The organism is Sphingomonas parva (ex Maeng et al. 2020) (genome assembly GCF_004564275.1).
GTDB classification, from domain to species: Bacteria; Pseudomonadota; Alphaproteobacteria; order Sphingomonadales; family Sphingomonadaceae; genus Allosphingosinicella; species Allosphingosinicella parva.
Genome location: NZ_SPDV01000007.1, coordinates 113,831 through 168,510 on the forward strand (window position 1 = coordinate 113,831; position 54,680 = coordinate 168,510).

Here is a 54,680-nt window from a genome sequence, read left to right on the forward strand (position 1 = left end):
GCTGGGTCCGGAGCTGCGCAAGGCGGGGATCGCGGCCGACGGCACGTTCGAGGCCGGGGATGGCGCCTGAGGCGCAAGGCCTCGACCGCGCGATCGCCAAGCTGCGCGCCCGCGACATCGTCTCCGAAGAGGAAGAAAAGGTGTTCGTCGCCTCGGTCTCCGACGTGGTGGAGATCGCGGCCGGACGCACCATCGTGCGGGCCGGCGCCTCGCTTACCCATTCTACCGTGCTCCTCGACGGCTTCGCCTGCCGCTACAAGGACCTTGCCGACGGGCAGCGCCAGATCCAGGAGATCCATGTCGCCGGCGACTGCATGGACCTGCACGGCTTCCTGTTGAAATCGCTCGATCACCATGTCGGCGCGCTCAGCGGGGTCCGCATCGCTTTGATCCCGCACGAGGCGCTCCGCGAGATCACGGAGAATCACCCGCACCTTGCCCGGCTGCTCTGGTTCGCGACCTTGCTCGACGCCTCGATCCAGCGCGAGCACGTCCTCTCCGTCGGGCGCCGCAGCGCGCTCGCCCGTATCGCGCACCTGTTCTGCGAACTGCACCTGCGCCTGCAAGTGGCGGGGGAGAGCAACGGCACGACCTACCGGCTGCCGCTGACCCAGACCGATATCGCCGACGCGAGCGGCCTCACCGCCGTTCACGTCAATCGCATGCTGAAGAAGCTGCGGGACGACGATCTCCTCACCTTTCGCGGCGGCGAGGTGGTGATCCATGACCGGGACCGTCTCGAGCGCGCCGCCGAGTTCGATCCGGCCTATCTGCACCTGGAGCGACGCCCGCGCTGAAGCGGCGACTCCAGGGTCAGAGATCCACCACCTCGAAGCGCTCGCGGTCGAGCATGCGCTCGGCGAGCATGGCGCGATGGCAGCCGGCCGCCTCGCGCTCGAAGCAGAGCAGGGCGGCGCGCCGCTCCCCGGCTTCGGCGAGCGCGCGGACGAGCGCGAGCTCGGCTTCCGGCGTCTCCAGCTGATCGGCGTAGATGGCGCGCATCTCGGCGGTGCGACCGGCGCGGGCCGCCTGGCGGCCGGCGGCCGGCGTGCCGAGCGGACGCAGGTGAAGATAGCCGATGCCGCGCTCGGCCAGGGCGTTGGAGAGCGCGGTCTTCGAGAAGCCCGGCCGGCGCGATGCGGCGACGGCGCGGACGTCGATCAGCAGCTCGACGCCGGCCTGCTGCAACTCGCCGAGGAACTCGTCGACCGTCTTGCCTTCGTAGCCGATGGTGAACAGCGTCCGCATCAAACCGGCTCCCCGAGCCATCTGAACAGCGGCGCCCGGGCACGACGGCCGCCCATCAGTCGAAGATTTCCTCGAGCCAGCTCTTGCGGCGCTTGTGGTGGCCGTGGTGGCCATAGCCCTGCTGGCCATAATGCGGCTGCGACCATGGGCCGCCCTGGGGCGGCTGAGGCGCTTGCGGCGGCTGAGGCGGCTGCGGAGCTTGCGGCGGCTGCGGCGGAGCCTGGGTGGCGCTGCGCTCGATGATCTTGTCCAGCTCGCCGCGGTCCAGCCAGACGCCGCGGCAGGTGGGGCAATAATCGATCTCGATATTCTGCCGCTCGCTCATCACCAAAGGGGTGCCGTCGACCGGACAGGCCATCGGGCCGCTACGCGTGACCATCTCTCTCTCCTCGTTGTTCGCTCTGACCTAGGAACGGAACCGGGGAACGACAACCGCAGCGAGGCCCGCTCGCAGCGTCCGCTTCTGGAGCGGCGCGTCGCACGCGGACACTCTCGTCCGATAACGAACACCAATTGTCGGGAAGCTTTGCTGATAGTTGGCGCGCAGATTTCTGCGCTATTCGCCCCCTTCATCAGAAAAGCGCAGTTTTCCGCCATACGTACAATTTGGCATGGTCGGTGCAATGTTTCCGATACCAACGGCCGCTAGGGGCCCGCGGACCAAAAAGGGAGCAAGACCATGACCTTCAATTCGAACCTTCAGCAGCTCGCCATCTCGGCCATCGGCGCCCTCTTCGCCGCCTCGCTGTTCATCACCGCCGCCGTCGGACCGGCCGGTCAGTTCATCTGACCGCCGGCTCCGCCGAGCCACTGGATCCACTTCATTCTAGGATCATTGCCATGTCGTCCTTCGCTCTCGACAAATCGAACGCCAGGATCATGGGCGTCTGCTCCGGGCTCGCCCGCAGCACCGGTATCGACCTCACGCTGATCCGCGTTGTCGCGGTTCTCGTCACCCTGGCGGTCAGCGGCATCACGCTGCCGCTCTACCTGATCGCCGGCCTGGTCGCGCCCCAGCGCTGAACCGGCCGCGGGCGGCCGCGCCGCCCTGCCAACCGATCCCCGCCAGAGCGGGCAAAGCAAGGAGGCGGCCTTGGACGCAGTCTATCGCGCCTGGATGAAGCGCCTCCAGCTGTTCCTCGCGACCCGGCCGCGGCCGGCGTCAGACCCGGAGCGAACCCCCGCCTGACCTCCGCCTGGCGCGTCGCTGCGACAGACCGCTTGCGGTACGCGGGGGTTTCCCCGAGGATGCGCCGATGCGTGCATTCCTTCTCCTTCCGCTTCTTCTCGCCGCCGGCTGTGCCGGGCCCGGCCTTCCGCGTCTCGGCAGCGGCGAGTTCGTCGCCAGTGACGTCAACGGCGTGCCGATCGTCGGCGGCACCCGCCTGACCCTGGTCCTTGGCGAGGACGGCCAGGCCAGCGGCAACGGCGGCTGCAACAGCTTCACCACCACGTACAGGCTGCAGTCGCAGGAGCGGATCGACTTCGGGCCGATCGCATCGACCCGAATGGCCTGCGCACCCGATCGGATGGAGCAGGAGACCCGCTATTTCGCCATCCTCGACGCGGCGGGCAGCTACAGCGTCTACGGCAGCGGCGCCGTCTCGATCATCGCGCCCGACGGGCGGGCGATCCGCTTCCGGCGCTAGGCTCGTCGCGTGGTCGCGGCGCGCGCCGGCCGTCCCTTCTGGCGGACGCTCTACTTTCAGGTCCTGGTCGGTATCGCCCTCGGCGTCCTCACCGGCTGGCTGTTCCCGAAGACGGGGCAGGCGCTGAAGCCGCTCGGCGACGGCTTCATCAAACTGGTCAAGATGATCATCTCGCCGGTGATCTTCCTCACCGTCGTCACCGGCATTGCCGGCATGTCGGACCTCAAGGCCTTCGGCCGGGTCGGGGCGAAGGCGATGGCCTATTTCCTCACCTTCTCGACCCTTGCGCTCGCCGTCGGGTTGATCGTGGCCAACATCGTCCGCCCCGGCGACGGGCTGAACATCGATCCTGCCAGCCTCGATGCCCACGCCGTGGCGACCTATGTCGGCAAGGCGAAGGAGCAGAGCGTCACCGGATTCCTGCTCCACATCATCCCCGACACGCTGGCCAGCGCCTTCACCTCCGGTGAGATCCTCCAAGTCCTGTTCGTCGCCATCCTGTTCGGAATCGCCCTGGCGATGCTCGACGCGCGAGGCGAGCGATTCCTCGGCACGCTGCGAACCCTGACCGCGATCGTCTTCCGTATCGTCCACATCCTGATGTACGCGGCCCCGATCGGCGCATTCGGGACGATGGCGTTCACGATCGGCGCTTATGGCATCGGCACGCTCGCCAATCTGGCGGGGCTGATCGCGACCTTCTATCTCACCTCCTTGCTGTTCGTGGTCGTCGTGCTCGGCCTCGTCGCGCGCGCCGCCGGATTCTCGCTCCTCGGCCTCGTCCGCTACATCAAGGACGAGCTGCTGCTCGTCCTCGGCACCTCCTCGTCCGAAAGCGCGATGCCGCTTCTCATGGAGAAACTGGAGCGCGCGGGCTGCCCCAAGCCGATCGTCGGCCTGGTCGTGCCGACCGGCTATTCGTTCAACCTCGACGGCACCAACATCTACATGTCGCTGGCGGCGCTGTTCATCGCCCAGGCGACCAACACCGAGCTCAGCCTCGCCGACCAGCTGCTGCTGATGGCGGTGGCGATCCTGAGCTCCAAAGGGGCCGCCGGAGTGACCGGCTCCGGCTTCATCGTGCTGGCGGCGACACTCTCGGTGGTGCCGGCGGTGCCGGTCGCCGGCATGGCGCTGATCCTCGGCGTCGACCGCTTCATGAGCGAGTGCCGGGCGCTGACCAATTTCACCGGCAACGCGGTCGCGACCATCGTCGTCGCGCGCTGGGAGGGCGCGCTCGACCTCGCACGGCTTCGCGCCGCCTTCGCCGGCGCAGGCGGGGACCTTAGCGAGGCCGAGAGCGACGCGCTGCAGATCGAGGGACGGAGCGACGTGACCCCGGCCGCTGCCCGCGAGGATCTCAGCGGCGCTTGATCGGCAGATGCTCGCTGCGGATGCGGATAGCGCTCATCGCCAGGCGGATCTCCCAGAGGAAGAGGATCAGGCCGATGATCAGGAACAGCATTGCCGTGATGAACAGCAAGGCCACCGGCGTGCCGAACTTGATCTCGGCGAGATCGGCGACGAACAGCAGGGCGACCACCAGGCAGACGAAGAGGGCGCTGGCCGTGCAGGCGCTGATCGCGTGATTGACGACGTGCATGCGGCGATCGAGCAGACCGAGCTCGCTCGAGGCGCGATCGCGATGATCCGGCTGGAAGTCGGCGAACTCGGCCTCGAGTGCGCGCGCCCGATCGACGACGCGGGCGAGGCGCTGGGCCAGAACGTTGAGGATCGCGCCGATGCCGGCGAGCAGGAAGACCGGCGCGATCGCGAGCTGGATGAGGTGGGCGATCTGCGAGACGGGCGTGGTCTGATCCATCGCATGATCTGAGCGGATCGGGGCGCGAAGATCAACCGCGCGATCTCTCGTCGCGCCCTGCGCGGCCTTCCTCCATCGGACGACTGCGGCTGGAGGCTCGGGATGGCCGCAACCCGGTCCTCGGCCGCGTCGGCGCTGCGCGTCTTTCTGAGCTCGGAAGCGGCGGGGGCCTGGTGCCGATGGCGGCGGCCGCGCTTGCCATGATCGTCGCCAGCTCGGGCTGTTCGTCGGCAAGCAGACGGGCATCTTCGGCGCGGTATGGCCCTGCGTGCGGCTCGGCTTCGCGCGCCGGCTGCGCGGCGCCACCTGGATGCAGGTCTGGAGCGTCGACCTGCTCTGCGCCATCGGCTTCACGATGGGCCTCTTGATCGGCGGCCTCTCCTTCCCCGGCGAGCCGGAGCGGGCGGAGGAAGCCAAGATCGGCATATTGGCGGGATCGTTCCTCTCCACCCTCGCCGGCTGGGCGATGCTGCGGCTTGCCCCGTGCGCGCCGAGTCTGCAGGATGAGGAGGAACGACAGAACGCCGAGATCGCCGGCGACGGCGACGTCATGGGGTTGGAGGAACGATGAGGGTTCTGCTGGCGCTGCTGGCGGCGGCCCTGCTGAGCGGGTGCGTCGCGCACCGGCCGGCAGGCGACAGCCTGGACGAGATTGCCAAGGACTATGTCCAGCTGCAGCTGGAGATCGGCGAGCGCGAGCCCGGGTATGTCGACGCTTATTATGGGCCGGCCGAGTGGCAGGACGCGGCCAAGGCCGCACCGCGATCCCTCACCGAGCTCGCCACGGCGGCCGCGGACCTGTCGCGGCGCACCAAGGCGCTGGACGCCGGGCGGCTCGAGCGAATGGAGCAGCGACGCCGCGCCTTTCTGGCCGCCCAGCTGCGTGCCGCCGAGACCCGCCTCAGGATGCTGCGCGGCGAGAAGCTCCCCTTCGCGGACGAGGCCGAAGGCCTTTTCGGAGTCCGGCCGCAGCTGAAGCCGCTCGCCGATTACGATCCGATCCTCGCCCGGATCGAGAGCCTGGTGCCCGGCGCGGGTCCGCTCGCGGAGCGGGTGGATGCCTTCCAGGACCGTTTCGTCATTCCCAAGGATCGGCTGGAGCCGGTGTTCCGCGCCGCGATCGCCGAGTGCCGCCGCCGGACCGTGGCGCACATCCCGCTGCCCGCCGAGGAGCGCTTCACCCTGGAGTTCGTCACCGGCAAGAGCTGGTCGGGGTATAATTGGTACAAGGGCAACGCGACCAGCCTCATCCAGGTGAACACCGATCTGCCGATCCGCATCAGCCGGGCCGTCGATCTCGGCTGCCACGAAGGCTATCCGGGCCATCACGCCTACAACATGCTGCTCGAGCGGGAGCTGGCCAAGGAGCGCGGCTGGATCGAATATACCGTCTATCCGCTCTACTCGCCGCAATCGCTGATCGCGGAAGGATCGGCCAATTACGGCATCGAGCTCGCCTTCCCCGGTGAGGAGCGGCTCGCCTACGAGACCAGGGCGCTCTATCCGCTCGCCGGCCTGCCGACGACCGATGCCGCGCGCTATCTGGCGTTGCTCGAAGCGATGAAGGCGCTGGCCGGCGCCCGCTTCACGATCGCCGCCGACCTCCTAGAGGGGCGGATCGACAAGGCGGCGGCGGTCGGGCTCACCCAGAAATACCAGCTCGTCTCGCGCGCTCGGGCCGAACAGTCGATCGCGTTCACCGAGCAATATCGCTCCTACGTGATCAACTACGGGCTCGGGCAGGACATGGTGCGCGCCCATGTCGAAGGCGCGGGCGTGGGACCGGCCGAGCGCTGGCAGGCGATGGCCGCGATTCTCTCCGAGCCTACCCTTCCTACCGATCTGACGCCGCATTGATGCGCACCTTCCATTCCCCGCTGCAGCGCCGCCATGCGCCGGAAAAGGAGCTGCACAACGGCGCGTTCGTGCCCTTCGCCGAGCATCCCGGACGGATCGACGCCATCCTGGAGGCGCTCGGGCCGGCCGAGGCGCCGCGCGACCATGGCGAGGAGCCGATCCTTCGCATCCATCCCCGCGCCTATGTCGACTTCCTGAAGTCCGCCTTCGGCGAGTGGCGGGCGGCCGGGCGGCCGGGTGATGCCGGAGCCTATGTCTGGCCGGTGGTCGGGCGCCGGCCGCTCACGCTCGACCGCGTCGACGCCCGCCTCGGCCAATACAGTTACGACGCCAGCACGCCGATCGCCGAAGGAACGTGGGAGGGCAGCTATTGGTCGGTGCAGTCGGCCTTGTCCGGACTCGATGCGGTGCTCGGCGGTGAGGCCGCCGCCTTTGCTCTGTGCCGCCCGCCGGGCCATCATGCCGGCGCCGATTACATGGGCGGCTATTGCTATCTGAACGCCGCTGCGGTGGCCGCTGAAGTGGCCATCGCCGCCGGACGCCGGCGCGTCGCCATTCTCGACATCGACTATCATCACGGCAACGGCACCCAGGACATCTTCCTCGATCGCGGCGACGTCTTCTTCGCGTCGATCCATGCCGATCCGAAGACCGATTATCCCTTCTACTGGGGGCATGCCGACGAGCGGGGCATCGGCGCCGGCGAGGGCGCGACCCTGAACCTGCCGCTGCCCCGCGGTACGGCTTTTCCGGCGTTCGAGACGGCTCTCGAGCGCGCGCTGACGGCCATCGCCGGCTTCGATGCCGAGCTGCTGGTCTGCTCGTTCGGCGCCGATACCTTCGTCGGCGATCCGATCAGCTTCTTCGCACTGGAGACTGCGGACTATGCGCCGATCGCCCGCCGCATCGCCGGTCTCGGCCTGCCCACTCTGGTGGTCATGGAAGGCGGCTACGCCGTCGAGGCGCTCGGCGCCAACGTGAGGAGCGTCCTCAGCGGCTTCTGAGCGGCGTCACTCCGCTTGCGTGACGACGGGCCGCTCCTCCTGCGGGGCCTTGCGGCCGATCAGCGGGTCGCAAAGCTGGACCAGCAGATCGCCGGCGTGGCGATCGTCGGCTGGCCCGAGGCCGAAGCGGAGCCGCTGGACCGACGCATGAGGCAAGCGGCGATAGGTACCGAACACCCGGTCCCAGAGCGTCAGCGCATCGCCGTAATTGCTGTCCGTCTCCGGCTGATGGGCGGAGTGGTGGACGTGATGGAGGGCGGGCGTGAACAGCAGCACGCCAAGCAGCCGGTCCACCGGCTCCGCAAGCCGATGGTTGGCGTGCGACCACAAGGACAGAGCGGCGGCAGCGATCTCGTAGCCGGCAAGGGCGGCCGGCGACAGGCCCAACCCCGCAGCCAGCGCCGCCGCAGCGAGCGCGACATAGAGGACCTCGATCGGGTGATGGCGGAAGCCGGTCGAAAGATCGACGGCGGTGTCGCGATGGTGGACCCGATGGAACCGCCAGAGCAAGGGAACGCGATGGGCGAGCCGGTGCACGCCGTAGATCAGGAGGCTGCGCGCCGCGATGGTGAGAATCGCCGCGGCCACCGCCGGTACGCCCAGCGCGGGCAGCAAGCCGAAACCCTGCCCCCGGGCCCATTCGGCCGCGGCGACCGAGCCCAGCGGCAGCAGCAGGACCATCAGCAGATTGATCAGCCCCAGGCCGAAGTTGGTGAGGAGACGGCCACGGCGCTCCGGCTGTGCCCGATGGAGCGGCCGCAGCACCTCGAGCCCCGTCAGCAGCGCCAGCATCGCGAGGGCGCCGGCGATCGGCAGGGCGGCACGAAGCACGTCCCCGCTTCCTCCATCGATCCAGCCGCTCACATCTTCGTCCCCTCGCGGTCCGCCTTGGTCGCTTTCTCGCTTGATTCCTCTGGCCCCACAAGCAAGCTCTGCCGCGGCCGCTTCGGCCCAATATGTCAGGAGGAAAAGAATGGCGTCTCTCGCGAACACCATCCGTGCCGCGTCCCTTGTCGGCGTGACCGCCCTGGCGGCGGCCGGGCCGGCCTTTGCCGGCGTGACACCCACCCCGGCCCCCGTCCTCGCCGCCGGCGCGCCCGCGCTCGCCGTATTCGGCGCCGGCTATTATCTGATCCGGCGCATGCGCCGCCGCTAAGGCTTCGGTGACCATCGAAACGCTGCGGCCGGGCGAGCTCGGCCGCAGCCACCTCTTCTTCGGCGTCTGCCTGATCGCCACGCTCAACGGCTTCTTCGGCCATGCGCTGCGCGCGGTCGAGGAGCGCGGCATGGCCGCGGCGGCGATGGACCTGTTCGGGGTCAGCGCCATCCTCTGGGTCGCGCTGGCGGCGGGTCTCGCGCTCCTGGCGGGAGATGGGGATCGCCGGCCGCTGCGCCGCGAGGACCTGCCGATCGCCTTGCTCGCAGGCGGCGCCGCCCTGTTTCCCGCTGCGACCGCGAGCAGCGCCGCGCTGGCGCTCGTCGCCGTCTGGACGATCGCGACCAGTGCGCCGCGGGCGCCGCTTCGTCGCGCCGGCATCATCTTCCTCGCCATCACCGGCGCACTCTTGTGGGGGCGGCTGATGCTCGCGACCTTCAGCGGTCCGCTGCTCTCGGCCGACGCGCTGTTCGTCGCCAATCTGATCGGCGCCGAGCAGCAGGGCAATACGCTGTGGATCGGCGACCGCTGGAGCGGTATCGTCGTCGCGCCGGGCTGCTCGTCGATGCAGGGCATGTCCCTTGCGCTGGTCTTCTGGGCCAGCGTGAACCAATATTTCGACGTGCCGTTCGGCTGGCGCCCGGCGCTCTATTGCCTTGCCGCCCTTGCCGCAACGATCGCGGTCAACGTCCTGCGGATCGGGGCGATGCTTCGCTGGCCGGAGCATCTCGAGGAGATTCATCACGGCTGGGGCTACCACATCGCGATGTGGACGACCCTGCTGCTCGTCGTCGCCATATGCTTGTTCGGAGCGCGCCGTGCCGTCTTCCGTCCGCTTTAGGCTGATCGTCGGAGCCGCCCTGCTTCTCAGCCTGGGCGGCAAGGCGGCGCTGTCACGCACCGCGCCCGATGGCGGCAATGCCGATTTCGTCTCGGCCGCCGTCGACACTCTGCGGCAACAGGGCTTCGTCGTCACGCGCGAGGTCCGTCCGTTCGCCACCGTCATCCATGCGCAGCGCGGCGACTGCCGGCTGCTGGCCGCCGAATATCGAGCCCACGGCACCATGGCCGAGCCGCTCGCCGCGCTGGCGACACCCGTCGGGCCGCTGCGCTTCATCTGGCGGGGCGAGACACGGGAGGCGGCGCCTAAGATCGCGCCGCTGATGCACTTCTACGTCCGGCGCGAGCTGCGGCGAATCGGCTTCGCGCCGGACCATCTGCCGATCACGGCGGTGGCGGCGAGCCGCGGCTGCAAGGATCCGGTGGACTGGGGAGCGCTCGCGGCGCTCCCCGCCTGATCAGAGCTTCTCGGTCAGCTCCGGCACCAGCTTGAACAGATCGCCGACCAGGCCGATGTCGGCGACCTGGAAGATCGGCGCGTCCTCGTCCTTGTTGATCGCGACGATCAGCTTCGAATCCTTCATGCCGGCAAGGTGCTGGATCGCGCCGGAGATGCCGACGGCGACGTAGAGTTCCGGAGCGACGATCTTGCCGGTCTGGCCGACCTGATAATCGTTCGGCGCATAGCCCGCATCGACCGCCGCGCGGCTGGCGCCGACGGCCGCGCCGAGCTTGTCGGCCAGCGGATCGATATATTGGTGGAACTGCTCGGCCGAACCGAGGGCACGGCCGCCCGAAACGATGATCTTGGCGCTGGTCAGCTCCGGACGCTCCGAAGCGGCGATCTCGGCCCCGACGAAGCTCGACAGGCCTTGGTCACCCGCGCCCGAGACGCGCTCGACGGTCCCCGATCCGCCCTCGCGCGGCGCCTTGTCGAAGGCAGTGGCGCGCACCGTCAGCACCTTTTTCGCGTCCGAAGACTTCACCGTGGCGATCGCATTGCCCGCGTAGATCGGGCGGACGAACGTGTCCTCGCCCTCGATCGCGATGACGTCCGAGATCTGCATGACGTCGAGCAGCGCCGCGACACGGGGTGCGATGTTCTTGCCGGTCGTCGTCGCAGGCGCGACGAACGCATCGTGGCCTTCCATCAGCGAGACGGCGAGCGGCGCGACGTTCTCCGCCAGCTGATGGGCCAGCGACGCATCCTCGGCGAGGTGGACCTTGCCGACGCCCGCGATCCTCGCGGCGGCTTCGGCGACGGCGGCGGCACCCGCGTCGCCGGCGACGAGGAGGTGAACCTCGCCGAGGCTGGCGGCCGCGGTCACCGCGGAAAGCGTGGCGTCCTTCAGATCGCCATTCTCATGTTCGACGAGTACGAGGGTCTTCATCCGATCACTCCCACGGTCCGGAGGCGGTCGATCAGCTCGTCGACGGAGCCGACCTTGACGCCGGCTTCACGCTTCGACGGCTCGCGCACCTGCAAGGTCGTCAGGCGCGGCGCGATGTCGACCCCGTAATCGGCCGGGCTCTTGGTCGCGAGCGGCTTCGACTTCGCCTTCATGATGTTCGGCAGCGAGGCGTATCGCGGCTCGTTGAGGCGAAGATCGGTGGTGACGATCGCCGGCAGCTTCAGGCGCACCGTCTCGAGCCCGCCGTCGACCTCGCGGGTGACGCTGACCGCCTCGCCCTCCACCTCGACCTTCGACGCGAAGGTGCCCTGCGCCCAGCCGAGCAGCGCGGCGAGCATCTGGCCGGTCTGGTTGGAATCGTCGTCGATCGCCTGCTTGCCCAGGATCACCATGCCGGGCTGCTCCTCGGCCGCGATCTTGGTCAGGATCTTGGCGACGGCGAGCGGCTCGACATTGTCGTCGGTCTGGACGAGGATCGCGCGGTCGGCACCCATCGCGAGGGCGGTGCGCAGCGTCTCCTGCGCCTTCGCCGGACCGATCGACACGACGACGATCTCCGTCGCGACGCCCTTCTCCTTCAGGCGGATCGCTTCCTCGACCGCGATCTCGTCGAAGGGATTCATGCTCATCTTGACGTTGGCGAGATCGACGCCGGTGCCGTCGGCCTTGACCCGCGGCTTCACGTTATAGTCGATCACCCGCTTCACCGGGACGAGAAGCTTCATGCTGTCCTCTCCTCAAAAGCCCCCTCCCCTCGAGGGGGAGGGTTGCGCAGCCTTGGCGAGCCTCTTCGGCGAGCTTAGGCGAAGCTGGGAGGAGGTGACAGACGCGGCGAGTCACCGCCGACGGTGTCACCCTCTCCAACTCCCCTAGCTCAGCTTCGCTTCGCCAAGGCTTCGTGTCCTCCCCCATCCGGGAGAGAATGAACGCGACGCCAGTAGCTTGACCCTTACGTTAACGTCAAGCAGCGTCCTTCACCGCCGCGACGATCTTCTGGGCAGCGTCGCCGAGATCGTTCGCGGGGACGATGGCGAGGCCGGAATCGGCGAGGATCGCCTTGCCTTCCTCGACATTCGTGCCCTCCAGACGGACGACGAGCGGCACCTTGAGATCGACCTCGCGCGCCGCGGCGACGATTCCGTCGGCGATGATGTCGCAGCGCATGATGCCGCCGAAGATGTTGACGAGGATGCCCTTCACCGCAGGATCGGAGAGGATGATCTTGAACGCCGCGGTGACCTTCTCCTTGGACGCGCCGCCGCCGACGTCGAGGAAGTTGGCCGGGAAGGCGCCGTTCAGCTTGATGATGTCCATCGTCGCCATGGCGAGGCCGGCGCCGTTCACCATGCAGCCGATGTCGCCGTCGAGCTTGATGTAGGCCAGATCGTACTTGGACGCCTCGACCTCCATCGGATCCTCCTCGGTCTCGTCGCGCAGCGCCTCGACGTCCGGGTGGCGGAACAGGGCGTTCGAGTCGAAGCTCATCTTCGCGTCGAGGACCAGGAGCCGGCCGTCCTCGGTCTCGACCAGGGGATTGATCTCCAGCATCGCGCAGTCGAGCGCGAGGAACGCCTCGTAAAGCTTCTTCGCGAGCGCCTGGGCCTGCTTGTTGAGATCGCCCTGGAGCTTCAGCGCGAAGGCGAGGGCGCGTCCATGGTGCGGCATGAAGCCCTGCACCGGGTCGATCGTGATCGTCGTGATCCGCTCCGGCGTATCGTGGGCGACGGCCTCGATGTCCATGCCGCCCTCGGTCGAGACGACCATGGCGACGCGGCCGGTGGCCCGATCGACGAGTAGCGCCAGATAATATTCCTTGGCGATGTCGACGCCGTCGGTGACGTAGAGGCGGTTCACCTCCTTGCCCGCTTCGCCGGTCTGGATGGTGACCAGGGTCTTGCCCAGCATCTCCTCGGCGTTGGTGCGCACCTCGTCGACCGACTTGGCGAGGCGAACGCCGCCCTTGGCGTCCGGTCCGAGCTCCTTGAACTTGCCCTTGCCGCGGCCGCCGGCGTGGATCTGCGCCTTGACGACGTAGAGCGGCCCGGGAAGGCGGCCGGCTGCGGCGACGGCTTCCTCGACGGTGAGAGCGGCATGGCCGGCGGGAACGGGGATGCCGTGCTTGGCGAGCAGTTCCTTCGCCTGATATTCGTGGATGTTCATGGGGAGGGGAGCTTCCTCGTAAGGTGGAAGGGTTGGCGGCCCTTAAGCACAGGAGAGGGCGGAATCCAAGCGCACCGGCTCAGGTCGAAAGCGCGCAGCCCACCCCCGCCCGGGCGATCACGGCATAGACTTCCGGATCGAGATCGGAGCGATGGGCGAGAAGGAATGCGGGAAGCCCCATCTCCTTCGGCCGCTCGCCGGCCTTGTCCTTGAGCCGGCTGATGCTGCGCAGCTGCGCGATCGAGAGCTTGTCGACCATGCGCTCGGCGATGCAGCTCGAAACCGGCCTCGAGAGCCCGGCGTCGGTCAGTGCGGTCTCGATCCGGTTCTCCGCCACGGCCCCGCAGCCGGCGAGCGAGAGGCAGGCGGCGGCAGCAAGCAGGGCAGTGCGCATCATCTCTCCATTCCCGATCCGATTTCGAATAGCCGGCGATACGCTGCGGAACAACGCCGGCCCGGACCGATTGGATGCCGCGATGCCGACGAACCTCGCCGAATGGACGATCCGGATGGTGATGCTGGTCCTCGCCGGCCTCGTCACCCTGTCGATCCTCGGCTCGCTTGCCGCCGTGTCGAACGATGCCGCCTGGGCGCCGCGCGGCTTTTCCTCCGAACCGAACGAGGCCTCGACGCCTCCGTCTCAAGACCGCCCAGCCTCGCAGGTGCCCGAGAGCCAAATGGAGCGGACAGCCGAGCGGAACGCCGCTCCGCCGGCGTCCACCGAGGGCGGTGGCGTCCGGAGCCCGGCCTCGGCAACGCCGGCGGAGACCACCGGGCAGGACCGCTGGCTGGAGGCGATCGCTTATGCCTTGCTGGCCCTTGCGGGACTGCTCGCCCTTGCTATCCTCCTGCTCTGGCGGGGGCTTCGTCACATGCGCCGGATCGCCGACGCAGCCGAGGGGCGGCTGCGCTACTGAATCACGCGCCCGCGCGCCGGGCGGCAACAGGGAGAGACCAGTGACCCTCAAGCCGATCCTCGTCCGGGCCCTGCCCGTCGTCGCTTTTGCTGCCGCGGCCGTGGCAGCCGCACCCGCCGCGGCGCAGGCGCAGGACTCGGAAGCTTTGCCCGACCGGACGAGCGACCGTCCTGCGGACCGCAACAGCCTGACCATCGGCGCGGGCGCCGCCTATATCCCGAGCTACGAGGGGTCGGACGATTACATCGTCCAGCCGATCGGCGTCGCCATGGGAAAGGTCTCCGGGATCAGCTTCATCACCCGCGGGCCGGGGATCGCCATCGACCTCATCCCCGATGCCGAGGATGCACCGATCACCCTCGAGCTGGGACCGGTTGCCTACGTCCGCCTGGACCGCACCGCCAGGATCAAGGATGCCCAGGTTCGCGCGCTCGGCGAGATCGACACGGCGATCGAACTCGGCTTCCAGACAGGGATCGCGAAGCAGGGGGTTCTCCACCAATATGACAGCCTCGGCATCCGCGCGACCTGGCAGTACGATCTGACCGACACCCACAAGAGCGCGGTTTTCAGCCCCTCGATCGAATACAGCACTCCGCTCAGCACGCGGACCTATGCGACTCTTAGCGCATCGGCCGAGCATGTCGGCGACGGCTACGCCCGCACCTATTTCAGCGTCAGCCCGGCGGGCTCGCTCGCCAGCGGCCTTCCCGTCTACAATGCGAACAGCGGGTGGAAATCGATGCGGCTCGGTCTGTTCCTCGCGCAGACGCTGACCGGCGACCTGCGCAATCCGGGTCTCTCCCTGTTCGGCGCGGCGGCCTATTCGCGCCTGCAGGGGGATTTCAAGCGCAGCCCGATCGTGTCGATTGCCGGCGATGCGGATCAATTCTCGGGCTTGCTGGGGCTGGCCTACACGTTCTAGCCTCCACGCGGGAACCTCCCGCGTCTCCGGGACTTGAGACATGTTAGTAATCTGGGAGCGTCTCTGCGTGTTGAGAGGATGTTCTGGACTGGTGGTCGCCGGACTATGCCTTACTGCGGCTCTTCCCGCGAATGCGCGGAAGCCCGGGCCGGAACCTCAATCGCCTCTAGCCGCGGCGCGGGCCCATGAGGCTCTCGTCCTCAGCGGGATCGGCCGGACCAGGCATGCGCGTGCGCTTCCCCTGGTACCGATGGCCGGCGTCCGCGACGCCGGCGACAGCCTCGGCGACCTGCGCACCGCGCCTCCGCAGACGCGCATGCTGCGCAGCCTTCCGCTTCACGAGCAGGTGGATGTCGGCCTGGGCCTTTTCGCGGTCACCGGCGCGACGGTGAAGGAGCGCGAGCTCGGCCGCACCGATCCGATCCGCGACGTGGCGCCGCGAACCAGCCGCGTCGCCGGCGCAGGGCTTCGCGTCAACTTCTGATCGCCGGACACGAAAACGCCCGCCCCGGCGTTGCCGGAGCGGGCGCCTCCTTGAAATGGGCAGCCGTTACGGCGTGACCGGAACTTCCTCGTCATCGTCGTTGGTGAGCAGGACCACGGCGACGACAAGCGCCACGATCACCGCCAACGGCAGGATGAAGCCGCCGCGAATCTCGCTGTCGGCCTGAACCGACTCGGCGGCCGGTGCCGGCGCGGCGCTCTGCGCTGCAGCGACGGTCGGCGCAGCGACAAGGCTGGCGGCCACAGCGGCCGCGGTGAACATCTTCAACAAGTCCCCAACTCCCCTTTGCTTGGTTCGACTTCGGTGTCTTCTTCTATAACGGGGATCAAGGGCGAGGGAGGGTTTCTCAACCAAAACGGTGGCAAAACGACACCAATCCAAGTCGGCTGTGGCGAAGATGCCACATCTGGGTGCAGTCGCGGCCTTTCCCGAGTGAACCCGATCGCCTATAAGCACAAAGCGTGAACGCCCTGCGCAAGATCATCCACGTCGACATGGACGCTTTCTACGCGTCGGTGGAGCAGCGCGACCATCCCGAGTTGCGCGGCAAGCCGATCGCCGTCGGCGGAGGCGTGCGGGGCGTGGTCGCGGCGGCGAGCTACGAAGCGAGGCGCTTCGGCGTGCGCTCTGCGATGCCCGCGGTGACGGCACGCCGCCGCTGCCCCGAACTGATCTTCGTAAAGCCGAGGTTCGACGCCTATCGCGCCGTCTCCCAGCAGATTCGCGCGATCTTCCTGGACTATACGCCGCACGTCGAGCCGCTCAGCCTCGACGAAGCCTATCTGGACGTGACCGAGGACCTCAAGGGCATCGGCATCGCCACCAGGATTGCCGAGGAGATACGGGCCAGGATCCTGGCGGAGACCGGCCTCACGGCGTCGGCCGGAGTCTCGTACAACAAGTTCCTGGCGAAGCTTGCGTCCGATCAGAACAAGCCGAACGGACTTTGCGTCGTCACCCCGGCGCGCGGGCCGGCGTTCGTCGAGTCGCTGCCGGTCGCGCGCTTCCACGGGGTGGGGCCGAAGACCGCGGAGAAGATGAAGCGCTTGGGCATCGAGACGGGGGCCGATCTCAAGACGCGCAGCCTCGACTGGCTTGCCGCGCACTTCGGCAGCTCGGCCCAATATTATCACGACCTCGCCCGCGGCATCTGCCACCGGCAGGTGAAAGCCGATCGTCCGTACAAGTCGGTCAGCGCCGAAGACACGTTCATGACTGACCTGGCGGAACCCCAGGCGCTGCTCGACGAGCTAGAGCGGATCGGCCGCCACGTCTGGACCCGGATCGAAGCGAAGGGGCTGAGGGGCCGGACCGTCAATCTCAAGGTCAAATACGCGGATTTTCAGATCGTCAGCCGCGCCCGATCGACGACGGTCATGGTCCGGGACGTCGAGGAGTTCGTCGAGACCGGGCGCGCCCTGCTCCGCACCCTGCTGCCGCCCGCCAAGAGCATTCGCCTGCTCGGCCTCGGCCTCTCCAACCTCATCGAGGGCGAAGCGGCGCCCGGTCCAGTGCCGCTCGAGCTCCCGCTGTAGGGACGGGCGGATCCGAGAGGAGAGAGGCGGCTGCGGCCTAGATGATCTCGACCTCGTGGGCGCGCACGATGATCCTTTCCTGGCGGAACAGGATCTCGAGCTCGGCGCGGTACTTCTCCCACCAATTGCGGTCGATGCCGTCGCTCATCACCTCGAAGATCACGATCTGATCACGACTGCGCTCGCCCTCGTCTTCCCACAGGCCCTCGGCCGGGCTGCGGGTGAAGGCGGTGAGCCCCCCGAAGCGGGCGACGAGCTCCTCGCGCACCTGCTCGTAAGGCGCATGGCCGAAGCGGTGACCCTCGTTGTCGCAGAGCGGCAGGAGAATTTCGACGATGTGCATCTCCGATCAACGCAGCGGCTTCCTGAGTGCTCCGCTTTGGCCTATGGGGAACCATTCCCCGGGGGACCGCGCCCAAGACGCGGTTGAGAGGCGGGCTTCCTGGCCCGCGACCCGTCGAACCTGATCCGGCTGACACCGGCGTAGGGAGGGAGACGGATAGGCCAGACCTCGCCGCTCTCCATCCACCTAGGAGAGCGAAGACATGGCCGATATTCCCGCCCGCACCGAACTGAAGGTCACCACCGGCCCGATCCGCGGCAGCCGCAAGATTCACGTCGAAGGCCCGAACGGTCTTCGCGTCGCGATGCGCGAGATCGACCTCGAACCGTCGAGCGGAGAGCCGCCTCTGCGCGTCTACGATTGCTCGGGCCCCTATACCGATCCGAAGGCGGCGATCGACATCATGGCCGGCCTCCCCGAGCTCCGCCGCGACTGGATCCGCGGCCGCGGCGACGTCGAGGAGGTGCCGCAGCGCGAGGTGAAGCCGGAGGACAACGGCCAGCTGGGGCCGGACCGCTCCGGCGGCGTCCAGCCCTTCCCCAACGTCCGCCGCGACGTGCTGCGCGCCAGGGCCGGCGCCAACGTTACCCAGATGCATTATGCTAGGCGCGGCATCGTCACGCCCGAGATGGAATATGTCGCGATCCGCGAAAATCTGGGACGCGCGCAGCGGGCCGAGGCGGCGGCGCGCGACGGGCAGGACTTCGGCGCGGCCATCCCGGATTTCGTCACGCCCGAGTTCGTTCGCGACGAGGTCGCCCGCGGCCGCGCGATCATCCCGTCGAACATCAACCATCCGGAGAGCGAGCCGATGGCGATCGGCCGCAACTTCCTGGTCAAGATCAACGCCAATATCGGCAACTCCGCGGTGGCGTCGGACGTTGCGTCCGAGGTCGACAAGATGGTCTGGGCGATCCGCTGGGGCGCCGACACGGTCATGGACCTCTCGACCGGGCGCAACATCCACGACACGCGCGAATGGATCATCCGCAACTCCCCGGTGCCGATCGGCACCGTGCCGATCTACCAGGCGCTGGAGAAGGTCGGCGGCGTCGCCGAGGACCTCACCTGGGAGATCTACCGCGACACGCTGATCGAGCAGGCCGAGCAGGGCGTCGACTATTTCACCATCCACGCGGGCGTCCGCCTGCCCTACATCCCGATGACGGCGAAGCGCGTCACCGGCATCGTCAGCCGCGGCGGCTCGATCATGGCCAAATGGTGCCTCGCCCACCACAAGGAGAGCTTCCTCTACACCCGCTTCGAGGAGATCTGCGAGATCATGAAGGCGTACGACATCGCCTTCTCGCTGGGCGACGGCCTGCGCCCCGGCTCGATCGCCGACGCCAATGACGAGGCGCAGTTCGCCGAGCTCGCCACGCTCGGCGAGCTGACCGAGATTGCATGGCGTCACGACGTCCAGGTGATGATCGAGGGCCCCGGCCACGTGCCGATGCACAAGATCAAGGCGAACATGGACAAGCAGCTCGAGGCCTGCGGCGAGGCGCCCTTCTATACGCTCGGGCCGCTGACCACCGATATCGCGCCCGGCTACGATCACATCACCAGCGCGATCGGCGCGGCGATGATCGGCTGGTTCGGCACGGCGATGCTCTGCTACGTGACACCCAAGGAGCATCTCGGCCTGCCCGACCGCGACGACGTCAAGGTCGGAGTCGTCACCTACAAGCTCGCCGCCCACGCCGCCGATCTCGCCAAGGGCCATCCGGCGGCGAAGCTGCGCGACGACGCGCTCAGCCGCGCCCGCTTCGAGTTTCGCTGGCGCGACCAGTTCCATCTCAGCCTCGACCCGGACACGGCCGAGAGATACCACGATCAGACCTTGCCCGCCGAGGGCGCCAAGACCGCGCATTTCTGCTCGATGTGCGGCCCGAAATTCTGCTCGATGAAGATCACCCAGGAAGTGCGGGACTTCGCGGCCAGGCAAAATGCGCCCGCCGACACGGTCCTCGCGGCCGGCGATGCGGAAGCGGGCATGGCCGAGATGAGCGAGAAGTTCCGGGAGAAGGGCGGAGAGATCTACCTCCCCGCGGCCGAATAGGGGCCGGCGGCCGGCGCAGCATCTGTTGCGCCGGCCGCGCCTTCGTGTTTTCCTGCTCCCGGCCAGGGGGAAGCCGATGGACCGACGCAGGATGATGGCGACCGTGGCGGCAGCTCTCGCTGTCGCCGCCTGCGGCAGCGGGAGGGACACGCCGAGCTCGGATACGGCCGCCAATGGCGCCTCTCCGGCCGCGGCGGCCGCCGTCACTCCGCAACCGGCCTCGAACGCAGCAGCCGCGGCGGCGCCCGACGCCGCGCCAGTGCCCTACACTCTCGCCGCCAACGGGCTCGCGCCCGGCCTGACCTTCGGCATGCCGCAGGCGGATGTCGTCAGGGCGGCGACGGCCGTGTTCGGAACGCCGGAGCGCCGCGAGCACAATGACGCATGCGGCGAGGGACCGATGGATTTCGTCCAGTTCGGGAACCTCCAGCTCGGTTTCCAGGAGGGCAGGTTCGCCGGCTGGTCGCTCGGCGGGAGCAAACCGGTGCTGCATACGGCGGGCGGCCTGACTGTCGGCGCGCCGCGTAGCGCCCTGGGCGACACGCCGGTGGACGAGGAATCGAGCATCGGGCCAGAGTTCGACGTCGGCGGCGTCGGCGGATTCCTCGACGAGCAGGACAAGGTGATGGCCTTGTGGGCCGGCTCTCCTTGTCAGTTCCGCTGAACAGCCGGAGCGTCGCGCGCGCGTGCTGAACGGCGCCGTGCTCGCGCACGTGGCGCTCGTCGTCCGCGACTATGACGAGGCGATCGCCTGGTATTGCGAGAGGCTCGGCTTCACGCTCGTGGCGGACGACCACCAGCCCGAACAGGGCAAGAGATGGGTATTGGTCGCGCCGCCCGGCGGAGGGGGCACGAGCCTGCTCCTCGCGCGGGCCGCGACGCAAGAGCAGGAAGCACTCGTCGGCCGGCAGGCCGGCGGCCGCGTGTTCCTGTTCCTCCACACCGATGATTTCCGGCGGGATTTCGAGACGCTGAAGGCCCGCGGCGTCCGTTTCGTCCGGCCGCCGGCGGAGCAGCCTTACGGCATCGTCGCCGTGTTCGAGGACCTCTACGGAAATCTCTGGGATCTGGTCGAGCCGAGCCTGCCGCCGCGCTGACGCCAGCCGCCCTCGCCGCGGCTCGCTCGGCGACTGGTCCGGATCGGAGATGGTCGTGGTCGGATCGTTCCCGCAGGCTGCAATCTTCGGTATGACAGTCCTTCTGAACCGATGGGGGGATTGGTGATGAACAGAAAGCCGATTTTCGACGCCGTGCGCCAGCTGCTCGGGCGGGGTTTCAGCCAGTCGGAAGTGGAAACGCTCGATCGCGCCTGCGATCTTGCCGAAGCAGCAGTGGCTACGCCGCCCACGGCGGGCGAGATGCTTTCGAACCTGGCCGACGCGGTCAAAGCCGCGGTGAGCACCGCCAGGCACCGGCTCGGCGCCCTCTCGGAGATCTTCGAGAGCGGCAATCGCGGACCCGGCACCGTCTCCTCCGGGGCCGGCGACCCTGGCGGTGTCTCCTACGGCGTCTATCAGCTTTCCTCGAACGCCGGCACGCTCGGCGCCTTCCTCAAGGGCGAGGGCAAGCGCTGGGCGGCGGAGCTCGGCGCCTTCGTCCCGGGCAGCGGCGATTTCTCGAACCTGTGGAAGGCGATCGCAAGCCGCGAGCCGGACGATTTCCGGGCGGCGCAGCACCAGTTCATCGAACGCACCCATTATCGCCAGACCGTTGCCGACGTGCTCGCGCGCAAGGGGCTCGATCTCGACAAGAGGCACGACGCGGTGCGCGATGCGACCTGGTCGGTGGCGGTCCAGCATGGCCGCGCCGCCACCATCCTGATCCGCGCCATCGATGCCACCGACCCGACGCTGTCGCGCGACGATCCCGGCTATGACCGGGCGCTCGTCGAGCAGATCTACAAGGCCCGCACCGCCTATGTTCTGGAGGTCGCCGCCAACCCCAAGCTGCCGCAGTCCCAGCGCAACCAGCTGATCAGCATCACCAGGAACCGCTATCCGAGCGAGTGCGAGAAGTGCCTCGCGATGTTCAGGCCATCTCCCGCGGCAACCCCCGCGCCGCCGCCGCCGCCCGACGCCGCGCCCGAGGCGGACGGCACGATCGACGGCAACATGGTCGCCCAGCAGCATGGCGTCGGGGTGAAAAGCAGTGCCGTGAAGATTGCACGGCTGCATCCCGCGATGGCGAAGGCGATCGCCGCCGTGGCTCAGGCGGTGCGCACCCTCGGCCTTCCGCAGGCGGTGATCACCTCCGGCAACGACAGCAACCACATGGCCGGGTCGCTCCACTTCAAGGATCGGGCGCTGGATTTCCGCGGCAACAACATCTCGGTGGAGCTCGGCAAGCGTTTCCAGCAGGAGGTCTCGCAGATCCTCGGCAGCGGCTATGACGTGCTCTTCGAGGTGTTCCTCAATCCCGCCAACAACCACCTCCACGTGGAGTTCGATCCGAAATAGAGCGTCCCGCCCCGCGACCGATCGCTTTCGCTCTATGAGAAAGGCAGGATTGGACGAAGGAATGCGGGAATGATGCACTTGGCGGGAGAAAGGCCGTGAACCAGCTTCGGCTGATCCAGGGCGGCCGCTCGGACGTCGCGGAAGGCGTCGCCGATTTCTCCGGCGTTGCCGGTCAGGTGCTGATTCCGGCGAGCGGGGACGTTCCCGAGATCTGCCTCGACCAGGTGCTGCGCAAGCAGCATTCCGAAGACCTTCTGCGTGCCGAGGGGGTTGCTGTCGATCGCCACCTCCCCGTCGTCGAGGGCGAGGCGGGTCTGCAGCTCCCGACGCGAGCCGAGGTCGCCGATCGGGCGCTGGCGCTGGCTATCGTCGGCGCCAAGGGTGCCGGAATTCCGCAGATCGAGGTGGAGCGGATCATCGACGAGCGCGGCGCCTACGGCCTGTTCTCGCCTCTCGAGCAGGACTTCATCGACGACGACGAGCCCAGCAGCGACCTGCGCGCCTGGTTCGCCTGGCGCTACGAAGCATCCTGGACGCTGATGTGGGCGCTGCGCCACTTCGACGGCGCTCTCGGGCGGCCGGATCGGAGGTGCGATTCCGATCGTCTGATGGACACGATCTTCGATATTCCCGATCTTGCCCGCCATCGGCTGCGGCCCGCCAACGAGATCCTCAACGAGGCCGATCTCGCCTACCGTTATCATATGGCGGCGCGACGTGCCGGCCTCGACGGGCGGCCGTCGCCGGAGGGAATCGATCCCGAGGTGGCGCGCGAGCGGCACCATGCCCTGACCTGGCTGACCTGCCATGGCGATTTCGATTGGGACGAGCTGATCGCCGCGGGCTGAACCGAGACCGGCAGACCCGCGGACACGTCCCGCTGGATAAGGCGGGGCGCTGCGCGATATGATGAGCGGATCACGAGCGAGAGGATCCGTCATGCCGAACTCCCCCTGGGGCGCCCCCTATCACCACAGCCGCAGCTCGGGCGTCGCGGACGACATTGATTTCGAGATCAAGGGCCAGGAGCTGCAGTTCGTCGAGATCGAGCTGGACCCTGGCGAGAGCGCGGTCGCCGAGGCCGGCTCGATGGTCTGGAAGGACGCCAGCGTCGAGATGACAACCGTGTTCGGCAGCGGCGACGGCCAGGAGGGCGGGTTCATGGGCAAGTTGCTCTCGGCCGGGAAGCGCCTCGTCACCGGGGAGAGCCTGTTCACCACGGTCTTCACCCACCAGGGCGGCGGCAAGGCACGGGTCGCCTTCGGCGCTCCGGTGCCCGGGGCGATCCTGCCGATCCGCCTCTCCGAGGTCGGGGGGACGCTGATCTGCCAGAAGGACAGCTTCCTCGCCGCGGCACGCGGCGTGTCGATCGGCATCCACTTCCAGCGCCGGATTCTCACCGGCCTCTTCGGCGGCGAAGGGTTCATCATGCAGCGGCTCGACGGCGACGGCTGGGTCTTCGTTCAGATGGGCGGCGCGGTGATCGAGCGCGAGCTTAAAGCGGGCGAGCAGCTCCACGTCGACACCGGCTGCATCGCCGCCTTCACCTCTTCGGTCGATTTCGATCTTGTCGGCGCCGGGGGCGTGCGCAGCGCCCTGTTCGGTGGGGAAGGCCTGTTCTTTGCGCGGCTGACCGGCCCTGGGAAGGTGTGGATCCAGTCGCTGCCGTTCGCCCGCCTCGCCGGACGGATGCTGCAGGCGGCGATGCCCGGCGGCCCAGGAGGCAATCGCGGCGAGGGCTCGGTGCTTGGGCCGTTCGGAGACCTCATCTCGGGGAACTGACCTGCGGCGTTCGGAGCGAAGCCGCGGTTCGCGGGTTGAGAAGCGCGCACCAGGGAGGCTCCATGCTCGAACACGTTCCGCATTGGCTCGGCCACGCGCTCCGCAAGGTCCGCGCCGGCGCCGAGAAACTGGCGATCCTCCAGCCGGAGCTGGGCGGCAGCTTCTCCGGCATCGACCTCTCCAGCCCGGCCTTCGCCGATGGGGCGCGGCTGCCGCCCCGCTTCACCGCCGACGGCGAAGGCGTTTCGCCGCCGCTGATCTGGGGTCCGGTGCCCGAGGGTACGCAGAGCCTGGCGCTGATCGTCGAGGATCCCGACGCGCCGGCGCCGCAACCGCTGGTCCATGCCGTCGTCTGGGGCATCCCTGCGGATGAAGCGCGTCTCGCCGAGGGCGCGATCGTCGCCGACGGCGCCGGCGATACCGACGGCAGGGACGTGGGGCGCAATTCCTACTTCCTGGAAGGCTGGCTGCCGCCCGATCCGCCGACCGGACACGGCGAGCATGCCTACGCCTTCCAGCTTTTCGCCCTGGGCATAGTGCCGGACCTCGGCCGCAATCCGGGCCGGGCGGCGCTGGTCAGGGCGATGGCCGGCAACGTTCTCGCCGCGGGCTTGCTCACCGGAACCTACGGGCGCGAGATACCGGCCGGGCGCGGCCACTCCGGCCACCCGGTCGTCCCCGGCGCCGTGCGCTGACCTCAGGCGGGCAGGACGCCGCTCAGCACCCGCGCAGAGTGGTAGAGCCGCTCGCGCACGTCTTCCGCGAGCAGATCGGAAAGCAGGCGGTCGAAGCCCGGCCGATCCGCCGCCGCGGCCAGGGACAGCATCCCGGCGAGGGTCGTCTCGTCATGGCTGAGGCGGGGGCAGCAGGGCGGGCTGACCGAGAAAGGCTCCGGCCAGGCGGCGCCCACTTCCTCGAGGAGAAGCTGGAGATGGACCGCAGCACGGAGGCAGCCGAGCTGCGCTCGCAACGAATCCATCGTGCACCGTCCCGTCCCCCGGGCCGCAACCCAGCGGCGCAGCGCCCGCACGGCGCGGACTGCCTGATCGGGAAGCTCCTGCAACTCGGCCCTGCGCGCCAGACATTCGATCCGCATCTTCACCTCCGATGCGGGACATTATTGCGACTAATTCTCAATAGCAAGGCTGCGGGCGAGGGTTGAAAGCGTCGGCCTGGTGCAAAGGTGGGCCGCATCGCGCGAGCCGAATGCGACCCTCCCTGCTGCCGGTCAGCGGGTCATGGCGTAGACACGCAGGACCGTGTTGGTGCGGGTGTCGATCTGATAGATCTGCCGGCCGTCGGTCCGGTAGACGATGCCGTTCCCGTCGCGGAACTGGCTGCGATAGGAAGAGGGCAAGGTGCCGAGGTTGCCCGAGACCCGCTCGCCCACCTGCAGGCCATCGCAATCGTCATTGCCGCCGAAGACCGAGCCGATCAGACCGCCGATTCCACCCTGGCGTTCGCACTGGACCTCCTCGTAAGGGCCGCCCTGGCCGGTATAATCGTCGTCATACAGATCGTCATTGGAGCCGTAGCGATTGCCGCGGCCGTCGGCGAGGGCGAGATCCTGGCGGAAGGTGCGGATCCGCTGCTGCAGATCCTGCCGCTCCGCCTGGGTAAGCCCGTTCCGGCTGTACTGCCGCTCGAGGCGTGACAGCGCGCGAAGCTGCTGGCGCAGGGTCCTCGCTTCGGCACTGCTCACGGTGCCGGCGCTGATCCCGGATTGAAGGCGCGCGTCGAGACGCGCGATGCGATTGGCGAAGCTCGCCGCGCCATAGGCATTGGCGTTTACGTTGGCATTCGAACTGACCTGCGTCGCCGCCGGCGCCGCGATCGCTAGCGCCGACATGGCGCCAAGGGTTGCGAGAAGCTTGTTCATCGGACTCACTCCTACATCGCCCCTCGCGCGGACCATTCAACGAACTGGAAAGATGGACGTTTCCATCTTCCGTGGCCGAGGACTTCCCGACGCGACGCGCCGCCGCTAGCCTGCGCCGAGCAGCCGCGGCCAGTGCGGCGAGGAGGGGATATGCGGGCACTTTCGGGCAATCGGCTGCTTTGGGCGCTGGTCGCGCTGGCGGGAGCGGCTGCGCTGGGCGTCGTCGCGCTTCATCGCGGCGAGACGATCAACGCGCTGTGGATCGTGGTTGCAGCAATCTGCGTCTACCTCACGGCCTATCGCTTCTACGCCATGTTCATCGCCCGGCGGGTGATCGGCATCGATCCTTCCCGCCGCACCCCGGCCGTGCGCCGCAACGACGGCCTCGATTACGTCCCGACCGACCGCTATACCCTGTTCGGCCACCATTTCGCGGCGATCGCCGGCGCCGGTCCGCTGGTCGGGCCGGTGCTCGCCGCCCAGATGGGGTATCTTCCGGGCACGCTCTGGCTGCTGGTCGGCGTGGTGTTCGCCGGGGCGGTCCAGGACTTCCTGATGCTGTTCATCTCCACCAGGCGGGACGGCCGCTCGCTCGGCGAGATCATCCGCACCGAGATGGGCAACGTCCCCGGCATCGTGGCGATGATCGGAATACTGGCGATCATGATCATCCTTCTCGCCGTGCTGGCGCTGGTGGTGGTGAAGGCACTGGCGGGGAGCCCGTGGGGGACGTTCACCGTGTTCGCGACGATGCCGGTTGCCCTCGTCATGGGCCTCTACGGCCGTTTCCTGCGCCCCGGGCGCATCGGCGAAGTCTCGCTGATCGGCTTTGCGGGGCTGATGGCCGCAATCGTCCTCGGCGGACAGGTCGCCTCCGATCCGCAATGGGGCCCTGCCTTCACCTTCTCGGCCGAGGCGCTTGCGCTGATGCTGATCGCTTATGGCTTCATCGCCTCGGTGATCCCGGTGTGGCTGCTGCTCGCGCCGCGCGACTATCTCTCGACCTTCCTCAAGATCGGCACGATCGTCGGCCTCGCGATCGGCATCCTGATCGTTCGACCGGAGCTCCAGATGCCGGCGGTGACGAGATTCGTCGACGGCACCGGGCCGGTCTTCGCCGGCAACCTCTTTCCCTTCCTGTTCATCACCATCGCGTGCGGCGCCGTTTCCGGCTTCCACGCCCTGGTCGCGTCGGGGACGACGCCGAAGATGATCGAGAGCGAGGCTCATCTCCCGGCGATCGGTTATGGCGCGATGCTGATGGAGAGCTTCGTCGCGATCATGGCTCTGGTCGCGGCGAGCGTGCTCGATCCGGCGGTCTATTTCGCCCTGAACAGCCCGGCGGCGCTGATCGGCACCACCACCGCCGATGCGGCGAACGCCGTCTCCGGCTGGGGGTTCGCGATCACCCCGGCGATGCTCGACCAGGTGGCGGCGCACGTCGGCGAGGCGACCATCCTCTCCCGCACCGGCGGCGCACCGACACTGGCGGTGGGCATGGCCCACATCCTCTCGAACGTCATTGGCGGGCCCGGGATGATGGCCTTCTGGTACCATTTCGCCATCCTGTTCGAGGCGCTGTTCATCCTCACCACGGTCGACGCCGGCACGCGCGTCGCGCGGTTCATGATCCAGGATCTGCTCGGCACCGCGGTGCCGCGGCTCAAGGAGACGCGGAGCTGGGCCGCCAATTTGCTCGCTACGGCGCTCGCGGTCGGCGGCTGGGGCTGGTTCCTCTACCAGGGCGTCACCGACCCGCTCGGCGGGATCAACACGCTCTGGCCGCTGTTCGGCATCTCGAACCAGATGCTGGCCGCGATGGCGTTGACACTCTGCACGGTCGTGCTGTTCCGGATGAAGCGGGAACGCTTTGCCTGGGTGACCCTGCTCCCGGTCGGGTGGCTGCTGCTCTGCACGCTGACCGCGGGATGGCAGAAGATGTTCCACCCCGACCCCAAGATCGGCTTCCTCGCCCATGCGTCCCGCTATTCGGAAGCGCTCGGGCGCGGCGAAATCCTGGCGCCGGCGAAGGGTCTCGGCGAGATGCGGCGGATCGTCTTCAACGATTACGTCAATGCCAGCCTTTGCGCGCTGTTCGTCGCCGTGGTCCTGGCCATGGTCTTCTTCGGCGTCCGCGCGATCCTCGCTGCCCGGCGCAGCGACCGCCCGACGGCTCTCGAGGTCGCCGATGCGATGGCGTGACGGCCTGAAAGCCGCAGCGCGCGCGGCGCGTCTGATGGTCGGCGTCCCGGACTATGAGGTCTATGCTGCGCACCGCCGTGCGGCCCACCCGGGCGAGCCGGTGATGAGCCGCGCCGAATTCCACCGCGAGCGCACCGAGCGGCGCTACGGCGGGGGGCCCGATCGGATCGGCCGCTGCTGCTGAGCGAGCACACGCCAGGCGCCTATGCTTCGTGCGGCGCAGGCGTTAAGGGCCGGGCATGACCGACGCCGCCATCGCCATTCGCGACCTTCAGAAGACGTACAAGGGGGGCAAGCAGGCGCTCCAGGGCGTGACCCTGGACGTGCCGCGCGGCCAGATCTTCGGCCTGCTCGGGCCCAATGGCGCCGGCAAGTCGACGATGATCAACATCCTCGCCGGGCTGGTGAACAAGACCGGCGGCAGCGCCGAGATCTGGGGCTTCGATATCGACAAGCATCCCCGCAATGCCAAGGCCTCGATCGGCATCGTGCCTCAGGAGATCGTCTTCGATCCGTTCTTCACGCCGTCGGAGACGCTGGAAATCCAGGCGGGCCTCTACGGCGTGCCGAAGGCCCAGCGGCAGACCGCGGAACTGCTGCGCGCCGTCCACCTCGAGGATAAGGCCAACGCCTATTCGCGCACTCTCTCCGGTGGCATGAAGCGCCGCCTGCTCGTCGCCAAGGCCATGGTGCACTCGCCGCCGATCCTCGTCCTCGACGAGCCGACCGCCGGGGTGGACATCGAGCTTCGCCAGCAATTGTGGGACTATGTCCGCGAGCTCAACCGCAGCGGCGTCACCATCGTGCTGACCACCCATTATCTCGAGGAGGCCGAGGAGCTCTGCGACCGGATCGCGATCATCAATCACGGCCGGCTGATCGCCAACGAGACGACGCGCACCCTGGTCGGCATGGCCCAGGAGAAAGCGGTCGAGGTCACCGTCGACCGGGACGTGGCCGCGCTTCCCGACGCTTCATGCTTCGAGAAGATCGAGCTCAAGGGAGAGCGGACGCTTGCCATCACCTACCGCAAGGACAAGGTGAACGCGGGCGAGGTGCTGGCGGCGCTGCAGCGGGACGGCCTCGGCATCGTCGATGTCTCGACCCGGGAGGCGGATCTGGAAGACGTGTTCCTGAACCTGACGCGGGCGGCGAACACGGCGGCCGCTGCGATCTGAACCGGGAAGGGGGCGCGGGTGACAGGTGAGACGCACGATTTCGACGTCCTCGTCATCGGCTCCGGCGCGGCCGGCCTCTCCGCCGCGCTGACCCTTGCGCCGCACCTGCGGATCGCGGTTCTCGCCAAGGGCGACATCTCCGCCGGCTCCACCGCCTGGGCGCAGGGCGGCATCGCCGCCGTGCTCGAGCCCGGCGACACGTTCGAGAGCCACATCGAGGACACGATCATCGCCGGCGCCGGGCTCAACCGGCGCGAAGCGGTCGAGTTCGTCGTCGAGAGCGCACCGGCCGCGATCGAGCGCCTCGCCGCGCTAGGCGTCCCGTTCAATGCCGGCGACGAGGATTCGCGTTGGCACCTCACCCGCGAGGGAGGGCACAGCCACCGCCGGATCGTCCATGTCGCCGACGCCACCGGCCGCGCCGTCCAGCTCGCGCTGGAGAAAGCGGCGGCGCAGCACCCCAACATCAGCCTGATCCCCGACATGGCCGCGATCGACCTGGTGACGGGCAAGCACAGCGTCGCCGAGACCAGCGAGCGCCGCGTCTGGGGCGTCTATGCGCTCGATCGGGCGCGGGGCGGCGTGTCCTTGTTCACCGCACGCGCGACGATCCTCGCATCGGGGGGCGCGAGCCGGGCCTGGCTCTATTCGACCAACCCCAGGGGTTCGACCGGCGACGGCATCGCCATGGCCTGGCGAGCGGGCTGCCGGATCGCGAACATGGAGTTCAACCAGTTCCACCCGACCTGCCTCCACCATCCGGAGGTCAAGAACTTCCTGATCACCGAGGCGATGCGGGGCGAGGGCGGGCAGCTCAAGATCCCCGGCGGCGCCCGCTTCATGCCCGAGTTCGACGCGCGCGCCGAGCTCGCGCCAAGGGACATCGTCGCGCGGGCGATCGACCATGAGCTGAAGCGCCTCGGCCTCGACTTCGTCCACCTCGACATCAGCCATCGCGACCCTGAGTTCGTGCGCGAGCACTTCCCGACCATCGCGGCGCGGCTCGCCGAGCCGGACATCGGCATCGACATCACCCGCGAGCCGATCCCCGTCGTCCCGGCGGCCCATTATACGTGCGGCGGGGTGATGGTGGATCTCGACGGCCGCACCGATCTCGAGGGGCTGTACGCGGCCGGCGAGGTGACGATGTCCGGCCTCCACGGCGCCAACCGCCTTGCGTCCAACTCGGTGCTCGAATGCCTGGTGTTCGGAGTGGCCGCCGCCCAGCACATCAATCGCAGCTGGGGGAACCTGGCGCCGCCTCCGCCGATCCGCGCCTGGGACGAGAGCCGGGTCACCGATTCCGACGAGGAAGTGGTCGTCCACCACAATTGGCAGGAGATCCGCCGCTTCATGTGGGACTATGTCGGCATCGTCCGGACCACCAAGCGGCTCGAACGCGCGCTTAACCGGGTCAACCTGCTGCGCCAGGAAACGCAGGAATATTACCGCCACTTCCGCGTGACGCCGGACCTGATCGAGCTCCGGAACCTGGTGGAGGTCGCCGGCCTTATCGTCCGCTCGGCCCTGACGCGGCAGGAAAGCCGCGGCCTGCACTACACGCTGGACTATCCGGACATGCTGCCGGACGCGGTCGATACCGTGCTGGTCCCGAAGGGGTAACTCTTCTGCAGCGGCTGGCGCTGCGTTTGCCGGCCTGAGCCTGTCGAAGGCCGCTCCTCCTCTCGCAGGGGCTTCGCCAAGCTCCGTCCGGACGCGTGCAGGATCGGAACTCAGCTCTCCAGGAACGTCTTCAGCGCCGCGCGAAACTTCGCCGGCTGATCGTACATGACCATGTGGCCGCTCTGATCGACGCGGATCAGGCGGACGCCCTTCTTCCCGCCATAGCCGCTGGCATAGCTGCGGTCGGCGGCGGCGTTGCGGCTTGCGTCGGGCGAGGCGTAGACGACGGTGAGCGGCGCCTGGATCTTCGCCAGCGCGGGGCCGAGGTCGGTAAGCGCCAGCTCGTGGGTGGCGCGGGCGACGAGATCGGGATCGCTCGGCCGGGTGTCCGCATCCGCATTGCCGAACATGCGGATCGCCGAGGCGATCACCCTGCGGCCATCCTCGCTGTCGCCGAGGCCGCGCAGCGCATCGGCGAGACCGCGCACGCCGCTCGCCGAGGCGCCGACGATGCCGGCGGGCTGGGGAAGCATGTCGACGACCATGACCTTGCCGACCTGCGAAGGATGCTGCGCCGCAACCATCATCGCCAGCGTGCCGCCCATCGAATGGCCGATCAACGCCGGCCTCTGGAGCTGCCGGGTCTCGATGTAACGGGCGATCTCGGCGGCGAGCGGCGCGATCACCGCTCCGCTGCCGTTGCCTCGCACCGGCGTGCCCGCGAAGCCGGAGACCTGGACGAGATGGTAGCGATAGCCCGGCAGGCCCGCGACCGTTCCCCTCCAGACGTCGCTCGACGCGGTGAGGCCCGGGATCAGGATCACGTCCGGACCGGTTCCGCTGACCTGAACCGAGATGCGCGACGAGGAGAATGGCTGCGGGGACGGGCGCGCGGCAGCCGGGGCGGCAGTCTGCGCCGGCGAGAGGGTGGCGTTGCCGCCGGTCAGCGCGGCAAGCAGCGCCGCGGCGAGAAGGGGCTTCCAGGTCATGTGGCGACGCCTAGCAAGGCTCGGTTTAACCGGCGATGACGCAAGCGACGGCGGGCCGGCCGGCGACCGCCCGCGTCCGACCGAAAGAATGTTTGTCCGCCGCGCTGCCTGCGCTAGAGCCGGACCATGCCTCATCTCTATCTCGTCGACGGCTCCAGCTACATCTTTCGCGCCTATCACCGGCTGCCGCCGCTGACCAACCGGCATGGCCTCAACGTCGGCGCCGTCTATGGCTACACGACGATGCTGTGGAAGCTCGCCGAGAGCCTGCACAAGGAGGAGGGGCCGACCCATCTCGCCGTGATCTTCGACGCTGGGTCGAAGAGCTTCCGCAACGACGTCTACGATCAGTACAAGGCGCACCGGCCGCCGCCGCCGCCGGACCTCGTCCCGCAATTCCCGCTGATCCGCGACGCCACCCGCGCCTTCTCGCTGCCCTGTATCGAGGAGCCGGGGCTGGAGGCGGACGACATCATCGCCTGCTACTCCAGGGCCGCGCTCGCCGCCGACTGGAAGGTGACGATCGTCTCGTCCGACAAGGATCTGATGCAGCTGATCGAGGACGGGCGGCTCGATCTCTACGACACGATGAACGATCGAAAGCTCGGCCGCGACTATGTGCTCGAGAAGTTCGGTGTGCCGCCCGAGAAGCTGGGCGACGTGCTGGCGCTGATGGGCGACAGCGTCGATAACGTTCCCGGCGTGCCCGGCATCGGCCCCAAGACCGCCGCGCAGCTGATCCAGGAACATGGCGATCTGGAGAGCGTGCTCGCCGCCGCGCCCGGCATCAAGAAGCCGAAGCTGCGCGAGAACCTGATCGAGCATGCCGACAAGGCGCGTCTTTCGCGCGAGCTGGTCAGCCTGGTCTGCGACGCCCCACTGCCCGAGCCGCTCGACGCGCTCGAGATGAAGGGCATCCCGCCCGAGCCGTTGCGGGAGTTCCTGGAGGATCAGGGCTTCCGCGCGCTGATCGCGCGCCTGGATGGCACGAGCGGCGCGAGGACTCCCGCCGCCTCGGCCGGCGGCGGCGCTTCGCCCGCGGCGCGGCCGACGCAGGCCGAGGTACGCCCCGAGCCGAAGATCGACCGCTCCCTCTACGAGACGGTCACGACCGAGGAGGCGCTCGACCGCTGGATCTCGGAGGCGCGCGCCAACGGCCTGGTTGCGCTCGATACCGAGACCGACGGCTTTGACTGCGTCACCGCCAAGCTTGTCGGGATCAGCCTCGCCACCGGCTGCAACAAGGCCTGCTACATCCCGCTGGAGCATGGCGGGCACGATCTGCTGTCCGAGCGGCCGGAGCAGCTGCCCGCCGCCCTCGTCCTCGCCAGGCTGAAGCCTCTGCTCGAGGATTCGGCGACTCTGAAGATCGGCCACAATTTCAAGTTCGACTGGATCGTGTTCGATCGCCGCGGGATCAAGGTGGCGCCGGTCGACGACAGCCTGGTGATGAGCTTCAACCTCGACGCCGGCGGCCTCAACAGCCATTCGATGGACGATCTGGCGAAGAAGCATCTCGATCACGAATGCATCGCGTACAAGGACGTCTGCGGATCGGGGCAGAAGCAGATCAAGTTCAACCAGGTGCCGCTCGACCGCGCGACCGAATATGCCGCCGAGGACGCCGACGTGACGTTCCGGTTGTGGCGCCGGTTCAAGGCGCGGATGCCGCACGAGCGGGTCGAGCGCGTCTACGAGATGGTCGATCGGCCGCTGGTGCCGGTGATCGCGCGGATGGAGCGCGAAGGCGTCAAGGTCGACCGGGAGGAGCTCGGCCGCCTCAGCCACGAATTCTCGACCCAAATCGCCGAGCTGGAAGGCCGCATTTGCGGCGAGGCGGGCTGCACCTTCACGATCGGCAGCCCCCAGCAATTGGGCGACGTGCTGTTCAACCAGATGGGCCTGAAGGGCGGCCGCAAGGGCAAGTCCGGCACCTGGTCGACCGACGTCAACGAGCTCGAGCGCCTCTCGCGCGAGGGCGTGCCGATCGCTGCGATGGTGCTCGAGTGGCGCCAGCTCAGCAAGCTGAAGTCGACCTACACCGACGCGCTTCAGCAGCAGATCAACAAGGAGACGGGGCGGGTCCACACCAGCTATTCGCTCTCGGGCGCGCAGACCGGCCGCCTCTCGTCGACCGACCCTAACCTCCAGAACATCCCGATCCGCAGCGAGATCGGGCGGCGGATCCGCGACGCCTTCGTCGCGGACGAAGGCCATGTGATCCTCGCCGCCGATTACAGCCAGATCGAGCTTCGCCTCGCCGCCCATATGGCGGACGTTCCGCAGCTGCGCGAAGCCTTCGCTCGCGGCGACGACATCCACAGCCTGACGGCGCAGGAACTGTTCGGCGAGGTGACCCGCGATACGCGCGCCAGCGCCAAGACGATCAACTTCGCGATCCTCTACGGCATCTCGCGCTGGGGCCTGGCCGGGCGGCTGTCGATCACGGCCGACGAGGCGCAGGCGATGATCGACCGCTATTTCGATCGATTCCCCGGCATCCAGAACTATATCGCCGATACGCTGTCAAAAGTGCGCGAGACGGGCTTCACCACCACCCTGTTCGGCCGCAAGACCCATTTTCCCTCGATCCGGGCGAAGAACCAGGGCGAGCGCCAGGGTGCCGAGCGCGCGGCGATCAACGCACCGATCCAGGGCACCAGCGCGGACATCATCAAACGGGCGATGGTGCGCATGTGCCCGCGCCTGGAGCGCGAAGGCCTCGGCCGGGTGCGCATGCTGATGCAGGTCCACGACGAACTGGTCTTCGAGGTGCCGGAGGAGGATGTCGAGCGGGCGAGCATCGTCATCCGCGACGTCATGGAGCGCGCCGCGGAGCCGGCGGTGACTCTCAGCGTGCCGCTCGGCGTCGAGATCGGAACCGGGCGGAACTGGGGCGCGGCACATTGAGCACGGCCGGGGGTGACGGCGAGGACATCGCCGCGCTGGCCAAGGGCGGGCGGACGAACTTCTTCGGCTTCCTGCTGCGCCTCGCGGCGCGGCTGCCCTTCCTGTTCATTGCCGGCCGCCTCTACGGTCCGGAGCTGCTCGGGCGCTTTGCCTATGCCGTGATCGTGATCGAGTTCGCGGCCCAGCTCGCCACCCTTGGGCTGAAGCGCGGGCTTGCGCAGCAGCTCTCGACCACCGAGCAGCCGCATGCGTGCATCGTGATGGACGCGATCCTCGCCGCGCTGATCGCCTCGGGCGTCGCCACCGTGATCCTGATGACCTTCCCCCGGGCGATGTTCCCGACCGGCGAGATCTACGGGGCGGAATGGCTGCTGCCGCTGGTGATCTTCGCGATCGCGGGCACCGATATCGCGCTGGCGGCGCTCGCCTACCGGCGCAATATCGGCGCGACGGTGACGGCGCGGGCGATCGTCGAGCCGTGGACGATCAGCATCGGCGCGGGGCTGCTCTTCTTCGTCTCGTCCCGTGACGGACTGATCTTCGCTTATGTCGTGTCGGTGGTATCGGCGCTGATCGCGGCGCTGATCCCGCTCTACAGAAGCTACGGCCTGCCCGAGGGCTGGAAGCCGAATCCGGCGCAGCTGCTTTCGGTCGCGCGCAAGAACATCCCGCTCGCCGCGGCGGACGCGATCGAATGGGGCTCGCGCCGCCTCGACATCGCCATCCTCGGCCTGTTCGTCGCGCCTTATTACGTCGGGGTCTATTATGTCGCGCAGCAGGTCGCCTCGCTGCCGCAGAAGCTGAAGACCAGCTTCGATCCGATCCTCGCGCCGGTGATCACGCAGCGCCTCGCCGAGGGCGACCGCAAGGCCGTCGCCAGGCAGGTCCGCCAGGTCGGCTTCTGGGTGATCGCCGCCCAGTCCGGAGTCGCGCTGGCGCTCGGCATCCCCGGCGAGGCGGTGATGGGCCTGGTCGGCAAGGAGTTCGTCGGCGGGACAGGGGCGCTCGCCTTCCTGCTGGCCGCAGAGGTGATCGCGGCGACCGCCGCGGTGTCGGAGGCCGCCCTGGTCTACGTGGCCCGCCACCGCAACCTGATGATCTCGCTGCTGATGATCGGGCTTCAGGCCGCGGTGACGCTTGCGGTCATCGTCGCGATGCGAACCCTGGGATGGCCCCAACCGTGGCAGGCGGCGGGCGCAGCCTTCTCTCTGTGCGTCGCGCTGGCGCTGGGTTCGGTGCTCAAGGCACGGCTGCTCTGCCGGCTGCTCGACGCGCCGGTGCAGGGCTGGCGCTGGCCGTTGATCTGGGCGGCCGCCGGCGCGGTGGTCGTCGGCGTGGTGTTCACCTGGCTGCCGCCCTCGCTCGAATGGGTCGAGCTCTCCCTAGGGGTTCCCGCGATCCTGCTCACCTTCGGCGCGATCGTCTGGAAGCGCGGCTTCACCCATGAGGATCGGGTGCTGTTCCGCCGCAAGCAGGGCGAGGAGCCGACGCTTCCGACCCCGCTCGGCGTCACGCCGCCCGGCGCGGAGCCGCCTCGCCCCTGAGCACCGGCCCCGCTAAGCTGCCGAAAACGAGAAGGAGCTCGGTGTTGAACCTCAAGTGCGGCGTCGTCCAGTTCGAGCACCGGCCCGGCGATCGGGCCGCCAACCTCGCGACGATCGAGCGGTTCGCGCGCGCCGCGCACGAGGAGGGGGTCCGCATCCTTGCCTTCCCCGAAATGTGCATCACCGGCTATTGGCATGCGCGCCGGCTGGACGCGGCCGGCTGGCGCGCGCTCGCGGAGCGGGTCCCGCAAGGTCCTTCGACCGAGGTCCTGGTGCGCCTGGCGCGGGAGCTCGACATGGTCATCGGGGCCGGCCTCGTCGAGAGTGACTCCGACGGCCGGTTGTTCAACACCTATGTGGTGGCGCTTCCGGATGGCGGGGTTCACAGCCATCGCAAGCTCCATGCATTCGAGAGCCCCCACATCTCCAGCGGCGACCGCTACACGGTCTTCGACACGCCGATGGGCGTTCGGATCGGCATTCTCATCTGCTACGACAACAACCTCGTCGAGAACGTCCGCGCGACGGCCCTTCTTGGCGCGGATATCCTGATCGCGCCCCACCAGACCGGCGGCACCGACTCGCGCAGCCCGCATGGCATGAAGCCGATCGATCCCGCCCTCTGGCATGATCGCCACGTAAATCCGGAGCCGCTTCGTGCCGAGTTCCAGGGCGACAAGGGACGCGGCTGGCTGATGCGGTGGCTGCCCGCGCGGGCGCACGACAATGGCATGTTCCTGCTGTTCGCCAACGGCGTCGGCTTCGACGACGGCGAGATCCGCACCGGCAACGCCATGATCCTCGATCCCTACGGAAGGATCGTGGCGGAGTCCGACGCGCTGGACGAGGATCTGGTCACGGCCGAGCTCGATCTTTCACTGCTGCCGCTCGCCACCGGCCGGCGGTGGATCCGCGGACGCCGGCCCGAGCTCTACTCGATTCTGGTGGAGCGGCGTGGAGACGAGCTCGCGCCCCTGGAGGCGCGCTTCTCCACCGATCCGACCTGAACCGCTGCCGCGGTGGTCGCCCGGGCGCGCCGGATCAGTGGCGGAAGTGGCGCATTCCGGTGAAGACCATCGCAAGGCCCGCCTCGTCGGCGGCGGCAATGACCTCCTCGTCGCGGATCGAGCCGCCCGGCTGGATCACCGCGGTCGCGCCCGCCTCGACCGCGGCGAGCAGGCCGTCGGCGAACGGGAAGAAGGCGTCGGAGGCGACGGCCGAGCCGATCGTCCGCGGCTCCGCCCAGCCGGCTTTCTCGGCGGCGTCCTTCGCCTTCCATGCGGCGATCCGCGCCGATTCGAGGCGGTTCATCTGGCCGGCGCCGATGCCCGCCGTCGCGCCGTCCTTGGCATAGACGATCGCGTTCGACTTGACGTGCTTCGCCACCGTCCAGGCGAACAGGCAGTCGGCGAGCTCGCGTTCGCTCGGCGCGCGCCTGGTCACGACCTTGAGAGCGGACGGCGAGACGTGGCCGTTGTCGCGAGACTGCAGGAGGTAGCCTCCGGCGATCGATTTCAGCGCGAGACCCGGGCGGTGCGGATCGGAGAGGGCGCCGGTGAGCAGCAGGCGGAGGTTCTTCTTGAGGGCGAACACCTCGCGCGCGCCATCGTCGGCGTCCGGCGCGATCACGACCTCGGTGAAGATCGCGGCGATCGCCTCGGCGGCTTCGCGGGTCAGCGGCTCGTTCAGCGCGACAATGCCTCCGAAGGCGGAGACGGAGTCGCAGGCGAGTGCCGCCTGATAGGCTTGCAGCAGCGACCCGCCGGTGGCGACGCCGCAGGGGTTGGCGTGCTTGACGATGACGCAGGCGGGTCCCTTGCCGGCAAACTCGCCGACCAGCTCGAGCGCTGCATCGGCATCGTTGTAATTGTTGTAGCTGAGCGCCTTGCCCTGGACCTGCTCGGCCTGGGCGATGCCGCGGCTGTGCGGGCCGATCGGCAGGTAGAGCGCCGCCTTCTGGTGCGGATTCTCGCCGTAGCGCAGCGCCTCGCCCCGGCGCAGCGTCAGCGGCAGCGTCTCCGGGAACATCTGCCCCTGGTCGCCGAACGCGAACCATTGCGCAATCATGGCGTCATACGCCGCCGTGGCGGCAAAGGCCTTGGCGGCCAGATACTTGCGGAAGTCGAGCGAGGTCGCGCCCTCCGTCTCGTCGAGCGCGCGGGTCAGCTCCGCGTAATCGCCAGGATCGGTGACGATCGCGACATAAGCGTGGTTCTTGGCGGCGGAGCGGACCATCGACGGGCCGCCGATGTCGATATTCTCGATGATCTCGTCGCGCTCCGCGCCGCGGGCGACGGTCTGCGCGAACGGGTAGAGGTTGACGATCACCAGATCGATCGCGCCAATCGCATGCTCGGCCATCGAGGCGGCGTGGGCGGGATCGTCGCGGACCGCGAGGAGCCCGCCATGAACCTTCGGATGGAGCGTCTTGACCCGGCCGTCCATCATCTCGGGAAAGCCGGTGAGCTCCGACACGTCCTTCACGTCGAGACCGGCCTCGCGGATCGCCTTGGCGGTGCCGCCGGTCGAGACCAGCTCGACGCCATGGTTCGCCAGCGCTCGGGCGAGGTCGACGAGGCCGGTCTTGTCGGACACGGACAGCAGGGCACGGCGCACTTTCACCTGGTCTTGCAACGATCTACTCCCGGATACTTCGTTCAGGCCCGCTTGAACGACCAGGCGATGGCCGTCCCGTCGGGGGGCGAATCGCCACTGATGACGAGCTGGAGGCTGGCATGCGGTTTCGCATCGCCGTCGATCCAGAGGCTGTCCTCGATCGCCAGCCGGCCGCCGCGGCAGCGGAACTGCCAGACGGTGGCGCCGCGGATCCGCAGCAGCGCGCCCTGCCCGTCGGCGGTCGTGGCGGCCTCGACGGCCGGCGCGAGATGGAAGCGCACCGAGAAGGGAAGCTCCTCGCTGCGCCGCTTGCGGCCGTCATGGGTGAGCACGTCCTCGCCGCGCAGCTCGCGTCCGTCCGGCGACAGGGTCAGCGTCCGCTTGTGGACCAGCCCGAAGCGGCGGGCATAGCCATCGTGGCTCGCCTCGACTTGAACGACCCCGCCCGTCTCGTCGCGCGCCAGCTCGACCTGCGTGACGCCCTTTCCGAGCGTCCCGTCCTGATGAATCGCGGTGGAGTTGCGGTCGCCGAGCGTCAGCGTCGAATGGGCGGCCGTGGTGCGCAGCCCCTCCGCCAGCGCCTCGGGAAGCACGCCGAGCGCACCCGCAGCGCCGCCGCAATTGACCACGATGCGGGCAGCGCCTTCGCTGAACTCGAAGGCGAGAGTCGAGGCGCAGCCGCCCGACAGCACGCGGCCGGACGGCGGCGGGGCGGCGTCGAACACGACGACGCTGTGCTTGGCCTCGAGCCGTTGATAGCCCCAGCCGCGCGGCTGGCGGAGCGGCCTGGCGCGGACGCCGGTGCCCTCGATCGCCGCCGCGACGCGCCGCCGCGACAGCATGTTGCCGCCCTGCCAGCTCGACAGCGCCTCGTCACCGAGCGTGACGCCGAGCAGCGCCGCAACGGCGCTCTCGAGGGCGTCGGCAACGGCCTCGGGCATGTCGTGCTCGCCGGCAAAATAGATCGCTCGAAGCTGGCTCAGCAGCTCGACCAGTGCCAACTGCTCGACGGGCGAGCGGCTGACGAGGCCCCCGTCGTCGTGGAGCCCGGTGGCGAGCGCCCGGAGGATTCCGGCTTCACCCCGGCTGAGGCGGGACGGGCCGCCCTGCACGATCAGGGCGGCGGCGATCGACCCTGCCCAGGCGGTGATACGGGCAAGGCCGATCGGCGCCTTCTCGGCCGTCTTGTCGAGATGCTGCGCGCCGCGTGACAGCGTCTTGAGCACCGAAGCGCGGTATTCGGGGTCACGGCTCGAAAGGATGTAGGGGGCGTAAGCCGCCCAGAAGAGGATCCGTCGTCCCCACAGATCGGCACGCCAGGCCCGATCGCTCGGCGCCTGCCCGCACGCCGCGATCCACTGGCGCATCGCCGCTTCGGCGGGCTTGGCGCCGCGCTCCCTGGTCGCGGCAGCGGCGAGGTCGCGCAGCCATTCGAAGCTCTGCAGATAATCGGAAAGATCCCGCGGCATGCCGGGATCGTCGAAGCGCATCGAGTCGATCGGGATACGCGCTGCGCGCCGGACGATGTGGCCCGCAAGGATCGCCTCGCCTGCGGCCTTGTCGCCGGCGACCGGATCCTTCGGCACGGCGAGCAGCTTGAGAGGGTAGCGGCCGCGGAGCCGGAAGCTCTGGAACGGAGTGCGCCACGACAGGCGCTGCAGGCGCCAGGCGACGCGTTCGACCAGGGAGACGCCGCGATCCCCGCCTGCGCGGATCAGCCGTCGCCCTTCGCCGATGCCGTCCTCGCGCCCCTCGGAGTCCGCCCGGCCCGCCGCGCTCATCCCCTGAGACCCTTGATATTCTCCGCGTAGCGGTCGGGGCCGCCGCGGAACGTCGCGGTACCGGCGACGAGCACGTCGGCGCCGGCATCGATCGCCTGGCGGCAGGTCGCCGCATCGATGCCGCCGTCCACCTCGAGATCGATCGGCTTGCCCAATTTGTCGATCTGCTTGCGGATCGCCTCGATCTTGCGGAGCTGCGAGGCGATGAAGCTCTGCCCGCCGAACCCCGGATTGACGCTCATCACCAGCACGAGATCGACCTCCTCGAGGACGTAATCGAGCATCTTGGCCGGCGTCGCCGGATTGAGCGACACGCCGGCGCGCTTGCCCAGAGCCTTGATCCTCTGAAGCGTACGGTGGAGATGCGGCCCCGCTTCCGGATGGACGGTGATGATGTCCGCCCCCGCCTCTGCGAAGGCATCGAGGAACGGATCGACCGGCGAGATCATCAGGTGGACGTCGAACGGCTTGGCGGTGTGCGGGCGCAGCGCCTTCACGACGGCCGGTCCGATCGTCAGGTTCGGGACGAAATGGCCGTCCATCACATCGACGTGGATCCAGTCGGCGCCCGCGGCGTCGATCGCGCGGACTTCCTCTCCCAGCTTCGAGAAATCGGCGGAGAGGATCGAGGGGGAGATACGGACGGGCTGCTGCACGCCCGATCCGATAGACCGGGGCGCGCGGAGGCACAAGGAAAGCGAGGCCGGTTAATCCGCGCTGCGGCGGAAGCGTGCGATGAAGAAGCCGTCGGCGCCGCCGGCCTCGGCAAAGACGCCGGGCAGCATCCTGATGCGATGGCCTTCGACCGGAATGGTTTCCGGCAATTCCCCTGCGGAGACGTGGGCGGCCTGATAGCTTCGGTGGGTCCGCAAGAAGCCTTCGGCCACCTGCTCGCCCTCCTCCGGCTCGAGCGAGCAGACCGAATAGACCAGGGTCCCGCCGGGCTTCAGCCAGCCGGAGACGCGATCGAGCATCGCCGCCTGGGTCTCGGCCAGCTCGGCGATCGCCTTCGGCCGCACGCGATGCAGGACGTCGGGGTGGCGGCGATAGATGCCGGTCGCGGAGCAGGGCGCATCGAGCAGGATCGCATCGACCTTCTCGGGGGGGCTCCACCGCATGATGTCTCCCGCGACGATGCGCGCCGATAGGCCGGTGCGGGCGAGATTTTCCGAAAGTCGTGCGAGACGACTCTCCGAGGAATCGACCGCCGTCACGTCGAACCCTGCCGAGGCGAGCTGCATCGTCTTGCCGCCAGGTGCGGCACAGAGGTCCAATGCGGTCCGCCCTTCGCCCGTGCCGAGGAGCCGCGCCGGGATCGAGGCGGCGACGTCCTGCACCCACCAGCGTCCCTCGCCATAGCCGGTGAGCCCGGCGACCGCGGTCCGGCCGGGCAGACGCAGGTGGCCGGGCAGCAGGCCGACGCCGTCCATCTGGTCGCTCGGCTCCGCACCGGCGGCGAAGATCAGGTCGAGCGGCGGCGGGGCGGCGAGCAACGCGGCCGCGGCGGCCACGACTTCGGGCCCCCAATGCCGTTCCCATCGCGCCGCAACCGCGGGCGGCAGGGACGGCGGCGTAGGAAGCGACGCGCCGCCGCGCATCAGCGTTCCGAATACGCCGTGGACCAGCTTGCGCGGTCCTCCGTGAACCAGCGGCAGCACGGTCGCGATCGCCGCGTGCGGCGGGGTGTCCATCGCCAGCGCCTGAACGAGGGCGATGCGGAGCGCCGACCGGGCCTTGGCATCATCGGGCAGCGGCCGCCGGGTGGCGCTGTCGATCAGCGCATCGAGATCGGCAAGCCGCCGCAGGGCCTCGGCGGCGATGGCATGGGCGAAGCCGCGATCGTCGGCACGGGTCAGATCGCGCGCCGCCACGTCGAGCGCGGCCTCGAGCGGCAGGCCCTTGCGCAACACCGCGTCCAGCAGGCGCAACGCCGCCCGGCGGGCCGGCAGACCGGCAACGTCATCCATAATGATCTCAGGCTTTCAAAGCGTCGCGACTAGGACCGCTTCCGGAGCGGATCAAGCGCGCTGCGCGTCCCGCCCCGCCGGGCAGTGACGGGGACGGTCGGAGAGGAAGCGCCGTGCGTGGTCCGAGCAAGGCCCATCTCGCCTGCGATACGCTGGAGCGCCGCAATCCGGTTGGCGGTGTCCGGATGGGTGGAGAACAGGCTGTCGCGCCCGCCGCTGCCGCCCGGCACGATGTAGAGGGCGGCGAGCGCGGGATTGCGCGCGGTCACCGGGTTCGGCACCCGCGCCGCGCCGCGGTGAAGCTTGGCCAGCGCGGAGGCGAGAGCGCGAGGATTGCCGCAGATCTCGGCGCCGATCCGGTCGGCGCCATATTCGCGAGTGCGGCTGATCGCGAGCTGGACGATCATCGCGGCAAAGGGCGCGAGGAAGATCGCGCCGATCATCGCCAGCGGATTGGCCCGTTCGCCGTTGTGGAAGAAGAAGCCGAAATTGGCGAGCATCGAGACCGCGCCGGCGATGGTCGCGGTCATCGTCATGATCAGCGTGTCGCGATTGCGGACGTGGCCGAGCTCGTGGGCCATCACCGCCTCGATCTCGTCGCGCTCGAGAACGGCGAGCAGGCCGGTGGTCGCGGCGACCGCCGCGTTAGCGGGATCGCGCCCGGTCGCGAAAGCATTGGGATGGGGCGAATCGATCAGGTAGACGCGCGGCATCGGCAGCCCGGCACGGGCGGCGAGGCGGGCGATCATGCCGGCGAATTGCGGGCATTCCTGCGCCGTCACCTCCTTGGCATTGTGCATGCGAAGGACGATCCGGTCGGCATTCCAGAAGGTGAACAGGTTGAGCGCCGCGGCGACGATCAGCGCGATCAGCGCGCCGCCCGCGCCGCCGAGCGCGTAGCCCAAGCCCATGAACAGGGCGGTGAGCCCGGCCAGGAGCATCAGGGTCTTCATGCCATTCATCTTGGGTCGATCATCTTGCGAACGTGCCTTTCACGTCCGAAATGTGGGGTGATCGAACCCTTTGTTCAATTGGAAGCCCCCGTGACCGGCAAGCGCCCCCCGCACGTCAAAGCCCCAGCCTATCTCTCGAAGAGCCCGCCCGTGCCGCAGCCGGCACCGGCCGCCGAAGCGCAGGAGGTCGGCGGCCCGAAGGGCGAGGAGCCGACCCGCTACGGCGATTGGGAGAATAACGGCAGGGCCTGGGACTTCTAAGTCGCTCAGGCGCCCTCGGCCCTCAGCGGCCGGGCGAGAAGGCGCTCGACGACCTCTCCCACCGAACCTTCGCCGGACAGCAAGGCGCAGACGGCGGCGACGATCGGCATGTCGACGCCGGCGGCGCGCGCGGCGCGATCGAGCACCGGCGCAGTGAACGCGCCTTCCGCGACGGTGCGGCGGTCGCGCAGCAGCTCCGCCGCGCTGCGACCTTCGCCCAGGCCCTTGCCCAGGCTGAAGTTCCGCGAGCTGGTCGAGGAGCAGGTGAGGACGAGATCGCCGAGACCCGAGAGACCGGCGAGCGTCTCGGCCCGGGCGCCGCGGGCGAGGCCGAAGCGAGTCATCTCGGCGAAGCCGCGCGAGATCAGCGCGGCGCGGGCGTTGAGGCCGAGGCCGCGTCCTTCGACCACCCCGCAGGCGATCGCCAGGACGTTCTTCACCGCCCCGCCGATCTCGGCGCCGATCACGTCGTCCGAGAGATAGGGCCGGAACCATGGCCGGGCGAGGCGGGCGCGAAGGCGCTCGCCGACCGCCTGCGCCTCGACGGCAAGCGTGACGGCGGCCGGCTGGCGCGCCGCCACCTCGTGCGCGAAGGTGGGGCCGGAGAGGACGGCGATCGGCGCGTCGGGCTGCTCCTCGCGGGCGACGTCGTGCATCAGCTTCGTGGTCGATTCCTCCATGCCCTTGGCGCAGAGGATCAAAGGAGCCTCCAGCCGGGGCATGGCAGCGAGCACCGCCCGCATGTGCTGCGCCGGTGTCACCACCAGCAGCGCCTCGCAGCCGGCCAGGGCAGAAAGATCGTCGGTGGCACGGATCGCCGGATCCAGGGCGATGCCCGGCAGGAAAAGCCGGTTCTCACGCGCGGCGTTGATGCTCTCCACCACTTCGGACTCGCGCGCCCAGAGCAACGCCTCGCCGGAGCCCGCCGCGACCTGCGCAAGGGCCGTGCCCCAGGCGCCGCCGCCAATCACGCCGATCGTTCCCGTCACCAGATCCCCCCTCGTTGCGACTGCCCGGCCGTGCTCACGCCTTCACACCGGCGCCGCGCACCTTTTCCGCGTCAGGATCGAGCGGCCAGCGGGCGCGCGCCGGCGCGTCGAGTCCGTCGATCAGCCCCGCCTCGAAGCGCAGGGCCCCGGCCCAGCCGATCATCGCCGCATTGTCGGTGCACAGCCAGAGCGGCGGTGCGACGAACGGGAGATCGTGCGCAGCGGCAAGATCCGTGAGAGCGCCGCGGATCGCCTTGTTCGCGGCAACGCCGCCCGCCACCACCAGCGCCGTCGCCCCGCGTGCCTCGCGCAGCGCCCGCGCGGTGCGATTGACGAGGCAATCGACCACCGTCTGCTGGAAGGACGCGGCAAGATCGGCCGGGCGATAGGCGCCGCCGTCGCGGGCGCGCAGCACCGCGCTCTTCAGCCCGGCGAAGGAGAAATGCGGCTCGGGCGAGCCGACCAGCGGCCGGGGCAGGGGCACCGCATTAGCATCGCCCGCCTCGGCGGCGCGCTCGACGGCCGGCCCGCCGGGATAGCCGAGGCCGAGCAGCTTGGCCGTCTTGTCGAAAGCCTCGCCGGCCGCGTCGTCGATCGTGGTGGCGAGGCGGCGGTAGCGACCCAGCCCCTCGACGAACAGCAACTGGCAATGTCCGCCGGAGACGAGGAGCAGCAGATAAGGGAAAGCCAGATCGGGCTCGCTCAGCATCGGCGAGAGCGCGTGACCCTCGAGATGGTTGACCGCGACCAGCGGCTTGCCGCTCGCCAGGGCCAGTCCCTTGGCCGTGACCAGGCCGACCATCACGCCGCCGACCAGGCCGGGCCCTGCGGTGGCGGCGATCGCATCGACGTCGGCAAGCCGCACCTTGGCTTCGGCCAGAGCCTCTTCGATCAGGCTCGGCAGGATCTCGACGTGCGCGCGCGCGGCAATCTCGGGAACCACGCCGCCGAACGGCCGGTGCTCGCTCTCCTGCGTGGCCAGGCGGTGCGCCAGCACCCGCCGCTCGCTGGTGACGAGTGCGGCGGCCGTCTCGTCGCAGCTCGATTCTATTCCGAGGATCAGGCTCATCGACGCTTCCCTGCCACCGCCGGAGGCGCTAGCCAAGCGCCCCATGATGGGTACCCTCCGTATCGGCACGCGCGGCTCGCCTCTGGCGCTCGCCCAGGCGCGCATGGTCGCCACCGCATTGCGCGGCACGCATGGCTGGGGCCCCGAGCATATCGAGATCGTCCCGATCACCACGACCGGCGACATCGTTCGGGACCGGCCGCTGGCGGAGATCGGCGGCAAGGGATTGTGGACCAAGGAGCTGGACGCCTGCCTGGGCGACGGCCGGACCGACATCTCGGTTCACTCGATGAAGGATGTCGAGACATTTCGGCCGGCCGAGCTCGAGATCGCCGCGATGCTGCCGCGCGCCAGCGTCAGCGACCGGCTGATCGGCGCCGCCAGCCTCGCCGCCCTGCCGGCAGGGGCGCGGGTGGGGACCTCGTCGCCGCGGCGCGCCGCCCAGATCCTGGCGCGACGGCCGGACCTGGTCATCGTGCCGTTCCGCGGCAATGTCGAGACGCGGCTCAGGAAGCTCCAGCAGGGCGAGGCCGATGCCACCTTGCTCGCGTCCGCGGGACTGGAGCGGCTCGAGCATGACGAGATCGGAGTCGTCTTGGACGACTTCCTGCCCGCGCCGGCGCAGGGCGCCGTCGGGATCGAGGTGCGTAGCAGCGATCGCCGCATGCGCGCGCTGATCGCCGCGATCGATCACCGGCCGACCCACCTTTGCGTGCGCGCCGAGCGCCGGCTGCTCGAAGGCCTGGGGGGAACCTGTCGGTCGCCGATCGCCGCGCTGGCCCAGCTCGACGGCGATACCATCCACCTTCGCGGCGAAATCCTGACTCCGGACGGCGGAGAAGTCGAACGCTGCGACGAACGCTTCGCGGCCGACGATCTCGACACTCCTCTCGAGATCGCGCGCTGCCTTCTCGGCAAGGCTTCGCCGGCGCTACGGGCGCTCTTCGCCGGGTGAACCGCGTCCTCGTCCTGCGGCCGCAGCCGGCGGCTGAGGAGACGGCTGCGCGGGCGCGCGCCCGCGGACTTCGCCCGATCGTGGCGCCGCTGTTCGAGATCCGGCCGCTCGCCTGGGAGATGCCGGCTCCCTGCGACGCACTGCTGCTGACCAGCGCCAATGCGGCGCGTCATGCCGGCATGCTGCCCGATCTCCCCTGTTACGCCGTTGGGCCGGCCACCGCCGAAGCAGCGCGTGCGGCCGGCCTGCGCACCGTGATCGAAGGGCGCGACGACGGCGCTGCGGCGCTCGCGCTCGCGACCGCTGACGGCCACCGCCGCATCCTACACCTCTGCGGGCGCGAGCACCTCCCGATCGAGCAGGACGGCGTCGAGATGGTCCGCCGCTTCGTCTATGCCGCCGAAGCGGCCGCCGAGCTGCCCGCCGCGGCGCGACAGGCGATCGCCGACGGCGCCGTCGTCCTGCTCCATTCGCCGCGGGCGGCACGGACCTTCGCCGCGCTGGCCGAGCGCAGGCAGGAGATCCGCGTCGCCGCGATCAGCCCCGCGGCGGCGGCCGCGGCGGGAAGCGGCTGGGCCGCGATCGCCTCGGCGTCGGAACCGCGCGATCAGGCATTGCTGGAAGTCGCAGCGCAGCTGTGCAAGGCTGCGGCCGCGCAAGACGGGGATCGGTAGAGATGGAGTACAATGCGGGCGAACGCATCGCCGCCCAGCGGCCGCGACGGTCGATCCTGTCCTATCTGCTGGTGCCGCTGATCGCATTCCTCGCCGGCGTCGCGGCGATGGGCTGGGCGCTCTCGCGCTGGGACGACGCCGCGGTCCGGCTGGGCATCATCGCGCCCGCGCCGCCCGCCCCGCCGGCCGCGGCCGTGACCCCGCCCCCGCAGCAGGCCCAGCCGATCCCGGTGCTCGCCGCCGATCCGAGCGGGCGGGTGATGGTCGATCCGGAGGCGACCCGCCGTCTCGCCCAGCTCGAGCAGCGGGTTGCGCAGCTCGATCTCCAGTCGCGTGCCGCCGTCGGCAATGCCGATCGCGCGGAAGGCCTGCTCGTCGCCTTTGCCGCCCGGCGCGCGCTCGATCGCGGCGTCGCGCTCGGCTATATCGAAGGACTGCTTCGCCAGCGCTTCGCCCAGACCCAGCCGCAGGCGGTGGCGACGATCATCACCGGCGCGCGCGAGCCGGTGACGCTGCAGGAGCTGCAGGAGCAATTGCGCGGACTCTCGCCGTTCCTGCTCGGCGGAGGGCCGGACCAGAGCTGGTGGACCGCGTTCAAGACCGAGATGGCCGGGCTGATCTCGGTGCGGCGCGAAGGGACGCAGTCGACCCTCGCCTCGGAGCGGCTGCGCCGCGCCACCGCGAGCCTCGAGGGCGGCCAGGTGGAAGTCGCGCTGGCGGAGGTGACGCGGCTTCCCGGCAGCGCCCGTGCCGGCGACTGGATCGCCAAGGCGCGCCGTTATCTCTCGGCGCGCCGCGCGCTCGACGAGATCGAGACCGCTGCCTTGCTCGAGTCACGGCCGTCGCCGCGCGTGCCCACCCAGCCGGTCGCGGCGCCGCAGCCGGCCGGCGCCCGCCCGGCGGAGCCCCGCTAGATCTCGAGCAGCGCGTAGGGCCGGCCGAACGCCGGCTCGACGACGAACTGGGCGACATTGAACACCGGGACGCCGCCCGGGGTCCGGCCCGAATAGGCGCCGCGATGGGCGTGGCCGTGGACCACCGCCTTGACGTTGTCGAACCGGTCGATGGCATTGGCCAGGCGCGACGAGCCGAGGAAGGGGAAGATCTCCGGCGGCTCTCCGGCGACGGTCTCGGCGATCGGCGAGTAATGGAGGACGGCGACGGTGCGCTCGGTGCGCAGCGAGCGCAGCGCATTCTCGAGCTTGCGCGCCTCGTTGCGGGATTCGTCGACGAACACCTTGATCGCGTCCTCACCGAACGCCCCGAGCTCGCCGCGCCCGAAGCCGCCCACGAAGCCTTTGACGCCGGCAAAGCCGACGCCTTTCACCACAATTGCCTGCTCGTCGAGGACGGTGACTCCGGCCGAGGTGAGGATCCTGCACACCGCGTCGGCGTCTCCGGCCTCGTAATCGTGATTGCCGAGCACCGCCACGACCGGGATCGAGCAGGCGCGCAGATCCTCGGCGAGCAGCTCGGCCTCGGCGGCCTTGCCGAAGTTGGTGAGGTCCCCAGCAAGGGCGAGCACATCGGCATTGTCCGATATCTCGGCGAACAGGTCCCGGTAGCGGTTGTGGGAGGTCTCCGTGACGTGGAGGTCGCCGATCGCGGCGAGGGTGATCGTATCAGTGTTTTCGCTCATGCCGTTCCTCGAGGCCCTTGCCGACGACGTCGGCGAAGCCCCATTCTCCGATGTCGGTGACGTAATCGCGCGGGCTGAGCAGCCGGCCGCGGCAGATGTCGATGCCGCCCGGCGGCAGCTCCGCCTGCGCCCGGATCCGCTCCAGCAGCTCGTCGAACACCCAGCGCGGAATGCGGTCGCGCTTCGTCGGGTAGATGAAGCGGAAATTGAGGATGTGGATGAACAGGAGCTCCCAATAGAGCTCCATCGCGGTCATCAGCCGCTTCCAGTCGATCTCGTCGTGCTTCTTCAGGATGACGTGCACGACGTCGGCGCCGTCGTAGCGGTAGCGATCCTGGATGAAGAGCTTCGAAAGGATAAATTCGGTCGGCGGGGTGATCCGCACGGTCGAGCCGTAGACCTCGACCTCGTACACCTCGCGGAACCAGTCGTCGTTCACCGGCAGGCTCGCCGACGAGATGTTGAAGATCACGTCGAAGAAATGCTCTCCGCGCCAGACCTTGCCGATCCAGCGCTCGTCCTCGACCTCGATCTCGTAGCCCTTCGCCTTGAAGAAGGCGAGGATACGCGGCGCGTCGCTGACCTTGCAGAAGATGTCGAGGTCCTTGGTCGGCCGGGTGATGCCGGTGTAGCAGCCGAGCGCATAGGTGCCCGAGAGCAGGAACGGGATCTGGGATTCGTTGAGCAGGCGCAGGCTCTCGACATAGAAATCGACAGCTTCCGCGGGCGGTTCGAAGACCGAGGCATCGATGCTGTCGAGTCTGTTGCTCACCCGGTTCCTGCGCTTTCCTGTTGGTGCGAAAGCGGAAGAACGGAACTGGCCCGGAAGCGTTCCGATGTCCGGCCGAGCGCGCAGCACGGATCGCACCGGCGCGCCGAGGCGGGCGGTCAGAGCGCGTTGATCGCCGCGTGAACCTTTGCTTCCGCATCCTTGCGGGGGAGCCCGGGCGGTATCGCCTCTCCGAAGTGCATCGTCACCACGCCCGGCCGCTTCACGAAGCTCCGCCGCGGCCAGACCTTGCCGCTGTCGAGCGACAGGGGCACCACCGGCAGGTCGAGCGCGCGGTAGAGGCCGGCGAAGCCGGGCTGCAGGGGCGGCGTCTCCCCGACCGGAACGCGCGTGCCTTCCGGGAAGATGACGATCGGCCGGCCTTCGGCGACGGTCTCTGCCGCGGCGCGGAGCATGCGCCTGAGGGCGGTCGCCCCGCCGGCGCGCTCGACGGGGATCAGGCCGTAAGAGCGGGCGAGCCGACCCCAGACCGGTATCTCGGCGAGCTCGCGCTTCATCACGATCCCCGGATTGTCGAGGATCGCGACCAGCTCCATCGTCTCGTACATCGACTGGTGCTTGGCCGCGATCAGCACCGGTCCGCTCGGCACCGCGCCCTCGATCCGGGTGCGGATGCCGAGCAGCACGGCGGCGCACCAACGATGATAGAGCGCCCAGCCGCGCGCGATCGCGCGGACCGCCGGACGGCCGCCGACCAATCCGATCGGCACCGCCACCAGGATGGCGACCACCGTGACGCTGTAGAAGACGATCAGGAAGGCGATCGAACGGACGAGGTTCATCAGACGCCGACCAGCACCGCCGCGCGGCGCAGCAGATATTTGTTATATTCGGTGAACAGCGCCCGGAAGCTGGGGTTGCTCGCCACCGCATCGCCGATCACTTCGACATCGCCCCCGAGGCGCCGCGAGAGTTCGAAGCGTGCCCGCGGCATGTGCCAGTCGGTGGTGACGAGCCGCAGGCTGCGGAACCTGTGCTTCTCCATCCAGCGCGCGACCTCCTCCGCATTCGAGCGCGTATCGACCGATTCCCGGCCGAGATCGATGCAGCAGCGGAACAGGGCGTCGTTGCCCGGATATTCGGCGGCGAGCTCGGGCGGGCGGACGGTTCGTGCGACGCCGGAGACGAGCATCCGCTTGGCCACGCCCCGTTTCAGCAGATCGAGGCCGCGCTCCATGCGGTAGGCGCCGCCGGTGAGCACGACCACGGCATCGGTCCGCTCGTCGCCGGCCGGCTGCGGCAGCAGCACCGCGAACGCGGCGTAGCCGAGCAGGTAGAGCAAAACGACGAAAGACAAGGCACGCGAGATCACAACATCCTCCCCAAGGCGCGGAGGATCGTCGCCCGCGCCACTACCGTCGCCAGCGCGACGCCAAAAACCGGCAAGGCCACCAGCACCGCCCAGCTCAACACCGGCAGATGCGCGGAGCCGAGCAGATCCGAGCCGAGCGCGCCGACGCGCGCGCCGATGACCAGAAGAACGAGCGAGGCGGCGATCAGCCCCACGATGCCGCCGAACAGCGCGTCGAGCGCAATGCGGCGCTGGAACAGGCGGGCGACCTGGACATCGGTCGCGCCCATCAGGTGAAGCACCTCGATCGTGCTGCGATGGGTATCGAGCGACGCGCGCGCGGCGAGCACGACGGTTGCCGCTGTCGCCCCGATCATCAGCAGCACCAGCGCCCCGGCCAGCCACCGCAACGCGCGGATCAGCCCGGCGAGCGGCGCCAGCCACTGGGCATTGTCGTCGACCCGCGCAGACGGCGCGACCTCGGTCACCGCGGCGCGCAGGCTCTCCAGCCGCGCATAGGCCGCCGGCGAGAGATCGACCTCGATCATCGCCGGGATCGGCAGGTCGCCCTCGAGGCCTCCGGGGCCGAGCCAGGGCTCGAGCAGCGCCTCCATCTCTTCCGATCCGATCCGCCGAACGCTCTCGACGCCTTCCTGCCCCTCCAGCACGGCCAAAGCGGCGCGTGCCTGCGCCTCGCGCCGGTCGGGGTTGGGTTCGACGATCTGCACGGTCGCCCGCGTACCCGTATCCTCGTCGAGGCTCGACGCCGCAGTCCCGAGGCCAAGCCCGGCGGCAGCGGCGAGCACGGTCAGGAACATCATGATCGCGATTACCCACGGCATCGGACCGGAGAGACGCCCCTCCGGCAGCAGCCGCCGATCGGCGGCGCCGAACTTGCGGACGTTGCCCTTCACGGCTCGGCCCGGCGGGGCGGATGGCGCAGCGCGCCGGTCGGATCGAGCAGCTCGCCCCGATCGAGCCGGAGCATCTCGGCCCGGCCGATGCTCGAGATCAGGTGGAGATCGTGGGTCGCGACGACGATGGTGGTGCCGAGCTTGTTGAGACTGTCGAACAGGTGGAGCAGGCGCTTGGCCATTTCCGGATCGACGTTGCCGGTCGGCTCATCCGCGACAAGCAGCTCCGGCCGCGCGATCACCGCGCGCGCGATTGCCACCCTCTGCTGCTCGCCGCCCGAGAGCGTGGCGGGACGCGCCGAGGCGCGGTGGCCGAGCCCGACCCAGGCGAGCATCTCCTTCACCGGAGTCTCGAGATCATGCTCCTCGACGCCCGCCACCCGCAGCGGCAGCGCGACATTGTCGTAGGCGGAAAGGTGCGGCACCAGCCGGAAATCCTGGAACACCACGCCGATCCGCCGGCGAAAGCCCGGCAGGCGCTTGCGCGGCATGGTCACGATGTCCTCGCCGAACAGCCGGATCAGTCCCCGGCTGGGGCGCTGGGCGAGGTAGAGCAGACGCAGCAATGACGTCTTGCCGGCGCCCGACGGTCCGGTGAGGAAGTAGAATCCCCCCTCGCGCAACGAAAAGCTGAGGTCCGAAAGCGTCTCCGCCCCCGTGCCGTAGCGCAGGCCGACATTGTCGAACTGGACGATGCTGCCGGGGATGTTCAGGCCCGCCTCCGCTCCACTGCCTCCCGCCATTCAGGCTAGCTGGCGTCAATGGCATGCCGGGAGGCGCCGCGTAAACTACCCAAAACCGCGCATTTGCTTGCATGCGCAGCCAAACCTGTGCTTGGATTCGGCACAATTACAAAGCGAGCGGGGCCGCCCAAGACATGATCCTCAGCTGTCCAGCCTGCAACACGCGCTACGTCGTGCCGGACAGCGCTGTCGGCGCGTCGGGCCGCCAGGTCCGCTGCGCCAATTGCCGCCACAGCTGGTTCCAGGAGCCGGCGCCGGTCCGTCCCTCCGCCGCCGCGACGGCGGAGCCGGCCCGCGAGGCCGCGCCTCCGCCGCCCCCGCCTCCGCCGCCACCGCCCCCTCCGCCGGTGGCGCCGATCCAGATGCAGAAACGCGAGGTGCCGCACGCGACGGTTCGCCCCGCTGCCGACATCCTGGGCCCCGCTCCCGAACCGGAAGCCGAGAATTTCGACGCGTTCGCGCACGAGCCGCCGTTCCGCCCGCGCCGCAACCGCGCCAAATTGTGGACCATCCTGGCAGTTGTCGCGGCGATCGTGATGATCTCGGCCTGGGCGGCGATCCTCTATTTCGGAGTCCCCGGCACCGGCGGCAGCCTGGCGATCGGCCGCGGCGGCGGCACGGCGCTGACCATCGAGGGCAAGGGCGAGCGCGGCAGGATGGCGAGCGGGAACGAGCTGCTCACCGTCAGCGGCCAGATCAAGAACCCGACCAATTCGGTACAGCGTGTGCCGCCGATCCGCGCCGAGCTGCGCGATGCGCAGGGGCGCGCCGTCTACACCTGGCCGATCTCGCCCCCCGTCTCGAAGCTGCAGCCGGGCGCCACCGCGACCTTCAACAGCGCAGAGGTGGACGTGCCGCGCGGCGCCACTGCGATCAACCTCAGCTTCGGCCCGGCCAGCTGAGCGTGCGCGCGTCGAGGGTCTGAGTGCGGATCGGAATCCTCACCGGGGGCGGCGACGTACCGGGCCTCAATCCGTGCATCCGCTCGATCACCCTGTCGGCCGACGACCTCGGATGGGAGGTGGTCGGCTTCCGCCGCGGATGGGAAGGCGTGCTCGGGATCGACCCGACCGATTCGGAGAGCATCGCCCGGGGCAGCCTGACCCTGACGCGCGAGGGCGTGCGCGGCATCGACCGGACGGGCGGCACCATCCTCCATACCTCGCGGCTGGATCCGCGGACCCTCGCAGCCGGCGACCAGACCACGAAGGTTCTCGACGTGCTCTCCGCGATGGGCGTCGACGCGATGATTACCCTGGGCGGGGACGGAACGTTGCGCTTTTCCGCGCATCTCTCCGAACAGGGCGTGCCGGTGATCTCCATCCCCAAGACGATGGACAACGACGTCTACGGCACGGATTATTGCATCGGCTTTTCTACGGCGGTGAGCCGCTCGGTCGAGGCGATCAACGCGCTTCGTACGACGGTCGAGAGCCACGAGCGGATCGGCGTGATCGAGCTGTTCGGGCGGCGCAGCGGCGAGACGGCGCTGCTCGCCGGCTTTCTCGCCCAGGTCGATCGCACGGTGATCTCCGAGGTGCCGGCCGATCTCGACCGGCTGCTGCCGCTGCTCGAGGAGGACAAGAGGTCCAGCCCCGGACATTATGCGATGTGCGTCGTCTCGGAAGGCGCGCGTCTCGAAGGGGAGAACGGCAATGGCGACAGCCAGCTGTCGCGATCGGCGAGCGAGCGCGACGACATCGGCGTCGGCCATCGCCTTGCCCGCGCCGTCAAGGCGCGGCTCGGCTGCGGGGTGGTGCTCCAGGAGCTCGCCTATCTCATGCGCGCCGGCGAGCCCGACGCGATGGACCGCATGGTCGGCCTCGCCTTCGGGGGCCTCGCCATCCAGCTGCTGCAGCGCGGCGAGGCAGGACGCATGGTGACATTGAAGGGCGGCAATTACGGCCACGTCCCGGCCGGCACCCTGCTCGAGGGCATCAAGAGCGTCGACGTGCCGAGCCTCTACGACCGGACGGCCTATCGCGCGAAGCTGATGCGCGTCGAGGGCATGCCGATGTTCCTCTACTGACCGCAAAAAGC

At 69.0% G+C, this 54,680-nt stretch carries 61 protein-coding genes and 1 riboswitch (1 of these 62 cut by a window edge); of the genes, 35 read left to right on the forward strand and 26 right to left on the reverse strand.

Annotation, left to right across the window (positions count from 1 at the left end; all coding sequences use genetic code 11):
- Positions 1-70, forward strand: partial view of a DUF962 domain-containing protein gene (locus E2493_RS04550; RefSeq protein WP_225421144.1) — the 3' end only. Its footprint begins 314 nt before the window's first position; only the last 70 of its 384 coding nucleotides appear in the window; its start codon lies off the left edge, out of view; it ends in the stop codon at positions 68-70.
- Positions 60-797 (forward strand): Crp/Fnr family transcriptional regulator, encoded by a 738-nt coding sequence (locus E2493_RS04555; RefSeq protein WP_135084166.1) that lies wholly within the window; start codon positions 60-62, stop codon positions 795-797. The genes E2493_RS04550 and E2493_RS04555 overlap by 11 nt, the downstream gene beginning before the upstream one ends.
- 16 nt (positions 798-813) lie before the next feature.
- On the opposite strand, the gene E2493_RS04560 is transcribed toward E2493_RS04555, so the two are convergent.
- Together E2493_RS04560 and E2493_RS04565 are read right to left on the reverse strand one after the other, a co-directional pair.
- Complete coding sequence (locus E2493_RS04560) at positions 814-1,248, reverse strand: DUF488 domain-containing protein (protein ID WP_135084168.1); 435 nt, start codon at positions 1,246-1,248, stop codon at positions 814-816.
- Positions 1,249-1,303: 55 nt separating this feature from the next.
- Positions 1,304-1,627 (reverse strand): TFIIB-type zinc ribbon-containing protein, encoded by a 324-nt coding sequence (locus tag E2493_RS04565; protein ID WP_225421145.1) that lies wholly within the window; start codon positions 1,625-1,627, stop codon positions 1,304-1,306.
- A gap of 461 nt (positions 1,628-2,088) precedes the next feature.
- On the opposite strand from E2493_RS04565, the gene E2493_RS04570 reads away from it, so the two are divergent.
- From E2493_RS04570 to E2493_RS04580, 3 genes are all read left to right on the forward strand, one after another.
- Positions 2,089-2,271 (forward strand): PspC domain-containing protein, encoded by a 183-nt coding sequence (locus E2493_RS04570; protein ID WP_135084170.1) that lies wholly within the window; start codon positions 2,089-2,091, stop codon positions 2,269-2,271.
- A gap of 233 nt (positions 2,272-2,504) precedes the next feature.
- Positions 2,505-2,897 carry an META domain-containing protein gene (locus E2493_RS04575; protein WP_135084172.1) on the forward strand — a complete coding sequence of 131 codons (393 nt, stop codon included), beginning with the start codon at positions 2,505-2,507 and terminating at the stop codon, positions 2,895-2,897.
- A gap of 9 nt (positions 2,898-2,906) precedes the next feature.
- Positions 2,907-4,271, forward strand: coding sequence for a dicarboxylate/amino acid:cation symporter (locus E2493_RS04580; protein WP_135084174.1), 1,365 nt, complete (start codon positions 2,907-2,909; stop codon positions 4,269-4,271).
- Here E2493_RS04580 and E2493_RS04585 read toward each other — a convergent pair.
- Positions 4,258-4,719, reverse strand: coding sequence for a DUF2721 domain-containing protein (locus E2493_RS04585; protein ID WP_135084176.1), 462 nt, complete (start codon positions 4,717-4,719; stop codon positions 4,258-4,260). The two genes, E2493_RS04580 and E2493_RS04585, sit on opposite strands and share 14 nt — an antisense overlap.
- A gap of 220 nt (positions 4,720-4,939) precedes the next feature.
- On the opposite strand from E2493_RS04585, the gene E2493_RS04590 reads away from it, so the two are divergent.
- From E2493_RS04590 to E2493_RS04600, 3 genes are read left to right on the forward strand one after another with little or no spacing between them, the layout of a single operon-like run.
- Positions 4,940-5,290 carry a Na+/H+ antiporter NhaA gene (locus tag E2493_RS04590; protein ID WP_135084178.1) on the forward strand — a complete coding sequence of 117 codons (351 nt, stop codon included), beginning with the start codon at positions 4,940-4,942 and terminating at the stop codon, positions 5,288-5,290.
- Positions 5,287-6,576 carry a hypothetical protein gene (locus tag E2493_RS04595; protein ID WP_135084180.1) on the forward strand — a complete coding sequence of 430 codons (1,290 nt, stop codon included), beginning with the start codon at positions 5,287-5,289 and terminating at the stop codon, positions 6,574-6,576. Before E2493_RS04590 ends, E2493_RS04595 begins: the two co-directional genes overlap by 4 nt.
- The gene (locus E2493_RS04600; protein WP_135084182.1) at positions 6,576-7,580 is read left to right on the forward strand and encodes a histone deacetylase family protein; all 1,005 of its coding nucleotides are present in this window, start codon (positions 6,576-6,578) and stop codon (positions 7,578-7,580) included. Before E2493_RS04595 ends, E2493_RS04600 begins: the two co-directional genes overlap by 1 nt.
- A 6-nt stretch (positions 7,581-7,586) precedes the next feature.
- On the opposite strand, the gene E2493_RS04605 is transcribed toward E2493_RS04600, so the two are convergent.
- Positions 7,587-8,411, reverse strand: coding sequence for a sterol desaturase family protein (locus tag E2493_RS04605; protein ID WP_135084184.1), 825 nt, complete (start codon positions 8,409-8,411; stop codon positions 7,587-7,589).
- 142 nt (positions 8,412-8,553) lie between these two features.
- Here E2493_RS04605 and E2493_RS04610 point away from each other — a divergent pair, with 142 nt between their 5' ends.
- From E2493_RS04610 to E2493_RS04620, 3 genes are read left to right on the forward strand one after another with little or no spacing between them, the layout of a single operon-like run.
- On the forward strand, positions 8,554-8,736 hold the full coding sequence (locus E2493_RS04610) for a hypothetical protein (RefSeq protein WP_135084186.1): 183 nt from the start codon (positions 8,554-8,556) through the stop codon (positions 8,734-8,736).
- Between the two features lie 7 nt (positions 8,737-8,743).
- A complete protein-coding gene (locus tag E2493_RS04615; protein ID WP_135084188.1) occupies positions 8,744-9,577 on the forward strand; it encodes an archaeosortase/exosortase family protein in 834 nt (277 codons plus the stop codon).
- Entirely contained in the window at positions 9,555-10,034 is a 480-nt protein-coding gene (locus tag E2493_RS04620; protein ID WP_135084190.1) for a hypothetical protein, read from the forward strand. Before E2493_RS04615 ends, E2493_RS04620 begins: the two co-directional genes overlap by 23 nt.
- On the opposite strand, the gene E2493_RS04625 is transcribed toward E2493_RS04620, so the two are convergent.
- From E2493_RS04625 to E2493_RS04640, 4 genes are all read right to left on the reverse strand, one after another.
- Positions 10,035-10,967, reverse strand: a complete 933-nt coding sequence (locus tag E2493_RS04625) for an electron transfer flavoprotein subunit alpha/FixB family protein (protein ID WP_135084192.1) — start codon at positions 10,965-10,967, stop codon at positions 10,035-10,037.
- The gene (locus E2493_RS04630) at positions 10,964-11,713 is read right to left on the reverse strand and encodes an electron transfer flavoprotein subunit beta/FixA family protein (protein ID WP_135084194.1); all 750 of its coding nucleotides are present in this window, start codon (positions 11,711-11,713) and stop codon (positions 10,964-10,966) included. Before E2493_RS04630 ends, E2493_RS04625 begins: the two co-directional genes overlap by 4 nt.
- Before the next feature lie 235 nt (positions 11,714-11,948).
- Positions 11,949-13,148 carry an ADP-forming succinate--CoA ligase subunit beta gene (gene sucC / locus E2493_RS04635; RefSeq protein WP_135084196.1) on the reverse strand — a complete coding sequence of 400 codons (1,200 nt, stop codon included), beginning with the start codon at positions 13,146-13,148 and terminating at the stop codon, positions 11,949-11,951.
- A gap of 79 nt (positions 13,149-13,227) precedes the next feature.
- The gene (locus E2493_RS04640; RefSeq protein WP_135084198.1) at positions 13,228-13,542 is read right to left on the reverse strand and encodes a hypothetical protein; all 315 of its coding nucleotides are present in this window, start codon (positions 13,540-13,542) and stop codon (positions 13,228-13,230) included.
- 82 nt (positions 13,543-13,624) lie between these two features.
- Here E2493_RS04640 and E2493_RS21070 point away from each other — a divergent pair, with 82 nt between their 5' ends.
- The 3 genes from E2493_RS21070 (at position 13,625) to E2493_RS04650 (ending at position 15,474) form a co-directional block, all read left to right on the forward strand.
- The gene (locus E2493_RS21070; protein WP_167737384.1) at positions 13,625-14,065 is read left to right on the forward strand and encodes a hypothetical protein; all 441 of its coding nucleotides are present in this window, start codon (positions 13,625-13,627) and stop codon (positions 14,063-14,065) included.
- Positions 14,066-14,105: 40 nt separating this feature from the next.
- Entirely contained in the window at positions 14,106-14,990 is an 885-nt protein-coding gene (locus E2493_RS04645) for a MipA/OmpV family protein (RefSeq protein ID WP_167737385.1), read from the forward strand.
- A gap of 250 nt (positions 14,991-15,240) precedes the next feature.
- Positions 15,241-15,474 (forward strand): hypothetical protein, encoded by a 234-nt coding sequence (locus E2493_RS04650; RefSeq protein WP_135084202.1) that lies wholly within the window; start codon positions 15,241-15,243, stop codon positions 15,472-15,474.
- 66 nt (positions 15,475-15,540) lie between these two features.
- Here E2493_RS04650 and E2493_RS04655 read toward each other — a convergent pair whose 3' ends face one another.
- Positions 15,541-15,765 carry a hypothetical protein gene (locus E2493_RS04655; protein ID WP_135084204.1) on the reverse strand — a complete coding sequence of 75 codons (225 nt, stop codon included), beginning with the start codon at positions 15,763-15,765 and terminating at the stop codon, positions 15,541-15,543.
- A 191-nt stretch (positions 15,766-15,956) separates the two neighbouring features.
- Between E2493_RS04655 and dinB the strand changes: the two genes are divergently transcribed.
- A complete protein-coding gene (gene dinB / locus E2493_RS04660; RefSeq protein WP_225421146.1) occupies positions 15,957-17,030 on the forward strand; it encodes a DNA polymerase IV in 1,074 nt (357 codons plus the stop codon).
- Positions 17,031-17,067: 37 nt separating this feature from the next.
- Here dinB and E2493_RS04665 read toward each other — a convergent pair whose 3' ends face one another.
- On the reverse strand, positions 17,068-17,373 hold the full coding sequence (locus tag E2493_RS04665) for a hypothetical protein (RefSeq protein WP_135084206.1): 306 nt from the start codon (positions 17,371-17,373) through the stop codon (positions 17,068-17,070).
- A 49-nt stretch (positions 17,374-17,422) separates the two neighbouring features.
- Positions 17,423-17,537: riboswitch (TPP riboswitch) on the forward strand.
- A gap of 38 nt (positions 17,538-17,575) precedes the next feature.
- Between E2493_RS04665 and thiC the strand changes: the two genes are divergently transcribed.
- The 7 genes from thiC (at position 17,576) to E2493_RS04700 (ending at position 24,368) form a co-directional block, all read left to right on the forward strand.
- Positions 17,576-19,435 (forward strand): phosphomethylpyrimidine synthase ThiC, encoded by a 1,860-nt coding sequence (gene thiC, locus E2493_RS04670; RefSeq protein WP_135084208.1) that lies wholly within the window; start codon positions 17,576-17,578, stop codon positions 19,433-19,435.
- 76 nt (positions 19,436-19,511) lie between these two features.
- Positions 19,512-20,099, forward strand: coding sequence for a hypothetical protein (locus E2493_RS04675; RefSeq protein ID WP_135084210.1), 588 nt, complete (start codon positions 19,512-19,514; stop codon positions 20,097-20,099).
- A gap of 22 nt (positions 20,100-20,121) precedes the next feature.
- Positions 20,122-20,532 (forward strand): VOC family protein, encoded by a 411-nt coding sequence (locus E2493_RS04680; protein WP_225421147.1) that lies wholly within the window; start codon positions 20,122-20,124, stop codon positions 20,530-20,532.
- 126 nt (positions 20,533-20,658) lie between these two features.
- On the forward strand, positions 20,659-21,891 hold the full coding sequence (locus tag E2493_RS21555; protein ID WP_135084212.1) for a VgrG-related protein: 1,233 nt from the start codon (positions 20,659-20,661) through the stop codon (positions 21,889-21,891).
- 95 nt (positions 21,892-21,986) lie between these two features.
- Positions 21,987-22,739 (forward strand): DUF4272 domain-containing protein, encoded by a 753-nt coding sequence (locus E2493_RS04690; RefSeq protein WP_135084214.1) that lies wholly within the window; start codon positions 21,987-21,989, stop codon positions 22,737-22,739.
- A gap of 91 nt (positions 22,740-22,830) precedes the next feature.
- Entirely contained in the window at positions 22,831-23,673 is an 843-nt protein-coding gene (locus tag E2493_RS04695) for a TIGR00266 family protein (protein WP_135084216.1), read from the forward strand.
- A 62-nt stretch (positions 23,674-23,735) separates the two neighbouring features.
- The gene (locus tag E2493_RS04700; protein ID WP_135084218.1) at positions 23,736-24,368 is read left to right on the forward strand and encodes a YbhB/YbcL family Raf kinase inhibitor-like protein; all 633 of its coding nucleotides are present in this window, start codon (positions 23,736-23,738) and stop codon (positions 24,366-24,368) included.
- A 2-nt stretch (positions 24,369-24,370) separates the two neighbouring features.
- Here E2493_RS04700 and E2493_RS04705 read toward each other — a convergent pair whose 3' ends face one another.
- Positions 24,371-24,769, reverse strand: coding sequence for an addiction module antidote protein (locus tag E2493_RS04705; RefSeq protein ID WP_167737386.1), 399 nt, complete (start codon positions 24,767-24,769; stop codon positions 24,371-24,373).
- A gap of 132 nt (positions 24,770-24,901) precedes the next feature.
- Positions 24,902-25,552, reverse strand: coding sequence for a hypothetical protein (locus tag E2493_RS04710; RefSeq protein WP_135084222.1), 651 nt, complete (start codon positions 25,550-25,552; stop codon positions 24,902-24,904).
- A 150-nt stretch (positions 25,553-25,702) separates the two neighbouring features.
- Between E2493_RS04710 and E2493_RS04715 the strand changes: the two genes are divergently transcribed.
- From E2493_RS04715 to nadB, 4 genes are read left to right on the forward strand one after another with little or no spacing between them, the layout of a single operon-like run.
- Positions 25,703-27,754 (forward strand): carbon starvation CstA family protein, encoded by a 2,052-nt coding sequence (locus tag E2493_RS04715; protein WP_135084224.1) that lies wholly within the window; start codon positions 25,703-25,705, stop codon positions 27,752-27,754.
- A complete protein-coding gene (locus tag E2493_RS04720; RefSeq protein WP_135084226.1) occupies positions 27,741-27,938 on the forward strand; it encodes a YbdD/YjiX family protein in 198 nt (65 codons plus the stop codon). Before E2493_RS04715 ends, E2493_RS04720 begins: the two co-directional genes overlap by 14 nt.
- A gap of 55 nt (positions 27,939-27,993) precedes the next feature.
- Entirely contained in the window at positions 27,994-28,932 is a 939-nt protein-coding gene (locus tag E2493_RS04725; protein WP_135084227.1) for an ABC transporter ATP-binding protein, read from the forward strand.
- A gap of 18 nt (positions 28,933-28,950) precedes the next feature.
- Positions 28,951-30,555, forward strand: coding sequence for an L-aspartate oxidase (nadB, locus tag E2493_RS04730; protein ID WP_135084229.1), 1,605 nt, complete (start codon positions 28,951-28,953; stop codon positions 30,553-30,555).
- A gap of 110 nt (positions 30,556-30,665) precedes the next feature.
- On the opposite strand, the gene E2493_RS04735 is transcribed toward nadB, so the two are convergent.
- Positions 30,666-31,544 carry an alpha/beta fold hydrolase gene (locus tag E2493_RS04735; RefSeq protein ID WP_167737387.1) on the reverse strand — a complete coding sequence of 293 codons (879 nt, stop codon included), beginning with the start codon at positions 31,542-31,544 and terminating at the stop codon, positions 30,666-30,668.
- A 126-nt stretch (positions 31,545-31,670) separates the two neighbouring features.
- Between E2493_RS04735 and polA the strand changes: the two genes are divergently transcribed.
- Genes polA through E2493_RS04750 form a run of 3 tightly spaced genes read left to right on the forward strand, consistent with a single transcriptional unit; the run spans position 31,671 to position 37,005 of the window.
- Positions 31,671-34,454 (forward strand): DNA polymerase I, encoded by a 2,784-nt coding sequence (polA, locus tag E2493_RS04740; protein WP_135084233.1) that lies wholly within the window; start codon positions 31,671-31,673, stop codon positions 34,452-34,454.
- Entirely contained in the window at positions 34,451-35,998 is a 1,548-nt protein-coding gene (locus E2493_RS04745; protein ID WP_135084235.1) for a lipopolysaccharide biosynthesis protein, read from the forward strand. The genes polA and E2493_RS04745 overlap by 4 nt, the downstream gene beginning before the upstream one ends.
- Before the next feature lie 44 nt (positions 35,999-36,042).
- Positions 36,043-37,005 carry a nitrilase family protein gene (locus E2493_RS04750; RefSeq protein WP_225421148.1) on the forward strand — a complete coding sequence of 321 codons (963 nt, stop codon included), beginning with the start codon at positions 36,043-36,045 and terminating at the stop codon, positions 37,003-37,005.
- A 34-nt stretch (positions 37,006-37,039) separates the two neighbouring features.
- Here the strand turns inward: E2493_RS04750 and purH are convergent, their stop codons facing one another.
- From purH to htpX, 5 genes are read right to left on the reverse strand one after another with little or no spacing between them, the layout of a single operon-like run.
- A complete protein-coding gene (gene purH / locus E2493_RS04755; RefSeq protein WP_135084239.1) occupies positions 37,040-38,632 on the reverse strand; it encodes a bifunctional phosphoribosylaminoimidazolecarboxamide formyltransferase/IMP cyclohydrolase in 1,593 nt (530 codons plus the stop codon).
- Between the two features lie 23 nt (positions 38,633-38,655).
- Positions 38,656-40,395, reverse strand: coding sequence for a heparinase II/III family protein (locus E2493_RS04760; protein WP_135084241.1), 1,740 nt, complete (start codon positions 40,393-40,395; stop codon positions 38,656-38,658).
- Positions 40,392-41,051, reverse strand: coding sequence for a ribulose-phosphate 3-epimerase (gene rpe, locus E2493_RS04765; RefSeq protein ID WP_135084243.1), 660 nt, complete (start codon positions 41,049-41,051; stop codon positions 40,392-40,394). Before rpe ends, E2493_RS04760 begins: the two co-directional genes overlap by 4 nt.
- A gap of 51 nt (positions 41,052-41,102) precedes the next feature.
- Complete coding sequence (locus E2493_RS04770; protein WP_135084245.1) at positions 41,103-42,362, reverse strand: RsmB/NOP family class I SAM-dependent RNA methyltransferase; 1,260 nt, start codon at positions 42,360-42,362, stop codon at positions 41,103-41,105.
- 29 nt (positions 42,363-42,391) lie between these two features.
- Positions 42,392-43,324: a zinc metalloprotease HtpX gene (gene htpX / locus E2493_RS04775; RefSeq protein WP_135084247.1), complete on the reverse strand. Its 933-nt coding sequence runs from the start codon at positions 43,322-43,324 to the stop codon at positions 42,392-42,394.
- Between the two features lie 81 nt (positions 43,325-43,405).
- Here htpX and E2493_RS04780 point away from each other — a divergent pair, with 81 nt between their 5' ends.
- On the forward strand, positions 43,406-43,576 hold the full coding sequence (locus E2493_RS04780; protein ID WP_135084249.1) for a DUF1674 domain-containing protein: 171 nt from the start codon (positions 43,406-43,408) through the stop codon (positions 43,574-43,576).
- Positions 43,577-43,581: 5 nt separating this feature from the next.
- On the opposite strand, the gene E2493_RS04785 is transcribed toward E2493_RS04780, so the two are convergent.
- Positions 43,582-44,565 carry an NAD(P)H-dependent glycerol-3-phosphate dehydrogenase gene (locus tag E2493_RS04785; protein ID WP_404828289.1) on the reverse strand — a complete coding sequence of 328 codons (984 nt, stop codon included), beginning with the start codon at positions 44,563-44,565 and terminating at the stop codon, positions 43,582-43,584.
- Between the two features lie 34 nt (positions 44,566-44,599).
- Positions 44,600-45,634, reverse strand: a complete 1,035-nt coding sequence (gene tsaD / locus E2493_RS04790; protein ID WP_135084253.1) for a tRNA (adenosine(37)-N6)-threonylcarbamoyltransferase complex transferase subunit TsaD — start codon at positions 45,632-45,634, stop codon at positions 44,600-44,602.
- A 43-nt stretch (positions 45,635-45,677) separates the two neighbouring features.
- Between tsaD and hemC the strand changes: the two genes are divergently transcribed.
- Genes hemC through E2493_RS04805 form a run of 3 tightly spaced genes read left to right on the forward strand, consistent with a single transcriptional unit; the run spans position 45,678 to position 48,177 of the window.
- Complete coding sequence (gene hemC / locus E2493_RS04795) at positions 45,678-46,589, forward strand: hydroxymethylbilane synthase (RefSeq protein WP_135084255.1); 912 nt, start codon at positions 45,678-45,680, stop codon at positions 46,587-46,589.
- The gene (locus tag E2493_RS04800; protein WP_135084257.1) at positions 46,586-47,263 is read left to right on the forward strand and encodes a uroporphyrinogen-III synthase; all 678 of its coding nucleotides are present in this window, start codon (positions 46,586-46,588) and stop codon (positions 47,261-47,263) included. Before hemC ends, E2493_RS04800 begins: the two co-directional genes overlap by 4 nt.
- A gap of 2 nt (positions 47,264-47,265) precedes the next feature.
- Positions 47,266-48,177, forward strand: a complete 912-nt coding sequence (locus E2493_RS04805) for a hypothetical protein (RefSeq protein WP_135084259.1) — start codon at positions 47,266-47,268, stop codon at positions 48,175-48,177.
- Here E2493_RS04805 and E2493_RS04810 read toward each other — a convergent pair.
- The 6 genes from E2493_RS04810 to ftsE all read right to left on the reverse strand — a co-directional run bounded on the left by E2493_RS04810 (position 48,174) and on the right by ftsE (position 52,640).
- Positions 48,174-48,902 (reverse strand): metallophosphoesterase family protein, encoded by a 729-nt coding sequence (locus E2493_RS04810; protein ID WP_135084261.1) that lies wholly within the window; start codon positions 48,900-48,902, stop codon positions 48,174-48,176. The two genes, E2493_RS04805 and E2493_RS04810, sit on opposite strands and share 4 nt — an antisense overlap.
- Complete coding sequence (locus E2493_RS04815; protein WP_225421149.1) at positions 48,886-49,674, reverse strand: nucleotidyltransferase family protein; 789 nt, start codon at positions 49,672-49,674, stop codon at positions 48,886-48,888. The genes E2493_RS04810 and E2493_RS04815 overlap by 17 nt, the downstream gene beginning before the upstream one ends.
- 116 nt (positions 49,675-49,790) lie before the next feature.
- Positions 49,791-50,474, reverse strand: coding sequence for a lysophospholipid acyltransferase family protein (locus E2493_RS04820; protein ID WP_191992963.1), 684 nt, complete (start codon positions 50,472-50,474; stop codon positions 49,791-49,793).
- Complete coding sequence (locus tag E2493_RS04825; protein ID WP_135084266.1) at positions 50,474-51,004, reverse strand: YdcF family protein; 531 nt, start codon at positions 51,002-51,004, stop codon at positions 50,474-50,476. Before E2493_RS04825 ends, E2493_RS04820 begins: the two co-directional genes overlap by 1 nt.
- Positions 51,001-51,897: a cell division protein FtsX gene (locus E2493_RS04830; protein ID WP_404828290.1), complete on the reverse strand. Its 897-nt coding sequence runs from the start codon at positions 51,895-51,897 to the stop codon at positions 51,001-51,003. Before E2493_RS04830 ends, E2493_RS04825 begins: the two co-directional genes overlap by 4 nt.
- Entirely contained in the window at positions 51,894-52,640 is a 747-nt protein-coding gene (ftsE, locus tag E2493_RS04835) for a cell division ATP-binding protein FtsE (RefSeq protein ID WP_135084268.1), read from the reverse strand. Before ftsE ends, E2493_RS04830 begins: the two co-directional genes overlap by 4 nt.
- A gap of 134 nt (positions 52,641-52,774) precedes the next feature.
- On the opposite strand from ftsE, the gene E2493_RS04840 reads away from it, so the two are divergent.
- Together E2493_RS04840 and E2493_RS04845 are read left to right on the forward strand one after the other, a co-directional pair.
- Positions 52,775-53,542, forward strand: a complete 768-nt coding sequence (locus E2493_RS04840) for a zinc-ribbon domain-containing protein (RefSeq protein ID WP_135084271.1) — start codon at positions 52,775-52,777, stop codon at positions 53,540-53,542.
- Between the two features lie 23 nt (positions 53,543-53,565).
- Complete coding sequence (locus E2493_RS04845) at positions 53,566-54,669, forward strand: 6-phosphofructokinase (RefSeq protein WP_135084273.1); 1,104 nt, start codon at positions 53,566-53,568, stop codon at positions 54,667-54,669.
- Positions 54,670-54,680 lie beyond the last annotated feature (11 nt).

What these genes read in the sequence shown, in the direction of transcription:
- htpX (WP_135084247.1), bottom strand. Translation starts at nt 43,324, where the DNA reads ATGAATGGCATGAAGACCCTGATGCTCCTGGCCGGGCTCACCGCCCTG.
- E2493_RS04725 (WP_135084227.1), top strand. Translation starts at nt 27,994, where the DNA reads ATGACCGACGCCGCCATCGCCATTCGCGACCTTCAGAAGACGTACAAG.
- E2493_RS04700 (WP_135084218.1), top strand. Translation starts at nt 23,736, where the DNA reads ATGCTCGAACACGTTCCGCATTGGCTCGGCCACGCGCTCCGCAAGGTC.
- E2493_RS04560 (WP_135084168.1), bottom strand. Translation starts at nt 1,248, where the DNA reads ATGCGGACGCTGTTCACCATCGGCTACGAAGGCAAGACGGTCGACGAG.
- E2493_RS04565 (WP_225421145.1), bottom strand. Translation starts at nt 1,627, where the DNA reads ATGGTCACGCGTAGCGGCCCGATGGCCTGTCCGGTCGACGGCACCCCT.
- polA (WP_135084233.1), top strand. Translation starts at nt 31,671, where the DNA reads ATGCCTCATCTCTATCTCGTCGACGGCTCCAGCTACATCTTTCGCGCC.
- E2493_RS04570 (WP_135084170.1), top strand. Translation starts at nt 2,089, where the DNA reads ATGTCGTCCTTCGCTCTCGACAAATCGAACGCCAGGATCATGGGCGTC.
- tsaD (WP_135084253.1), bottom strand. Translation starts at nt 45,634, where the DNA reads ATGAGCCTGATCCTCGGAATAGAATCGAGCTGCGACGAGACGGCCGCC.
- E2493_RS04840 (WP_135084271.1), top strand. Translation starts at nt 52,775, where the DNA reads ATGATCCTCAGCTGTCCAGCCTGCAACACGCGCTACGTCGTGCCGGAC.
- E2493_RS04640 (WP_135084198.1), bottom strand. Translation starts at nt 13,542, where the DNA reads ATGCGCACTGCCCTGCTTGCTGCCGCCGCCTGCCTCTCGCTCGCCGGC.
- E2493_RS04710 (WP_135084222.1), bottom strand. Translation starts at nt 25,552, where the DNA reads ATGAACAAGCTTCTCGCAACCCTTGGCGCCATGTCGGCGCTAGCGATC.
- E2493_RS04675 (WP_135084210.1), top strand. Translation starts at nt 19,512, where the DNA reads ATGGACCGACGCAGGATGATGGCGACCGTGGCGGCAGCTCTCGCTGTC.
- E2493_RS04705 (WP_167737386.1), bottom strand. Translation starts at nt 24,769, where the DNA reads ATGCGGATCGAATGTCTGGCGCGCAGGGCCGAGTTGCAGGAGCTTCCC.
- E2493_RS04665 (WP_135084206.1), bottom strand. Translation starts at nt 17,373, where the DNA reads ATGCACATCGTCGAAATTCTCCTGCCGCTCTGCGACAACGAGGGTCAC.
- sucC (WP_135084196.1), bottom strand. Translation starts at nt 13,148, where the DNA reads ATGAACATCCACGAATATCAGGCGAAGGAACTGCTCGCCAAGCACGGC.
- E2493_RS04575 (WP_135084172.1), top strand. Translation starts at nt 2,505, where the DNA reads ATGCGTGCATTCCTTCTCCTTCCGCTTCTTCTCGCCGCCGGCTGTGCC.
- E2493_RS21070 (WP_167737384.1), top strand. Translation starts at nt 13,625, where the DNA reads ATGCCGACGAACCTCGCCGAATGGACGATCCGGATGGTGATGCTGGTC.
- E2493_RS04810 (WP_135084261.1), bottom strand. Translation starts at nt 48,902, where the DNA reads ATGAGCGAAAACACTGATACGATCACCCTCGCCGCGATCGGCGACCTC.
- hemC (WP_135084255.1), top strand. Translation starts at nt 45,678, where the DNA reads ATGATGGGTACCCTCCGTATCGGCACGCGCGGCTCGCCTCTGGCGCTC.
- E2493_RS04650 (WP_135084202.1), top strand. Translation starts at nt 15,241, where the DNA reads ATGGCCGGCGTCCGCGACGCCGGCGACAGCCTCGGCGACCTGCGCACC.
- E2493_RS04770 (WP_135084245.1), bottom strand. Translation starts at nt 42,362, where the DNA reads ATGGATGACGTTGCCGGTCTGCCGGCCCGCCGGGCGGCGTTGCGCCTG.
- thiC (WP_135084208.1), top strand. Translation starts at nt 17,576, where the DNA reads ATGGCCGATATTCCCGCCCGCACCGAACTGAAGGTCACCACCGGCCCG.
- E2493_RS21555 (WP_135084212.1), top strand. Translation starts at nt 20,659, where the DNA reads ATGAACAGAAAGCCGATTTTCGACGCCGTGCGCCAGCTGCTCGGGCGG.
- E2493_RS04715 (WP_135084224.1), top strand. Translation starts at nt 25,703, where the DNA reads ATGCGGGCACTTTCGGGCAATCGGCTGCTTTGGGCGCTGGTCGCGCTG.
- E2493_RS04695 (WP_135084216.1), top strand. Translation starts at nt 22,831, where the DNA reads ATGCCGAACTCCCCCTGGGGCGCCCCCTATCACCACAGCCGCAGCTCG.
- E2493_RS04630 (WP_135084194.1), bottom strand. Translation starts at nt 11,713, where the DNA reads ATGAAGCTTCTCGTCCCGGTGAAGCGGGTGATCGACTATAACGTGAAG.
- ftsE (WP_135084268.1), bottom strand. Translation starts at nt 52,640, where the DNA reads ATGGCGGGAGGCAGTGGAGCGGAGGCGGGCCTGAACATCCCCGGCAGC.
- E2493_RS04760 (WP_135084241.1), bottom strand. Translation starts at nt 40,395, where the DNA reads ATGAGCGCGGCGGGCCGGGCGGACTCCGAGGGGCGCGAGGACGGCATC.
- E2493_RS04585 (WP_135084176.1), bottom strand. Translation starts at nt 4,719, where the DNA reads ATGGATCAGACCACGCCCGTCTCGCAGATCGCCCACCTCATCCAGCTC.
- E2493_RS04820 (WP_191992963.1), bottom strand. Translation starts at nt 50,474, where the DNA reads ATGAACCTCGTCCGTTCGATCGCCTTCCTGATCGTCTTCTACAGCGTC.
- E2493_RS04600 (WP_135084182.1), top strand. Translation starts at nt 6,576, where the DNA reads ATGCGCACCTTCCATTCCCCGCTGCAGCGCCGCCATGCGCCGGAAAAG.
- E2493_RS04625 (WP_135084192.1), bottom strand. Translation starts at nt 10,967, where the DNA reads ATGAAGACCCTCGTACTCGTCGAACATGAGAATGGCGATCTGAAGGAC.
- E2493_RS04555 (WP_135084166.1), top strand. Translation starts at nt 60, where the DNA reads ATGGCGCCTGAGGCGCAAGGCCTCGACCGCGCGATCGCCAAGCTGCGC.
- E2493_RS04595 (WP_135084180.1), top strand. Translation starts at nt 5,287, where the DNA reads ATGAGGGTTCTGCTGGCGCTGCTGGCGGCGGCCCTGCTGAGCGGGTGC.
- E2493_RS04610 (WP_135084186.1), top strand. Translation starts at nt 8,554, where the DNA reads ATGGCGTCTCTCGCGAACACCATCCGTGCCGCGTCCCTTGTCGGCGTG.
- E2493_RS04805 (WP_135084259.1), top strand. Translation starts at nt 47,266, where the DNA reads ATGGAGTACAATGCGGGCGAACGCATCGCCGCCCAGCGGCCGCGACGG.
- E2493_RS04735 (WP_167737387.1), bottom strand. Translation starts at nt 31,544, where the DNA reads ATGACCTGGAAGCCCCTTCTCGCCGCGGCGCTGCTTGCCGCGCTGACC.
- E2493_RS04720 (WP_135084226.1), top strand. Translation starts at nt 27,741, where the DNA reads ATGCGATGGCGTGACGGCCTGAAAGCCGCAGCGCGCGCGGCGCGTCTG.